Raw genomic sequence first — 57671 nt, forward strand, 5'->3', positions numbered from 1 at the left:
GGACAAAGGACAAAGGACAAAGGACAAAGGACAAAGGACAAAGGACAAAGGACAAAGGACAAAGGACAAAGGACAAACAACCATCATGGACTTTGATTTTTTACCGAATTTACCTAAATCAGATTTAGACGATCGCAAGTTTCAGGACTTGGTGGATGAGTGCCTGCTGCGGATTCCTCGCTACTGTCCGGAATGGACGAACTATAATCCCAGTGACCCTGGGGTAACTCTGGTAGAACTGTTCGCCTGGATGACTGACCAAATGTTGGCCCGGTTTAATCAGGTGCCGCGTCGGAATTATGTGACGTTTTTAGAGTTGTTGGGGGTGCGTTTACGTCCGCCGACTCCGGCTAAAACTGAGGTGACGTTTTATATGAGTGCCACTTTACCGGAAAATTACACGATTCCGATAGGGACGGAGGTGGCGACGGTGCGGACGGAAGAGGAAGAGGCGATTGTGTTTAGTACCGATGCTGCGGTGGCGATCGGGAAACCTCGGATCCGGCATTTGTTAACGGCACCCTCTGCGGAACAGGAACCGCAGATTTTGCGCGATCGCTTCGTCGGATCTTGGCGGATGGAACGCACTGGGGAGTGGCAAGGGTTAGAGTTACCCTTTTTTGACGATACCCCAGAACCGGGGAATTGCTTTTACCTGGTCTTCGATTCCGAATCACTCATCGAAGGAAATGTCATCGCCCTCACTTTAAAAGGGGAACCTGCCACCTCCACCGGCATTAACCCCGATATGCCTCCGAGGCGGTGGGAAGGGTGGAATGGGGAAAAGTGGCAACCTATCCTCCTCCATGAATCGGACGATAAAACCCAAGGATTCAGTTTTAGCGAAATTGTCCGCCAAGGGGGGGACCCCCTCTCCGGGGCTGATGTGGTGCTGCATACGCCGAAAACTTGGCCGGTGACGCACTTTTTTACTTATCAAGGCCGGTGGATCCGCTGCGTTTATACCCAGCCGGGGACCTATCAAGCCGGATATACGCGATCGCCCCGCATTGTCGGGTTGAGCGCCCGTTCCATTGGCGGCAGTGTCACCGCTTCTCAAAGTACCCTAATTCGCAATGAAATCCTGGGGGAAAGTGACGGCAATCCTGGACAAACCTTTCAGATCCAGGGAGTGCCGGTACTGCCACGACGGGAAGAGGAATATATCCTGGTCACCCCTATCGGTGGCTTACCCCAAATCTGGCAAGAAGTCAATGATTTTTCCACCTCCGGTCCGGAAGACCTGCATTACACCCTAGATTCCCTCACGGGAAAAGTGCAGTTCGGACCCCTGATCCGCGAACCGACGCAACTGCGGGAAAAAATGGCTTGGCGGGCGTCGGAACAAGGGGCGCGTCAGAGTTCCGTGAGCTTAGCTAAGGGCCGCCCGGGCGATCGCAATGCCTTTGAACCGATGACCGCAGCGGGAATCGAGTCAATGGAACGACAATATGGAGCAGTCCCCCCCCGAGGGGCAAATATTCAAATTGTTAGTTACCGCACCGGAGGCGGACTGCTCGGCAACGTTCAAGCGGGAACTATTCAAATTGTCAAATCAGCCGTGCCTTACGTTGCTGGGGTGATTAACCATATGCCGGGACGAGGGGGGGCCGATAGCGAGTCCTTGGATGAAGCGGTGATCCGCGCCCCGCGAATGCTTCGCACCCGCGATCGCGCCGTCACCGTAGAAGACTTTGAAACCCTCACCCTGGAAGCAGGAGCGGGTGCAGTCGCCCGGACCCTCTGCTTACCCCCCACCCACAAATCAGAAGCGGGAATCGTGCGGATGCTCGTGGTTCCCAAACCGGACACCCTGAGCATTGAACGGGGTGAAGGCATTGACCCGGACTTGTTCAACCTTTCCCCAGTCCTCATCAATCGCATCTTGACCTATCTGGACGATCGCCGTTTGCTGGGGGTGCAGGTCCAATGCAACCAACCGGACTATATGGGGGTATCCGTCCAAACCGAAGTCGCTCTGAAACCGGAATATAAAAATCCCAGCGCCCAACAGCAAATCATCTTTGCCATGCAAGTCGCGCTGTATCGCTTCCTCAACCCTCTGACCGGAGGACCGGACCGGACCGGCTGGCCCTTTGGACGACCCGTCTATCCCTCGGATATCGTCACCATCCTGCAAAACATTCCCGGGGTCCTCTACCTCGGTTCCGTCCAACTCTTTGAACTGCGCCTGCGCAGCGGAGTTTGGGTCAGAAGTCTCCCCCGAGACCCTGTAATCAACCCCGGTCCCTTGGGTTTAGTCTGTTCCTGGCGCAATGATACCCTGCGATCGGGTCATACCATCAGTGTCATCTAACCCAGAGTGAAAATTCGTGCAATCCGTGGTTCAACCATCATGACTCAAGCCCGTGACCTACTCCCATTAAGACTGCAATTGGTGCCAATGCAAGTGCCAGAAGCACCGACTGAGCCGGTGGGACGGTGGCACGAAGCATTGGAGATTGCCGAAGGGGTGCGATCGCTCAATGGCAGGAATGCCTTACCGCCCCCCAGAAATCGCTGTGACCTCGTGTTGCATCCAGGAGAACCGGGCGAAATCCTGGTCAAGCTGGAAAACATCGGCCTTCGCACCCTGCAAGTCAACGTTGCCGTGACGGGCAACTTTCCCCCGCAGTGGTGCCAACTGGGAACCGAAGGGCACGAACTGCCTCCGGGAGGCCAAATGGAAGCGGTCCTCTACTTCCACGTTCCCCCAAACTTCTTCGAGAGTCCAGAGATTATCAGTACCGATCCTGCTCTTTTGGATTTTCAGGGCCGCTTGAGCGTCTCTTGCACCGAGGAAAATCGCCCCGCAGAACATCGGGATTCCGCTGCCTTTAACCTCTATCTGCGTCCCCGCAGTCTCTACCTGCAATTTTTACCGGAACTCTACCAGGAAGTAGACTTTATCGGGCGATTGCTCTCTATTTTTGAGCAGAGTTTTGAACCCACGGTTCAGGCGATGGATGCAATCTGGGCCTACCTTGACCCCCTGATGGCCCCAGAAAGCCTGTTACCCTTTTTAGCATATTGGGTGGGTTGGGAAATCGACCCGCACCTGAGTCTGGCACAGCAGCGCTATCTCATCCGCTATGCGATCGAACTCTACCGCTGGCGCGGCACTCGTCGGGGATTGCGTTTTTATCTGTATCTTTATACGAATTTGCCTCTGGATGAACATCTGCCAGAAGATGAAAAACATATCAGTATTCACGAAGTTTTTACCCAGGGATTAATAATCGGAAAAAGTCGCTTAGGAGAAGATACAAGCGTCGGGGGTGGACAACCCTATCATTTTATTGTCAAACTCCGACCCGACTATCCTAACCAAATTGATGAAAGATTAGTTAGAAAAATTATCGAACAAGAAAAACCGGCGTTTTGTACTTACGACCTTTATATCAATCCCGTTAATACCATCCAGCGCATTGAGTAGAATGTCATTTGTCCTTGGTTATTTGTCCTTTGTCCTTGGTAGCGAGGAATAATTACGAAAAGCAAACCACCAATGACAACCCCCCAAATGACCAATGACAACCCCCCAAATGACCAATGACCAATGACAACCGACCCCTACTTGGTAAATTCCTAACATGACACTACCTTGGCTCCCTCCCAATATTAAACCTTTAAATCGGCTGCACGTCAGTGATGGACTGTTAATTGATGCCGAACGATGGCGTTTGGCTCATGATTACCATCGCCATCGCCAAAATGCTCATTTTCAATCTTTGAATCAGCCGGGAATTGTTAGTGATATGGGGGTGCGGTTAATTGAACCTCCCAGTGATATTCCCTCCCAGTATCGCGATAAACGATGGTTGCAAGTTCAGCCGGGAATTGCCATTGATTTGTTTGGGAATTTGATAGTAATTCCGGAACCCATTGATTTTCGGATTACTTCTACGGCGCTGACGGGAAAACCTTTGATGGTTTATCTGGTGGTGAGTTATGTAGACCCCGATGGCTTGGTGAGGGAGGAAAATGGGAATGGAGATATTGTCACTGAATCTTTTAGAATTGATGAGAAAAATAGCCCTCCGGCAGAGTGGGAGGTGGAACTTTGTCGAATTTTGCTGCAACCAGGAGAGGTGGAACTTTCAACCGCTTTAGATGCTTGGTTTCCTGGGGTTAATAATTTAGACCTGCGCTATCGACCCCAAGCGAATGCACGAACTCAGGCGGTGGTACGGCTGGCACAGGTGGTTAAAAATACGCCGGAAGATGCTCAGATTCATGATAATTTGGCCTATTTGAGTCAGGCGATCGCCGGTCTTTATCCACTGTGGCAAGGGTTAAATGAAATTGGGCAGTTTAGGTTAAATTCTCCCTCAGAGATTAACGATTTAATTACCTACGATGTCTTATATTTTAAAACCCAACCCTCTCTCTCCCTCAGTCCCGGAGAATTTGATATGTTGCGTCAGTATATAGAAATGGGGGGAGTGCTGTTGGTGGAAGCATCGATTAAGGGGACAAAAGTCGAGGAATTGATTGGATTACACCATCAATTGCAAGAGGCGATCGCCCGGATGGAGATGAGTTTAAATCTCCCCACCGAACCCAACGAAACCCCCGGGAAAAGCGCTGCCACTTCTCGTCAGGAACAACGGGCAACTCACCTAGAAATTCAAAAATCCTTAGAAGAAGAATTAATTTCTATTAAAAGGGCTTTGAGCGAAGAAATTAATATTCTATCTTCTGCCTTTAAAATATTTGCCCGGGACTTAGGTATCCCATTAGAGGACTTGGATACCCTCAGCCGGAATCACCCCCTGAGAACTCAACCGTTTCTATTCTCAGCCTTACCGAGTATTAATGGACAAGCCTTAAAAATCTTAACCGGGGGAGGAATTATAATTTTTATCGGGAATTTATCCGCTGCTTGGGGATTAGATGAAAAGCTTTCCTTAAGTCGAGAAACGATTAGAACAGCTCAAGAAATGGGCATTAATATTTTACATTATGCCCGCACTCGTCGGAAACTCACACAATTACAAAAAGCGAAGGAATTTCCCACAAACCAAGTCCCCGATTTGATTTGATATTCGCATTCGCGCAGCCTGCTTGAGGCATTGCTCATTTTAAGCCGCATAAGGGGAAAAAAGATGGTTTCAATCCGCAAAATTATACCCGCACTGATTGTTCTTCCCATTTTCGCAGCAGTTGGCGTGACTGGATGGCTCTCCTTTCGCAGTGGACAGCAGTCGGTTGAAATGCTGGTTCGCAAATTAAGTGAAGAAGTCAGCGATCGCATTGAGTCCGAAGTCGTCACCTATATGAAACACCCCCAGGTTTTTCATGAACTAACCTTAGCTGCAATCCGCAGTGGCAACTTAAATGCAGCAGACTTTGGACAATTAGAACGCTACTTTTGGCATCAAATGCGGTGGGATGATTCCATCATTTATTCTTATTACGGCAATGAAGCGGGAGAGTTTATTGGAATTAACGTCATAGAGGAAGGCAAAAGAGTGCTGCGGATTCGTCAGCAGGATCTGGGTTCTTCTCGGCGAACTTATGAACTTGATAGTCAGGGGAATCGAGTCGGCGAAATCAGCGTTGGGGAGTACGATCCGCGCACCCGACCCTGGTATCAAAATGCCAAAACCCTCGGTAAAATTACCTGGAGTCCTATCTATAAGTTTCAGTCTCAAGATGTTCTGGGAATTACCGCCGTTGCGCCGGTTTATCAGCCCGCTGGAACCCTACAAGGGGTCTTCGCTATTAATATTTCCCTGGCTCAATTGAGTGACTTCTTAAACAATTTAGAAATTTCTCCCGCCGGAGCCGCTTTTATTGTAGAACGCTCGGGAACTGTTGTGGCGAGTTCAGTGATAGAAAATCTGTTAGTTGAAGGAGAGACTCCAGAAACAGACTCTCCTGAAGATCCCAACCGGCTGTTAGCAGTTGAGAGTGTCAATCCGACGATTCAAGGAACCGCCCGAGAATTATTAAACCGCTTTAACAATCTCAATAGTATTCAAACTGCTCAGACGTTTAAATTTTCCCTGAATGGAAAAATGCAACTGGTGGCAGTGAATCCGATCCAGGATGGTCGGGGTCTGGACTGGCTCATTGTGGCGGTCGTTCCGGAATCAGATTTCATGGGGTATATCCATGAAAATACTCGCCGTACGGCGCTACTTTCATTAGGTGCATTAGTGGCGGCAACCATCCTGGGAATTGCGATCGCCAAGTGGTTGATTCAACCTATCTTACGACTCAGTGCCACCGCCCAAGATATCGAACTTGGTAAGTTTGACCCCAATAGTTTAACTGAAGTGGTCAACCGTTCCGATGAAGTGGGTCAATTGGCGCGGATCTTTCAAGATATGGCAAACAAAATTTATGCTCGGGAGCAAGGATTTAAAACTCAGTTAAGCTTGCTTCAAAACGAGACCGATAAAGCTAAAAAAGCTATGCTGTTAACTCAGATGAGCGACAGCAATTACTATCAACAATTGTTGATTAAATCTAAGCGCACTCGCAGTAAAGCAGAAGAATTTAAAAAAATAGACATTGCGGAGTTATTAAAAAAAGTTTCTTATTTCCAGGGTTTCACTGAATCGGAAATTCAGGGGTTAATTGACATGGGTTATCGCAAAATTTTGTATCCCGGGGAATATGTCTGTCGGGAAGATGAAGCGGGAGATGCTTTTTATATTATCCTGGAAGGGTCGGTGGAAATTTTTGTGGAAAAAATTAATAAATTTCTCACCAATTTGGGCGTTGGTACCTTCTTTGGCGAACTTTCCTTATTGCTAGGAATTCCCCGAACGGCTACGGTGCGAACCCGAGAAGATACGGTTTTATTTGTGCTAGACCGCGAAGGGTTGCAAAAACTCTTAAGGAATTATAAAGATTTAGCCGAACAAATTGCCCAAGCTTTGCACGAACACAAAGCCGAACTAGAATCGAGGAAAGAACTGCTGCAAAAAATGGGTTTATTAGAGGATGAAGAGGGGTTCAATCAAAACCCCTTGGGCTGGATCCGCAACCGAATGGCGACGTTATTTGGCTTGTAATTTAAATAACTTTTCAGACCAGAGCAATAGCATGGCAACTACAGTAATTAATACAATTGTCTCAACAAAAGAACTCCATTTCCAACCGGGAGGAGACCCAGCATCGTTTGAAGTCACCGTGGTCAATGGCAGCGATCGCTTTGCCAGCTTTCAAGTCGAACTCGTCGCCGCTGGTGCTGCCGCCGATCGCAATGGCGACTGGTACAGCATCTCCCCCACCGCCAGCAGCAAAAAACCCCCCGGTGCAGCCACCCAGTTTCAGGTCTCCATTCTGGCTACCCCAGTCCCCGGATTTGTGGGCATGATGAACGTGCGCGTGCGTGTCTTTTCGATGGATCTCCCGGATGAAACGCGGGAAATTCTCCGGTTGGTGGTAGAACGGGGTACAGGATTAATTGCCCTGCAACTCGAACTCCCTGTTAAACAATTTCAAATCACTCCCGGGAGTCGCCTGGAAGTGCCAGTGCGGGTTTCTAACCCCGGGCAACTCCTAAGCAATGCCCTCCTCACCGAAGTGGCGATCGACCCCAGATGGCTGCCTCTGTCAACGGAACGCCGGTTACAAGTGCCTCCGGGTAAATCCGTGGAAACAACCTTTACCTATCAAGCCCCCTTTGGAGCCAGCGCCCCTAGTCAAGCCTATCCTTTCATCATTGAAGCCACCCATAATAATGGCCCTGCCTCTCGGGTCAGCGGGACCATCGAGGTGATGCCAATGGGGTTTGTTGAGTTTACTGCCACGCCCAAGCAGCGTGCCATTCCCGATAAACTCCGCTGGAAATTTTGGCAGTCTCACCCAGTCACCTACAGTCTGGAAGCCAAAAATGCCAGCAATTTATCCCAGGAAGCTACCCTGGAAATGGCTGGAGAAAATTCCCCGCAATGTGACTTGACCCTCATCCCGGAAACCCATGCGATCGCCCCCGAAGAAACGGTCGAATTCCTATTAACCGCCCGCAAAAAGCGGCCCTGGTTCGGGAGAACCCGTAAACTCCTCCTGGAATTGACCGCCATTTGGTCCGATCACCGGGTGGATACCCGCAATGAACGTCAAACCCTAGAATTAGTCGTTAGACCCGTCCTCCCCCTAGCCTTACAACTCGTAGGAGGTTTCTTCCTCCTCTATCTCCTCTGGTGGTTATCCTGGCTGAATCCCAGAAATCCTTTTTTTGGACATAATGAACCTGTCAACAGCGTGAAATTGAATGGGGTGGGGGAAAGACTGATGAGCGGGTCCAATGACCAAACCATGATCGAATGGAACGTCAGTGGATTTTTTAACCCCATCATCAATCAAGAAATGCGGAGATTCCCTAACAAAGGAAATCGACTCTGGCAATGGCTGACTCGTCCCTTTCAAAACCCCACTAATTGTCAATCCCCAGGCTGTAGTGACTTACTTGCGGAAAAAGCAGTACGGGTAGTGCAGTATCGTCCGGTTAACAATAATTGGGTAGCAACTGGATTAGAAAATGGGGAAATTCACTTATGGAATTTGACCGAGAAACGACCGGACCCATTTCGGTCCTTTGTTTATCAGAAAGATGACCGAGTGTTTGGCTTAGAATTTACCCAGGATTCTCGCTCTTTATTTAGTGGTCATGGGAGTGGGGCAGTCTTACAATGGGACTTGAGAGATTTGGAACAGGCGGGTTCCAATCCGGAAGTCATGACGCCGAATCTCAAGCAATTTAACTTTGCCGTTTATGCCCTGAAATTGGTCGGCAATGACGATCGCACCTTAGCCGTAGCCGGACAGTTGAATCAGTTGGTGCTGTGGAATTGGCGAGAAAATACCGAAGCGGTTGTGCCGTACCGGGAAGGCGGAAAGGATGCCTATATTAATAGTTTGGATACCGCCGAGTCACATCCCAACCTGCTCGCCACTGCGGATAATCAAGGCTATATTACCTTATGGAATATGCAGACCTGTGTGAACGGGGGCGCAGATTGCCAAAGAATCGAACAATGGGAGGACGGTCACAAGGGTCAACCCGTGCGATCGGTGGCATTGAGTGAAGATGGCTGTTACCTCGTCAGTGGTGGCGATGATGGGCGGGTGATGTTATGGCCGCTCAACACCGACGGCAGTCGTGCTCAACCCCAGGGAGAGCAAATTATTGGGGCAAAAAATAAAAACTTTAATAGCGTCGATATTAAACAGGTGGATGACCATCTGCTGATCGCTGCGGGTAGCGATGATAAACAAGAGGTCCGAGTTGAATCCCACCCGCGATTACCGAACTTGGGGTGTGATGTGCCTTAAGGGGTGATTGGGTCATTGGTCATTGGTCATTTGTGGTTGGTCATTCAAGGAGCAGAATGAATGGTAATGCAGGGTTATAGTCCCAAATCGGGGCAGATAGTCAATGGATTTGAAGATAATAACGGCGATCGCCTCATGATTCGTCCGATTGGGATTATCCTCAATCCCGCAGGCGTTGCCTTAGTCACCGCAGGAGAGGTGTTAGAACTGACAGCAACCATTACCAATCAAGGTTCTGTCAGTGCCATCATTGATGTGTTCATCGCTGAAACCTCCCAACCTGTTCATCAGTGGTTTATTTGTCCTCGGGAACGACTAGCCTTAAGTCCAGGACAAGCCAGTGAAGTCGTGTTTCAGGTCCAAATTCCCGTGGATGCCATCCCTGGCACCTACGACTATACCCTGGTCATTGATGCGCCTCAGCATTACCCCGAAGAAACCCCCATTGACCAAAAGGTGCGACTACAGGTCATGCCCTTCATTCAAGAAGCGCGGACCGTCAGCGACCCCACCTTTACCCTCCAACCCCCCACCAGTTCCGTCTCCCCCGCCCTCCTGCAACCGGGACAACCCCTGGAACTCCAGGTCACCGTTCATAACCGTTCCGACCGGGTAGACCGCTTTTTTCTGACCTGTCCAGACCTGGAATCCCGGTGGTTTACCATCATCTACCCCGAAGGATTCCAGCAAGCAGGCATGGCGATCGCCTCGGAAGGTCTCGAACTCAATCCCGGGGATATCGGTCAAATCCTCCTCTTTATCAGCCCTCCTCCCGATACTTGGGCCGGAGTTTATGCCCCCACAATTCGGGTTTACTCCGCCAACAATCCGAACCTCGCCCTGTTGGATGTCGTTTACCTCCAGATTGCTCCCCTGCATCTGGTCACCGTCGAACTGCTCTCCCTCGTTGCCAAAATTAAGCGCGAGGCCGGACTGTTTGAACTGCGCTTATCTAATCAGGGAAATGTCATCCGCGAAATTGCTATCCATGCCAAAGGTACGGATGAAGAAGACATTTGTACTTATACCATTACCCCTCCCGTAGTCCGAATCTTACCCGGAACCTCAGTTACGGTCGGGGTTTCGGTCAAACCGACGAAGGGTTGGCGGCCTTTCTTCGGGCGGATGATTAATTTCAGCATTGAACTCGAAGATCTGCAACAGTTCCCCTTAATTAACGATCGCTTTCAAGCTTCCGTATTCTGGGAACCGCGTCCCTGGTGGCAATTTTTGCCCATCGTTATCTTGATGTCCGCCAGTGTTGCCGCCCTGATTTTTCTGATTTGGTGGCTGTTAACTCGCCCCCCAGTGCGCGCACAAGTCATGCAATTTTCCCCAGAAAGCAATTCTTATCAAGAACTTAATAATGAGGCCATTCGCCTCAATTGGACGATTTCTAATCCCAATCACCTCAAAACTGTAACTGTGGTGGGGTTTTCTCCCGATGGAAGAGTCAGAAGTGGACCGTTTATTTACGAGTTTACCCCAGGATTGCCTAATGCCTTGGATCGGTTTTGTACCCAAGGAGAACAACTGATTTGCCGCAATGTTTGGACGGACGCTAGGGAGGCGGGGGATTATGTATTTGAACTGAGCGCTATTCCGATTAATCCCAAGGCGGAGACGCAAACTATCCGCACCAATCCTATTCGGATTTTACCCGTTCCTGAACCCAAAATTGAGGAATTGTCCTCCACTCAACCTGTCTACCAAGAGCGCCTGTTGCCCCCGGGAACCCCCGCCAACCCCCCACAATCTACCCCGAGGGCTACCCAAACCGCCACCCAGAGTAATCGGATTCTGTTAAATTGGACGCTTTCTCATCCGGATCAGATTCAACAAATCAACTTGCTCGGGTTGGGTCCTGATGGCACGGTTAAAAGTGTGGAAAAGCGCTATAACTTTGCCGAGGGAATTCCGGAAGAGTTGCGGGGATTTTGTTCAGAAAATCCGGCGAGTCGTCAAGTTATTTGTGCCAATGTTCCCACTGATGCTATTCAACCCGGGGACTATATTTTTCACTTAACAGTTATTCCTAAAAAAGGACAACCGGAACAATTAGAAACCCGCCGAACCAATACGATTAAAATTCTGGCTCAAAAGATTCCGACGCGGATTGTGGAATTTACTTTTAATGGACAACCCGCTCCCCCGAAATTGGTTAGACAAGCCAATCCTAAACAAACTTCGCTGATGATTTCCTGGAAGGTAGAAGGGGGGAATGGGATGAAAGTTGAACTGCTACCGGCCCCGGGAACGGTGCCTCGGGAAGGGAGAATGCCCTATCCCGTGAGTCAACAAGCGGGCAGTGAAACGATTACTCTTTCTGTCACCGATGAAGAGGGCAACCAACAACAGCGATCGGTAATTATCGAGACTTTAGCACCCCCGCCACCCCCAGAAATCGTGGAAGTTCCGCCACCCCCGGCAGTCGAACAAGCCCCCGCAATGGTTCCCACTCCAGGGGCCGCAGCCGGTGCAGAGGGTGACCCTGCTGCTACTCCCGCCCCCGGGACTCCAGACGCAGCCTTGGTCATTCCCGCACCGCCTACCCCGGGCGGTACTGTGGGTCCACCCCCCGGAGAACTCCCGGTTCCTGGGGCAAATCTGCCCGGTGGTATTGATCCCGCAGCCCCAGGAGGAACCCCCGATGGTGCTGCGGATGCAGCAGAGGAACCCCCCAAAGAACCGGGTCCCAAGTTCTTTGAGACTCAACCCCTTGCACCAGCAGAATTGCCTCCCCAATTCAATTGAATTTGTCATTTGTCATTTGTCATTTGTCATTTGTCATTTGTCATTGGTTGTTGGAGGCTGTTTCTACTTGGCTTCTCACCCTGAAGCTGGCGGGGTTGAAAAATATCTGTCTTGAACGTAATAGTTATGTTTACCCCCAGAAAAACAGGTTAATGAACATGAAAAAATCCAGCCTGCACATTCCCATCTTTTGTTATTGGTTATTGGTCATTGGTCATTGGTCCTTATTTTCCCTAATTTCCCTCCCTATTCCTGTCTTTGCTGCTAAGGGTTCGGATGTCGCTAAATTGCAAGAAACGCGTCAATGTAACGAATGCAACCTCCAAGAAGCGAATTTGATGGGGGCGGAACTTCAGGGTGCGGATATGTCCGATTCTAACTTGCGATTAACGAATCTCAGAGGCGCTAAACTTGATGGGGCGAACTTGTCGCGATCGCAAATGTTCCAAGCGGATTTCAGCAATGCCACCCTCGGCAGCGCCAACCTAGAACAAGCGCATTTAGAAAAAGCTATATTCACCGGGGCAACCTTATTTAGAGCCAACCTTAATCAAGCAAATTTAGAAAAGGCCGAACTCTTAGGCGCTAATCTTAATTCCGCTAGTTTAGAAGTCGCTAATTTAAAAGAAGCTAATTTAGAAAATGCCGAATTACAAGACGCCACTCTACCTCGGGCTAATTTAGAAAAAGCTAATTTAAAAAATGCTAATTTAAAAAATGCCAACTTATTGGGCGCTAATTTAAAAGAAGTTAACTTAGAAAATGCCGACTTAGAAGGTGCAAATCTCAGTAGCGCCAACTTAGAAGAAGCAAAATTATTTAGAACCCATCTCAAAGGCACTATCTTGAATAACGAAACGATTCTCGATAGTAAATGGCAGTTTATTTGGACCGTAGTCAATCAACCCTTAGCCGGTCAAACCCTTGCCGGAAGTGACTTATCCGGCGCAAATCTCCAAGGGATGAACTTAACGGGCATCAATTTAGAGGGGGCGAACTTGGAGGGCGCTTCCTTATTTATGTCTAACTTAGAACGGGCGAATCTGACTGGAGTCAATTTAACCCAATCTTATCTCCATTATACCGATTTCACTTCAGCCAATCTCGTTGGAGCAAATCTACAGCGGGCTGATTTACGTCATAGTATTTTATTAGGAACTGATTTAACCCGCGCCGATTTGAGTTATACCAATTTCCAAGGAGCCAATCTGAGGGATAGTAATCTATTTGCTGCTAATTTAGAACAAGCTGATTTAGGCAATGTTAACCTATTGGGCGCAAATTTAGGAAATGCCAATCTGCGGGATATTAAAATTAATGAAGAAACAGCCATAGAAAGTCAATGGCTATTTATTTTGGACCTGATTAAAAATGGGGCAGAAAACCAGGATTTAACTGATGCAAATCTGGTAGAAGCCAATTTAAGTGGGATTAACTTAAAAGGCGCGAGACTGACCAATGCCAATTTGCAAGGAGCCGATTTAAGTCTGGCGAATCTGGAAAGCGCCCATTTATTTGGGGCAAACCTGCAAAATGCCAATTTAAGTGGAGCGAATTTAACGGCAGCAAATCTGGGTGGGGCAAATTTGACCGGGGCAAATTTAGAAGGGGTGAATTTGAATCAGGTTTATCTGTGTAATGCGATTATGCCCAATGGTATCGAAAATCGCTGCAATTGAAGAAGAAACCAAGCTAAATCAGTGATGACAAAAGCAGGGAAATACTATGAATAAACAGCTTGAAAAAACCGGAAGAAATTCAGTAAAAATAGGGGTATCTGTTCTATTGATGATGGCGGGGATGGGGACAGGAGGCGGCAACTCCAGGTTGTTGGCACAGGAAGGGTTAGAGGATTTTTCCCATTGGGCGGGGTTATGTCGAACCTTGCTGGAACAAGCGCAATATGAGCAGGCAGTCGCCGCCTGTGATAGCGCGATCGCCTTGAATACCAATGACCCCATCGTCTGGAGCGATCGCGGGGATGCCTTATTTGCCTTGAAGCAGTACGCCGAAGCTGTCGCCGCCTACAACCAAGCCATTGAACGCGACCCCAACAATTCCCTCTTACTCACAAAACGCTGTTCCGGTGCAGTCGAACTGAGTCAATATGAAGAGGCAGTTGCCTCCTGTGACACTGCCTTACGCATGGATAACAACTGGGAAACCCAATCCCCTGCCGTCGCTTGGTATCATCGCGGTGTCGCCTTGAGTCGTTCGGGTCAAATTGAAGAAGCCCTCGCTTCCTACGAATGGGCGATTAAAATCAATCCCAACTATTCCATCGCCTTAGCGGGACGATGCGCCATTCTCTCGGAATTGGGACAAGGCGCAGAAGCACTGACTGCTTGCGATCGCGCCTTGCAAGTCAATGAAAATTGGGGAACCCTCAACCCCGCCATTGCCTGGGCGAATAAAGCTAGACTGCTCAAATCCCAAAGACGCTATGACGAAGCCTTAGCCGCCTATGATCGCGCCTTGGGACTGGAACCTAATGACGCTGTATCCTGGACCGAACAAGGCATTATCCTCGGCATCCTCGGCAGACATCCGGAAGCGCAACTCTCCTTCCAATGGGCGGTCAAAATCAATCCTAAATCTTCCTTTACCTTGCTGCATCAATGCGCTAACTTGAACCGATTGGGCAGCTATGAACCGGCAAAAGCGGCTTGTGAAATGGCACTACAGGAGGGAGATGGCAACTGGGGCGACTTGGGACCGGCTTATGCCTGGGTGCAGTTAGCCAATGCGTTGACGGGACTGGAAAGTTATGAAGAATCCCTGGCAGCTTCTAATAAGGCGATCGGACTCAATCCCCAGTTAGCCGATGCTTGGAGTAATCGCAGCGTTCCCCTGTGGCATTTGAACCGAGAACAAGAAGCCTTAGCTGCTACGGAACGGGCGATCGCGATCGCCCCAGGGTCATCCTTAGCCTGGTTTAACCAAGGGCGAATTCTCACCGGATTAGGCCGATATGACGAAGCCGTGGATGCGTACAATCGCGCCTTGAGAGGGGATGCCAATGTAGGCGATCGGCCCACAATGGCGGATATTTGGGTAAATCAGAGTGCCGTTCTCTATCGCTTAGAGCGCTATGCCGAAGCCGTCGCCTCCGCCGACAGCGCCCTAGGAATGGCCCCAGAATCCGCCCCCGCCCTCTATAATCGCGCCCTCGGACTGATGGCATTGCGCCGCTATGGAGAAGCCGTCACCACCTACGAACGCGCTATTCAAGTTAATGCGGAAAATGCTGATTTTTGGGCGGGCAAAGGCATCGCCCTAAGATTTTTAGAAGAGTATGGGGATGCTTTAGCGGCGACGCAAAAAGCATTGGAACTGAATCCTACTCATTCTCAAGCTTTGATTAATCAAGAAATTATTCTGGAGGAGATGAAGCAGCCGAATCCGACTTCTCAGAATTAGGGATGGGAGTGAGGTGGAATGAACCACTGATTTCACGGATTGTCACAGAGGCGCAGAAGAGGCGATCGCTTATGGATTCCAAAATTCGGGCTAAACCTCTAGACAATTTAGCCCGGAACTGTCATAATCAACTATTACGCTGTTGTTGTAATACTTGCCATGCTAGTCGGAACCAACGAAGCCGCCAAGTTATTGGGAATTTCCAGCCCCCGAGTTAGACGTTTGCTCCTGGATGGGAGAATTCATGGAGCTTATAAAATTAGCAATGTTTGGGTGATTCCCCTGAAAGATGGAATGCCCGTGCTCAGCAAGGGGAAGCGCGGCCCAAAGCCAACGTGGCAAGCCATCCGCCGGGAGGTGATGACTTGCATTCATATCAACCGGAGTCGGATTAGCCAAAATTACAAGCATGGGCAAAATTTGCCGGTCATTGGGGTTAAACGCGGCAGCAGTAAGCAATATGGCTATGAGGTAGAAGTGACCGGACCCTGCCGAGTGGTGTATCGACCGGATCAGCCGAAAGACTGTGGAGCCAAGGTTTGGATTGAGACCCTTTCGCCGGTATTGGTTGCGTAGGCGATCGCACCGTACCTAGACTTTAGTCGAATGGACGCGATCGCACTTTTAGGAGAAAGTAGACAAAATACTCTATCAATGCGATCGGCGAGGCTAGACTATGGCAACCGGACGGCACATCCAGAAAAAAGGACAATCCAATACTACACAGACTCCCGCCACTGGGATGTTCAAACCCCGTCCCTTTGCCGAACCCGCCCAAACCGAATCAGCAACAACACCAGAAGTTCAGACACAAGTGGAATCGGGACAGGTAGGGGGCGATCGCTTGTCTCGCCTCGACGTTTCTGCACCCCCACCGATTCAACCCAAACTTACGATTGGGGCACCGGACGATAAATTTGAGCAAGAAGCCGACACGATTGCTCGCAAAGTGGTCAAGCAAATTAGTGCGCCCACACCCCCGGATGCGAAGGGCGATGGTGGATCTTCTGTGCAACGTCAAATGTTCTCTACACCCTCAATCATGAGACTGACGGTGCAACGTCGGGAAGCGATCGAAGGAGGAGAGGCTTCGTCAGATTTGGAAAGCAGCATCAGCCAAGCTAAAAGTGGCGGGTCTCCACTAGATAATGCCATTCGTCCCAAGATGGAGAGCGCCTTTGGTACAGATTTTAGCAGCGTGCGGGTTCATACCGATGCAAATTCCGATACCTTAAATCGTTCTATTAGCGCTCGTGCTTTTACCACTGGGCAGCACATTTTCTTTAAGAAAGGGGAATATAATCCGAGCCATTCTGGGGGGCAGGAGTTGATTGCCCATGAGTTAACTCATGTGGTGCAGCAGAATTCTAGTAAAGTGCAGCCGAAGTTAGAGAGCACAAGGATTCAGCGAACACCAACCGTGCAAAATGCTCCTGCTGTAGATCCAGGAAAAATTAACCAAGCCGCTGAGTATCTGCGTGAAGCGATGGAAGGTTGGGGAACTGATGAAGATCTCATTATGCGAACTCTCGATAATAAAACTGCAGCAGAACTAGCGGCAATTGAAGAAAAATACCTGGAAATGTATGGTCGCACCCTTGAGTATGATTTGCGCGATGAGCTATCCGGAAAAGACTTAAACCAAGCAATGGGGTATTTATCTAAAGCCAGAGAAGAAAATAAAGCAAAAGTCACTGGCGTTGAAAAGAAAAATGATACTCAAGAGACTAAAGACTTAGTTAACTCTCAGGAGATGCTACAAGCTGCTGACGCTTTGTATAAAGCGATGGAAGGTTGGGGAACTGATGAAAAGACCATTATGAATACTTTAAGAGGGAAAACCCTCCAACAAATTGACGCAATTAAACGAGTCTATCTAGATCACTATGGAAGATCATTAGAACATGATCTAAAAGATGAACTCTCGGGAAAAGATTTAAAAGAAGCTTTAGCCTATTTAAGAGCTGACGCAGCAGAATCGGCAGCTAAAGGGCTAGAGAATTCATTGTCATGGCTTAATGACGACGAAGAAAAAATAGAAGAGATTTTGATGTCTCTCCCAAATAAAGAAATTGATGCGCTGCAGACCAATCATCCCGAAACAATCAAGAAGGTTCTTTCTAGTCTGGGCGGATTTGATAAGAAGGTAGTTCAAGCACTTTTAGCTAAGAATAAGCCTTTGGCTATTGCTTACCGCTTACAAGGCGCAATGAAAGGCGCGGGAACGGATGAAGAAGCCGTTCAAAAATATCTTAAGGAACATCAGACAGAGCTACCTAAGATTAAGGCAGCATATAAGAACATTACAAACAGAGATCTAGAAACAGATATCGATAGTGAATTTTCTGATAACTGGTTAACAGGTGCAGAAAAGACACTGACTAAATCCCTCCTTGAAACCGATCCTTATACCCAGGCGGCTGCCCGCATTTATAACGCAGCCTATGGTTCCGGAACTAATGAAGCCGCAATTTACAACGAATTTAAAGGGAAGAGCAAAGAAGAATGCGACAAAATTAAGGAAGCCTATGACAAGAATCATGGTGGGGAAGGTGCTTTCCAGAGAATGATTCACGATGAGTTTAGTGACCTTGGCTGGGGTAAGGAACTGACGAAAGTACAACAATACAGCACAGATGGAAAACTCGATCCAGTCTTTGCTCTAAAAGACGCAATGAGTGGTACAGGAACTAACGAAGAGCAAATCAAGGAAATTCTCGGTGATAAGACAAAACAAGAAATTGAAGCTATCAAAGCTAGGTACAAAAAAGAGATAGGGCTGGACTTAGAGACAGAGCTGAAAAGTGAACTAGGTGGTCGGGATTGGCATGAAGTTAAGCTCATGCTAGGTGGAAAACCCGAAACTATGCAGGAAAAATGGCTGGTCATTAAAGCGAGGTACGACTTTGAAATTGGTGGAGGATCTTGGGCGTTTTCTCGTTGGGTTATGTCTTCTGCTCAAGATTTAGGGTTTACAACTAGCAAATTACAACTAGAAAAGCAATATGCGCGACTTCAGCAAATTTATGACGAGAAGACTGGTCTAAAAGATGGCTACACAGAGCAAGATTTCGAGCGAGTCTATAACTATACCGAGACAGATGTGAAGAACTATGAAGAAGCTAAAAACGCTGTCACAGATGCTATCGTCACAGGAGTAAATATTACAGCGGCAATTATAGCCACCTGCCTCACAGCCGGAACTGCAACTCCTTGGTTGGTAGCAGCCGTAACAGCTGCAGGTGGTGCAATAGGGATAGCAATCAAATACGGCATACAGGGTGATGCTTACGGTGTAGAGGACTTTGGAATTGATGTGGTGGTCGTAGCAGTAACTGCTGCTCTAGCTGGATTAGCGGAATCGTCAAGCTTGGCAGACAAGCTGGATGAAATTGGGAAGGTGTTTGGAGAGAAAATGGCTGGTCAGGTATTGAAAGAATTTACATTTGGAGCTATTAAAGGTGCTGCCAACGATTCCCTTATCAAAGTTTTTGAAACTGTTTTGAAGAGTGACAAACTACGCGACAGTTTCTTAGATGCTTTGATGGAAATTGGTGATGAAGGACTGATTGCAGCTTATAAGGCAATCCTCAAAGCTGGTGTCGGAGGCTTGGCTGGACTCAAAAAGGGCGATAAGAACTTCTTTGAAGATTGGACCCAAAGACTCATTACTGGAGCTGCGGAATCTTCCAATGCTGGATATGATTATGCCTCTTCAAATACCAATTATTACGGCCAACCCGCTTAGAAATATTAGGTAATCAGAAACATGGAAACAAGTTCAACCTCCGACTACTTAAGAATTGAGGCTTCGGCAGTCAAGCTGCTTGCTGCTTTTGGGGCAACGAGGGAACGGGCAGTTTTAGGCGAAATTGCCCGGGAAAGTTTGCAGCCCCGAGATGAAGATTATGCTCAGATTTTTGTGCCAGAAGCCGCGGAAATCGCCCAAAAAGGATATAAAGAACTTTGGGCACAGTCTCCCGTTCCTCAACCTCAACCGGGTCAGACTGAAATTTTAATTGCTCTTGGGCGTGCTGAAGAACTCTCATCGGAATCAGGAATAGCAGAGGTCTTTCCCGGTGGTTATCAAAGCATTGCCCATTACCTACTGCCCGACAAAGTTTGGTTGACTTGGAAATATGTTAAACCCGGAGAAACTAGCGGCATGACCTATGATGGTTTAGTGTGGTTAGAAGACCGTTTTGCTTGGTTTCCCAAACCTTGGAAAGTGCTATCGCCGCTCTTATGATATTGGCGGTCACTAAAAATTATCTTCCACTTTTCTGACCCCATCCTCCCACTGGCTTTACCCTATCAGGACTTACGCAAGGACACTAGATAGGGAGCATCCCGATTTTGTAAATAAAGGGATTCCTTTATAATAGACGGGAATCGCAGCTTCTCGAATATAAGGAATATCTCGCTGTTGAAACTCGATTTCTAAGGCATCTTTATAAACAATCTCTAAAAAGCCGGGACCCAACTCCCGATGCACTTCTTGCGCTGCAACAATAATCTGATAAGTTTGTTCCTCAAACAAATAACTCATCAGGAATCCTTTCCTAAAATCATTGGAACCATTATACCACAGATTACACAGATTTTCACGGATTTTCCTGACCTCTCTTGTTCTCTGTGCCAATCTGTGCAATCAGTGGTTCAAATCCATCCTTTAATTTCCATATCGGTCAAGGGTCTTTCTAATTTCATATATTCACTTTTTGACGCTTCGAGGATATGTTTCATCATCACGGGTTCGTTGGCGTCGGCGGCAATAAAGGCGGAGTTTAAGGCTATATTGCGGATGTTTCCTCCAGCGACGTTGAGTTTACCGAGTTTGGGATAGTTTAAGCCTTCGGTTGGGGTTTGTTTGGGGAAGATGCGTCGCCAAATTTCTTCCCGTTGATTGGCGTCGGGGAAGGGGAATTGGATGACGAAGCGGATACGGCGCAGGAAGGCTTGGTCTAAGGAGCTTTTGAGGTTGGTGGTAAGGATGGCTAATCCTCGGTAGGCTTCCATGCGTTGCAGGAGGTAGGCGACTTCGATGTTGGCATGGCGATCGTGGGAGTCTTTGACTTCGCTGCGTTTGCCAAATAAGGCGTCGGCTTCGTCAAACAGGAGGATGGACCCGCCTGCTTCGGCTGAGTCGAAGACTCGGCGCAGGTTTTTCTCGGTTTCGCCAATATATTTACTAATGATGGAACTGAGGTCGATTCGGTACAGATCCAGGTGCAGTTCTTGGGCGATAATATCGGCGGCCATTGTTTTGCCTGTACCGCTGGCACCGGCAAAGAGGGCGGTGATGCCTAATCCTCGGCCACTTTTGCCGCCAAATCCCCAGGTTTCGTAAACTTTGGCCCGTTGTCGGACATGGGCGATGATTTCCCGGAGGGTGTCTCGTTGGATGTCGGGGAGTACGAGGTCGTCCCAGTGGCTACCGGATTCGATGCGTTGGGCGAGGTCTTCCATGCGCGATCGCGCCTGGATGCGACAAGTCTCCCACAGTTGGCTGCCGAAGTCGTTGCCGTTGTCGGTGGCAATCTTGTTGGTTCCTTTGGTTTTGAGGCAGGCGGCACGGATGGCGGGGGCGCTGAGGCTAAAATGGGAGACTAAGGTTTCAATGTGACCGTTTAAGGTGGCTGCGTCTGGACCCAGGGTATTCTTCCAGAGTTCTCGTTGTTCCTGGGATGAAGGTTGTTCGACTTCAAAGGTAATTAAGGGACGTTGCCGGGGATGGCGACGATCGCGACTGGTAATGAGTAAAGGATTATCATAGTTTTCGATAATTCGGGCGATCGCACTTTCTCGCGCCACATCATTGCTATCCACTTCATCACAATCTAATAGCAAGGCGCTGTTATTTAAAAATGCCTCTCTCTCCCATAACCGCATCAATTCGGTGATTTCCCCCAAGGCGATGGGGATGACATCTGCTGCCATGACGTGCAAGTTCCAGCCGATCGCACTACAAACCGCCGAGGCGATCGCCCGCTTACTGGCTACATCACTGCCACATAATTGGACAATTGGTACTTTGCCCAACTCCTCACTCACTAGCATTCCCGCCACCTGTTCCGCTAAGTGGCGATGAGACCCACATAAACGGTCCATTTCCCCTACTTGGATGGGGATACGGGAGACTGCTGCCACCAATCGTTCATCGGGATGCTCAATTCCGACCAAATAATGCAACACCCGTTCATCAATTCTCAGGGGACTCTGGGTGAGGGCATTGCCAGTCCCAATCTCAATCAGTCGCCATCGGCGCAATGCTCCCACGGGGGTGAGTGCCATCCAATTCGGTGAGGGTAAGACATCCAAAGCCAGAGTAAATGTGGGATATTGGGCTTGAGCATCCCCTTGAGCTGTAGCACAGAGTGTACCCCAAGTGCCATCCAGTTCCATCCCGGCGCATAATAGCAGGATATCTCGCTCAAACGCCGATAATCCAAAGCGATCGCTCAGTTCGTCTAAACTCGGAGGCGTCTGCAAATCCCAACCCCTTGCCTGTTCATTCCCCGATAAGAATTCTGCTGTATCAAATTCCGCCTCTGGATTCAGGCGTTGGATGTGGCGTTGCAAATAGGAACGAACCCGGGCGATCGCCGCCATCAAATACTCTTGATTGGCGATCGCCCAAGTTTTAGTCGGACTCATTTTGACTCCAGACATTTATGCACCAATTTCTTTAATCAAACTTTCCAAGTAATTCTGAGCTTCCTGGGGAGTCATCATCAACGCTTCCCCTTTCCGCAAAATTTCATACTTCCCCCCCCGATATCCATGCCCCACAATCAACCCCAACTTAACCGCTCGATTCCCCAACTCATTTAACTGATTGATACTCATCATATCAACCTCTTGAATCAACCGTCTTTTCAACTCTTCTTCATTCATAATTTTGTCATGGGTTATTTGTCAATTGTCATTCGTCCTTTGTTCTAATCCCTCAATCCATGTAATTCCTCCTCCCCATCTATTCTGTGAAAATCAGTGAAATCAGTGGTTCCTAATCCCCCTCATCGAATCACCATCTTAGGCTCAGTATAACGGTTAAAATTAGGACTATTCGGATCCGTATCCACATTCAGAATACTTTCCGCCCCATCCACCTGTAATCGAACCAAATATTCACCCGGTTTCACATTTTTAATGGGAATCGTGACTATCATCCCATCCCGATGACGGTGGGAGGCTTCAAACATATAAGCTGCCGGATTTTGGGTAGATTTTTCATTCAAAACTAATACAATGCGCTGATGTTTGCCCAGGGTCAGATTGACCCGGACTTTAATCTCAGCGGAACGCACATCTTCGTCCTTTCCTTCTAACTTAGAAACGGTCACCTTCGTCACTACAGGACGTAAAATAAACGGGATGGCATTTGATTCTAAACTTTGAGAGAATACTATCGGTTTGGATAAGGTTTGGGTTGCAGTTTCTTGAGTGGATTCTCCCCGCCATCCGTTGCCATTGTCTCCCCGAGATTCGGTAGAGACATGATGAATGACTTGTAAGCTTTGTACCCCGGCTTTTAAAGAATGCTCAGGGGTTAAAGAAAGGGGAAGCAATAACTCAGTTTCGTTGATGGATTGGGGGGTAATTTCTACACCACTAATCCGCACTGTTGTCCTTTTGCTGCTGAGGTTTTTGCCGCGAATTAGTAGGGTACTATGGGCTAGAATGGGGTCAAATTTTCCCGAACGAGAGACCACTTGTTCGACGAGGGGGCGATTGAAAAAGGGAATGACTCCGCTGAGGGCGCGTTCCCGTACAGGTAAAGCTCGGTAAGCGGATTCTTCTCCTTCAATCATCACCACCGTTGCTTTATATACTAATGATATACTATAAGGTGTTTGAAAAAATACTGACCAAACTTTTGAGAGATCTTCTAAGGATAAATCCATTGGACTAAAGCAAATTTCTTCGGTTTGGTCCGCTAAATTGGAATCGGTTAAATAGGGATAGCTAGAATCAGCCAGAGTTTCGTAAATGGTTTCTCGGGTCAAGGTGGTGCGATCGCTCAAAATTTTCACCACACTGCCTAACAGTCGTTGCGGTTCTAATTCTGTTTCATTGCCGTAGAAACTGAGAATATAATGCAAATCTAATGCTGTCCGGGATTTCTTCGCCCCGGCATCCCGGCTACTGCGCATCCGGACTTCTGCATTCTTTTGCCACACGGGATTGAGGGAGACTTGGTACATATAGAGGTTGACCCCCTTTTCGGGAGTCCCGCTGCCTAAATTATTAGGCCGAACAGTGGTTACTCTTGCGCCATCTAAATCTAATTGAACAGAAGCCTGTAACATTCGTTGTAAACAGGCAGTTACGGTGGCAATAGCCAGATAATTGCTCATATTATGCACTCTGGGCTGATACTAAAATGAGGATTGAGTCTAACCAGATTGTAGCTAACAATTTTCAAGTCTGAGCCGTTCGATCGCGCTTGGGTGAATCGGGGTCAACTCATCAGACTGAGTTTAACACAACCGTTGGTATTATTTCTGAGGAAAATGATAGCGGAATTTTCTGAATATAACCGATTGAGAGGCAGAGGCTGACAAAACTTAAGCAAAGTTTAAATTTTGTTCATCCTGGAAAAATTGAGCTAAACTTTTCAGGGATACGGAGGTGTCAGCGACCCTTAGAAAAATGCCCGAATCCAGAGGCGATCGCCCCAGTCTCCGCTTAAATCGAGGAAGTTGTTGCAGATTGAATCTCTCCCTTGACTATGAGGCAGTTCCTCCAATTTGTTTCGTTCCCAGGCGGAGTCAGGAAAGGAGTAAAGTATCAGGATCACCCACAAACCGGCGATCGCACCCCTTTGACCGGGCAGCCAGCCCACAGACTTTAAATTTTATAACCCAATGACATCCCAAAATACAAACTACCCGACTGCTTCTGTGCCAGTGATCACGGACCCTGCCGTACTCTTTCAAGCGATGCTGACCAGTTTTAACCAAAGACTGGAAACCATCGGCGAACTGATTATGCCCGGAGTTCCAGCAATGGCAGAGTATTACCGTCATCGAATTGGGTCCCTATTCGATAGTTTGGCAATCCCGTTCCCAGAAGCGGAACGCAATCAACTTTATCAAATTTTGAACAAAAAGTTAGAAGAGGGATTTGCCTTATCTCCCCATGCCCGCCTGAGACTCAAGTACCATCCGGCAGACCCCCCAAAAACCGGATTAACCTTTGAATTTTCCGTCTTTGTCTTATCCGATATTGAGGAATATCAGGAGTGGATGAACCAGAACGAACAACCCTGGTTTGGCATGACTCCCGATGCGAAAGTTCTGGATATTGCCCAGTTAATAGAAGACCCGCAGACTGCCTCAGTTTTGGATATCGGGGCCGCAACTGGACGCAATACCTTAGCCCTGGCACAACGGGGTCATCCCGTGGACGCCCTGGAATTAGTTGCCCCCTATTGCGATCGCCTCCAAGAAATTGCCGAACAAACAGGATTACCTGTCACCGTCACTCCGGGAGATATATTTGATCCCCTCGTCCGGATGCCCTTGGGACAATATCAACTGGCAGTCGCCACAGAAACCCTCCCCCTGTTTTGTTTCGATGGCGATCGCCTGCGCCTCTTCCTCGTCAAAATGTGCGACGTCCTCCAGACAGGCGGTTCACTCCTATTTAGCCTCTTTCTCGCCGCCGAAGACTACCAACCCGATCCCATCACCCGTCAGATGTCGCAAGTCAACTGGTCCTGCCTCTTCACGCGATCGGACCTTGCCAATGCAATGGCCGGATTGCCCCTAGAACTCATTTCCGAGGAGTCCTGGGTCAACTATGAACAAACCCATCGCCCCCAAGAAACATGGCCTCCCCATGAATCCTTCGTCAACTGGGCAACCGGACGGGAACTATTACTCACCCCCCCAGACCAAACCGCGATGGAATTGCGCTGGATTCTCTGCAAACGCTTGTAACACCCCATCCCATCCTCTATTCCCACCCCATAATAGTTTTTTCCAACCCAGATCCAATGCAATGGATACTGTGCAAACCCTTGTAAATCCCCTTGCCATCATGTATTCCAAACCCGTAATAGATTCTTCCACCCCTGAAAACCAGCCCATGATTGACCCCCCCACCCTGCAACCGGGACCCCTTGCTCAACTCCAGCATCGATTTCAAGGGCGCGGTCAAATCGTCATGCCTTGTATCCCTGCCCTCTTGGAACATTACCTCAACTCCATTGCCCAACTATTGAACGCCCTGGGGCAAACCCTGGACCATGACGGCGTGACTCACCTCTCCCAAAGTCTGTGGATGAAACTTCAGGAGGGATTTGAAACCTCCCCCCATGCCAAAATCGTCCTCACCTACGAACCCCAACCCCACGACAGTTCCCAGTTAAAATTCCAAGTCTCTCTGTTGACCCCCTCCCTGGCGGAAGAATATCAGAAGTGGGTCAAAACCAAAGAACCGCCGCTGTTTGGGGCCTATCCGGATGCCAAAGCGACTGCCATTGCTGCCCAATTTGACAATCCTGCCCATGCCCCTATCGTAGATATTGGTGCAGGGACGGGTCGCAATAGCATTCCCCTGGCCCAACGAGGTCATCCCGTGGATGCCGTAGAACTCGCCCCCATCTTCATCCAGGACCTACAGGCAACCGCCAACCACCAAAACTTACCCCTGCGAGTCATCCCAGGGGACATCCTCGATCGCCCCGTGAAACTGCCCCCCGCCTATTACCAACTGGCGATCGTCTCCGAAGTCATCTCCCATTTTCGCGACCCCTGCGAACTGCGCCTCTTACTCGCCAAACTCAGTGACGCCGTACTTCCCGGCGGATTCATCTTATTTAACCTCTTCCTCCCCCTCCAAGACTACCAACCCGATCGCCTCGTCGTAGAACTCTCTCAATCCTCCTGGTGCACCCTCTTTACCCGGGCCGACCTTGCCACCGCACTGGAGAACCTTCCCCTGCAACTCCTATCCGACGAATCCGCCTTTGAATACGAACGGGACAACCTCCCCGCCTCCGCATGGCCCCCCACCAGTTGGTATCCCACCTGGTCCCAAGGCCGAAATATGTTCCATCTCCCCAACGCCTTTCCCCCCATCGAATTGCGCTGGATTCTCTGCCGCCGTTTGTAACCCCTTAACCCCCTGACCCTGATGTTCCCTAACCAAATCCCATCTTCTGCCGTTCCCCGCGAACCCCTATCCCACCCTTCACCCCAGATTCACGAGAAACACTTCCAACACCTGCAAGGCCAGTTTCAAGCCAGAGGCGAAATCCTGTTTCCCTGTGTTCCTGAATTGTTGCAACTGTATCTGGATCAGATCACCACCTTGTTTAGCAGCCTCAACAGCGTCATCGAACCCACCATCCGGGCTAAACTGCCGAAAGAACTGGAAAACCAGTTAATCTCTGGATTTGCCACCTCTCCCCATTCCAAATTAATTCTCACTTACGAACCTAGCCCCCAGGGGGTGACCCTGAAACTCAAGCCCTTTATTTCCTCCGTTGCCGATCAGTACCAGGATTGGGTAAAACTGCGCGAACCCCCCTTATTTGGAACCCATCCCGATGCCAAAGTCATGGCAGTGGCAGCGCAATTTCCCGATCCCCCCCGGTCCCCCATCTTAGATATCGGGGCTGGAACCGGGCGAAATACCCTTCCCCTGGCCCAACTGGGTTATCCCGTGGATGCGGTTGAGTTAACCCCTGCCTTTGTCGAACAAATCCAAGAGGCGGCACAAAAACAGAAATTGCCGGTCCGAGGGATTCTTGGGGATATCCTCGATCGCCAAGTCAAGCTACCACCGGCTTATTATCAAGGGGTGATACTCTGTGAAGTGATTGCCTCCCATTTTGGGTCCGTCAGTCACCTCCGCCAGTTGTTTGCCCGCATTTGCGATACCTTACGTCCCGGGGGTTTATTATTATTTAGTCTGTTCTTAGCTGTGGATAACTATGAACCCGACAACCTCACCCGAGAACTATCCCAAGTCACCTGGTCCTGTATTTTTACCCGGTCAGAACTCGCCCAAGCAATGGACAGATTGCCCTTGATCCTATTATCCGATGAGTCAGTTTTAGAGTACGAACGGGAACATCTCCCGATCGTTGCATGGCCCCCAACCGGATGGTTTATCAAATGGTGTCAGGGTGAAAATTTATTTCCCTTACAGAACCAAGGAAAACCCCCGATGGAGTTGCGATGGATTCTGTGTCAACGGCGGTAATTGCCCGGGAATGCCCTATAAACCGGGGTCGGTAAGTATTTAAAAACCAGACTTTCTCACAAAATATCTAGCCCAGATTGAGGCCAGAAACCCGGTTGCTGAATTGTTTCCAGGGGAGATTAACTAGCAACTAACCCGACTTTTAATGCTTTGACAATCGCCTGAGTGCGACTGCTGACTCCCAGCTTTTCAAAAATAGCCGTTAAGTGGGCTTTAACTGTTGCCACTGTAACGTAAAGGTGACGGGCGATTTCTTCATTAGAGGCACCTTGAACTAACCATTCTAAAACTTCGCGTTCGCGATCGGTTAAGCGGATGTTTTTACACCCTTGCAAAGAATGACCGGAATAAAAATGAAAGATGCGGAAAAAGCTGGTCGCTACCTCGGGCGCTAAATAAACTTCATCCTTCATGACTGTAGTAATGGCATCCCAGAGTTGTTTCGCCACATACTCTTTAAACACATACCCCCGCGCCCCCGCTTGCATGGACCTAAATACCGCTTCATCTTCATGATGGGCTGATAAAATAATCGCCTTGCCTTGAAAAGATTGTTCCCGCAATTGTAGCAATGCTTCAACTCCATCGGTTTGCGCTAATTCTAAATCCAGTAATATTAAGGCGGGATGTTGTTGAGAAGCAACTTTTAAGGCTTGATCTACCGAAGCCGCTTCCCCCACCACATCCATCTTAAACAAACCGTTATTATTGTAGAAACTGAGCAGGGTTTTTAATCCCTGACGAAATATCGGATCGTCATCGACAAGTAGAATAGAGACTAACTGAGGTGTGATCATGGGTTTAGGGGGTATTTCGGGGATACAAGGGACAATTTTTTTTAAAGCCCGTAATTTTCATGATAAGGCTGGATAAACGCAATTGTCCATTGATTGAAACGGGGTTGGAAGGAACTCACAATAAATAAAACGAATCCTCTTTTTTAATGTTTAAAATAGCCGCAACTTTTCAAACTCCTAGAAGATGAAAATTTCTACTCCGGTTGAGGATGACGGGGCAAGGTAAAAGAAAAGAGCGCCCCACCTTCGGGATGATTTTGGAGCCAAATGCTGCCCTGATGGTCAAGGATAATTTTTTTGGCGATGGGTAACCCCAATCCAGTTCCCCCCGGTCGCCGGGTATAAAAGGGAGTAAATGCCTCTTGCAGGTCTTCTCGGGAAAGGCCAGGACCATAATCTCTTAGGGATATCAGCACTTCCTGATAAAAAACTCGCCACTCGCAAATAATCCGGCTTCCTAGGGGACTAAACGCGATCGCATTATTCAAGAGATTCTCAAAGACTTGTTTGATTTGCCACCGATCTATGGGCAGCACCACTGAAGTTTTAGAAATCTCAACCTTTATATCTTTTTCCTGCAATCGCGGTTGCATGAATTTGAGAGTTTCCTCGACAATTTGGCGTAAATCATGGCTCTGGTCCGGCAATTTTTGAGCCGGTTTTCCACAATTGAGTAACGTGGTTAAGTTAGCACTGAGTTCACTTACCGATTCCCGAATCACTGTAGCTTGTTCTTGAAATGGACCCGGTGGTAATCCCAGACAAAGGGTTTCCGCATAAAGGCTAATTAGAGCCAGAGAATTCCGCAGTTGATGTTCCGCCTTATGGAGAGATTGCCGCAGTAAAGGAAGTTCCTCAGATTGCTGGTGGGAGGCGACTGCATCCCCCAGATAATGGTGGAGCATTTGCATCTGCTGTTCGATAAATTCTACCTGTAAGGGAGACAGAGATTGAGCAGCCCATAACAGGAGATAGGAACAACTTTGAGCGAGTTCAGAAGCGGGATAATTCTGAGAGTGGGCTGTGGGATCTGGAGATCCAGAGCGATCGCCCTGGGGAACAATCCCCGTTGGGTGGCGCTGTGATAACCCCCGCGAATCTGAGTCTATGTCCCGGAAAAAATTGCTGGAACCCCCATCAGCCAAGGGAGGGAGGGGGTAAACATAATAGGCATTGAGTTGAGACAGACGAGCAAGCGGCAACTCATGGGGTAACCAAACCTCAGACTTTAGGTAAGATAACTCCCCCTCATTAAATTCCGGGCGATCGCCCCTCACTTCACCCACCCAACGTCGAGGTTTACCCTCCTCAAAATCCGGGTAAACAATCCAGGCACCGACCAAAGGCAGATAGCCGATAAGCTGCTGAATCTGTTGGCGGCAGACAGACTCAATGGCTAGGGATTGCGATCGCGAAGGAGTTGGGTTTGTCAAGGGTCTGGTCTCTCCCAAGGAGAATTCCCTGATAGGGGAGTTAGAAGGCACTTCAGAGCGAGACAAAAACATTCCAAGACTCAACGGTTCCATACCTACTCTTCTTTGTAGTCGGTTCTCTTTGGGGATAGTCTCAATCCCCAATAGGAGGATAGCCAAAACTACCTTAACCTCAGATGCCGAAAAATTTTAAAATTCCACACAAATTTTAAAATTTCGACCAAAGTCTAATAACCAGAGTCAGTCAATCTCATTAATCTATAACCTGTAGCTGCCTAATCACCCAGGTTTATGATTCCTGCTGTTGCCCAGACCTTAGCAGAAATCCTGGCAGGCGGGACCTCAGCGATCAGTATGGAGCAAATTGATTTCAATTCTCCTAATCCCGAGCTGAACAATCAGGCTCCGAGGCTCAACCTCTACTGCTACGACGTTCGGGAAAACCCTCAAATGCAGACCTCCCATAGACAGACCGACCCCTCAACCCTGTGGTTTGATGTCTCGTTTCTGCTCACGGCTTGGGATGTAACAGCCCTAGGGGAGCAGCATATATTGTCCGAAGCATTGACTGTGCTAATCCAGCACCCTTGTTTACCGTCCGAACGTTTAGCTCCAGCCTTGCGAGGCAAGGGAACTTTACCGATGAGGATTTCTGCGGATGGGCTGAGTGAAATTGCAGCAATTTGGACCGCATTAGGCGTCCCCCTACGTCCTGGGTTGTATTTAACTGTAACCATCCCGTTCACCAGCCAAACCGAACCCGCTATGAAGGAAATTGCTTTTACCTCGTCTCAATAAAAGGCGTTAGCGAACTAACCGTGTTGCGGAGGCTCGAACTGCCCCGAATCACTCATGTTGGCTAACCATTGTAGATCTAACTATCTATTAATTGGAGAATAACCACTCATGCCCTTGGATTATTTTGCCCCTGGCGTCTATGTTGAAGAAGTAGACCGAGGTAGTCGCCCGATCGAAGGCGTCAGTCTCAGCGTTCCTGGTTTTATCGGCTTTACCGAAGATGTCCGTGGTGATGCCGAAGTCTTTCAACCCATGATGGTCACCACCTGGGATCAATACCTAGAGTATTTTGGCAAACCAGGCTCTGATGGGTTTACCGACTTCGATGCTTACCTCCCCTTTGCTGTTTACGGATGGTTCTTAAATGGGGGTGGGCGCTGTTGGGTGAGCAGTATCGGGACCAAACTCCCCGGTTCTGAACCCGCACCACCGGAAAAAACTGCCACAAAATTGCTCACCTCCTCCGGTCGTCCCGCCTTATTGTTCAACCTCAAAGGAGCGGCAGGGGACACAGAAGATGGCGAAGCGCCAGCACTTCCAGCAGCAACTGGACGGGTAACGGTCAAAGTCGAAAGCAGTACGCCCAAGCCCCCGGAAGATGAAGATGCAGAGCCACCCATTGATGATGGTCAATTCTTTAAGGTTACCGTAAGACGTGGGGATACAGTGCTGGAGACCTACGATAACCTGACCATGAAAGAAGATGTAGAGGCCGAGTTAGGCACTTATGTCTTGACCGCATTGCAGGAATCCGAGGCGATCGATGTCAGCATCCCCGAAGGTCTAGGAGCCATCTCACCCCTCTCCAAGCGTCCCGGCAATGGGACCTACGAGGTTGCCCCCCCACCCCCCTTCATTCAAGACCCCGATCGCCTACCCCGAGAACTCCAAGGCAAGCGCGACGATCGCACCGGCGTCCAAGGGATCTTTGAAATTGACGACGTAGCCATGATCGCCTGTCCTGACTTGATGCGCGTCTATCAAGAAGGACTCATGGACATCGACCAGGTACATGGCGTCATGGAAATGATGGTGAGTATGTGTGAAAACTCTGCTCCCAGTCCCCCGTTCCGTATGGTCGTCCTTGACCCACCCCCAATCAAACCCGGAAAAAATGAGAACCGCGCTGTTGCTCCCGAGCAACAAAAACCCCAAGACGTAGCCAAATGGTTACGCGAAGGATTTAACCGTCGGTCCATGTTTGCTGCCCTTTACTATCCCTGGATCAAAGTCGCCAACCCTCGCAACGGCGGTCGTCCCATCGCCATTCCCCCCTGCGGTCACATGATGGGCGTCTGGTGTCGCACCGATGAAACCCGGGGTCTGTTCAAAGCTCCCGCCAACGATACTCCCCGGGGTGTGATTGGTCTAGCTTATGAAACCAACTTCCGCGAACAGGAACTGTTGAACCCCCTGGGGATCAACTGTATCCGTAACTTCTCCAACTACAATCGCGGCATCAAAATCTGGGGCGCACGCACCCTGGCAGAACCCGATAACATCCAGTGGCGTTACATTCCCGTGCGGCGGATGATGAGCTATATCGAAAAATCCATTGAAATCGGCACTCAGTGGGTCGTGTTTGAACCCAACGATTCGACCCTATGGGGACGAGTCACCCGCACTGTTTCCAGCTTCCTAGAAGGTCTGTGGCGTCAGGGCGCATTGGTAGGCGGTACCGCAGGAGAATCCTTCTTTGTCAAGTGCGACGGCGAACTCAACACCGCCGACACCATGATGATGGGTCGTCTGTATATTGAAGTGGGAGTCGCCCCCGTGCGACCGGCGGAATTCGTGATCTTCCGCATCAGCCAATGGGCACCGGGCCAATAAATTGGTCATTGGTCTTATGTCATTAGTCATTAGTCGTTAGTCATGGGTTGTTAGTTATTGGTTGTTAGTCTTTGAGGACTAATGACAAAGGACTAATGACAAAGGACTAATGACAAAGGACTAATGACAAAGGACTAACAACAGTCATGGCTAATAATGACTGAAACCCCACTATTTTCACTCAGTTTCCAGGTTAAAGGAGTAAAAAAATGACAGATCTGTTTGTAATTTCCTCGAATAGGTTTTCCTTTACCTACGGGGGAAAAGAATTTCCATTACTTAAAATCAGTGGCATTGATGTCCAAGCCAAAACCGCAGGACACAAATCCCCGATCGCCTCGGGGAAAAATGCTCAAATGTCCCGGCAAACTGTTTCAACTGGATACTATAATAACCAAAATATTACCATTGAAGCAGTCCTCCAAGATGGCGTTAAAACCCTCTACGACATTTTTAAAAAAGGAATGCCTGCCACCTACGGAGGGGATGGAAAATGGACCCAAAATTTTTCTGATGCAGCGATTACTATCTTCGACCCCGATGCAAAAGAAGTCCTAACCTACAACCTCAAACAGTGTCAGATTGTCAGCTATGAAGTCAGTGAATTTAATGTCAGTGGCGACCAATTTCTGACGGAAAAATTTGAACTGAATGTAGAAAGTGTCGAACGAAAACAGAAGTAAGTGGGGAACTTTTGGGAGAATCAAGCCAGCCTTTTTTGTAGAATATAGACGCCTTGTTTTGGGAAAGTAATTAGGGAAAGAACAAAGGAGTAGTACAATGCCAGTCGATAAGGAACCACTTTCTCAGGCTAGATTTGAATTTGCCGCCGATGGGTTAGGCAAAGATTTATTGGTGGAATCGGTGTCGGGGGTGAAAATGACAATCCCCGTGACTAATGCCGATGGTGCATTTGGGGTAAAAACCGGCAGTAAGGTCAATCGTCAGGCTGCACCCTCTGCTGTAGAGTCGAGCGATGTCACGGTCACTTTCGTCACCTCTAGTAAAGACCCTAAAGCGGTTTCCAAGTGGTTTTACGATTCCCACTCAACGCCAGACTTAGGCGGTGCCACGGGAACCAAAGGGAAAACGGATCAGGCAACCCTAACGGTGTTCAAGCAAGATGGATCGCCCTCGGCAAGCTGGACCTTTAAAGGGGTGATGCCGATGACCTATAAAATGTCCGACTTAGATGCGGCGGGAAATCAGTCCCTCAAAGAAACGATTACGTTTTGCTATGAGTATGTGGAACGCACGAAATAAGCGCGTTTCATGAAAGAGGGATGGACAGTCAAGGGAGTGGGATTGCCCATCCCTCTTGTAGGGAAGGCCCCTCCTTGCTCCATCGGCGATCGCCCCATCCGCTAACTACGATGCAACTCGTTTCCCGGAGATCGAACCGTGCCTGAATTTCCTGAATTACTTGCAACTTCGCGATTTTACCTAGAACTTCACCTGAAAGATAGCACCGATGCCGTCGATGCCTACTTTATGGAGTGTAAAGGGTTTAAAACCAGCCAGGAAATCATTGAAATCTGTGAAGTCACCCCCCAAATGTGGGGCAAAGATGGAAAATCCCGAGGGCGGATGATTCGGACTAAAATTCCGGGGAATATCAGCTATACCAACTTAACCCTGCGTCGCGGTCTAACGGTTTCGATGACAACTTGGAATTGGTTGGAAGCGATTCAACAAGGTTCTTGGGCTGTAGAGCGGCGAGATGGCTCTTTAACCCTCTATGATCAAGGCGCACAGGCTCAGGTTAGATTTGAGTTTAAACGGGCATGGCCGGTGAGCTATTCTATTTCTGATTTGAGTGTCAGTAGTGGTGAGCTAGAAATAGAAGAACTAGAAGTGGCGGTGGAAGAGTTAAAACGGGTTAAGGTGGTGTAAAGCTAGGGCCAAGTCAGCATGATTCAGACCGAGTTTGAGTTTACGTTACCGAAAGGGTATCTCGATAGCGAAGGCAACTTGCATCGTCAAGGGGTGATGCGTTTATCCCGGGCGATCGACGAGATTGCTCCCCTGCGAGACCCTCGGGTCAAATCTAATCCGGCATACGCCACGGTAATTATTTTATCGCGGGTGATTACTCGTTTGGGTGCTTTAGAACAAGTAACTCCCTTGGCGATCGAAAATCTATTTGCCGTAGACTTAAATTATCTTCAAAGCTTTTATCGTCAAATTAACGAGATCGAAAATCAGGGTGATCCAGATTCAGAACCCCTGTCCCCCCCAGCCCTCCCGGGACCCTCCTACTCATGAGTCAGGTGATGCGATGAATCGGGAAACCATACCTTACAGAGAGTTTTCATTTACGCTTCCCGTGGGAGTGTTGGATGGGGATGGCACTCTGCATCGGCAAGGGGTGATACGAAGGACGACGGGCCATGATGAAATCTGGGTGAGCAAAGACCCCCGGACTCAAGAAAATCCCGCTTATGGAATCATCTCCCTCTTCTGTCGGGTGATTACCAGTTTAGGAAACTTTTCCGCAGTGACTCCGCAGTTACTAGAGCAACTCTTTTTAACAGATTTTATTTATTTACGAGAGTTTTATACCCAAATTAATCAGCCCGGATTGGAGGGGATGGCTTCGGGGGAGTTTTTGGCTACCCCTTGGAGCAACTGTACCAAGAGGTAGCGACGATCGCCTTTCACTTTCACTGGTCCTTGGATGATATCCTCCGTCTTGAACATGGGGAACGACGGCTTTGGCTGGCCACGATCGCCCAATTGAAGCGGATGCCCTGAGAGGAGATGGAACAGTGGGGGAAATAACTTGTCAATGGAGGACAGGAAGCAGCGTAAAACAGGATGAACCCAAGGGTAATCAAGAATCCAAAGAGGACAGAGGTGCGATCGTTACTCAAAAAAGCGCGATCGCCCCATAGCTAGTCAGTATTGAAAATGAGTCCCGGAAAATCCGCCTCATTTTCAATTGACACTCCCCTGCTTGCTTCAAATCACATCCGTTTCTCAGAATTCGGAACTATGATAGCGGTAGAGTACAATCTGACCGTAAACTGTCAATTTTTCCAGATTCTTTTTTTAGCATCTTGTTTTTCCTTGCTCATCCTTCAATTGTTAATGCGGAGGTTTTACTATCATGCGATCGCCGAAACTAATTCACTTAATGGGTATCTTGGCTGTGGTCCTGTCTCCGGCTTTAATCACCCTTTCTGGATTCTCCTCAGTCCGCGCCCAATCTCAGCAAGGGGAACTCCTCGCCCTCAACTTCCCTTCTGCACCCCGTAACATTGGCGGTCCCCGCAGTAGCGCCGGGGGAGGAGTCCGAGGCAATGGGAATGAGACTTGCATCGAGGGTGAATCTCCCTTAACCGCCTTAACCCCGACCCATGATATTGTTAAAACCGTCACGCCCAACCCGGAATTTTTCATGTATGTCCCGAAAAATAGCGCCGCTTCGGGAGAATTTGTGATCGTTGATGAGAAGGGCAATGACGTTTACCTGTCTACCTTCGAGCTATCCGAGGCCCCGGGCGTGGTCAAGGTTAGCCTCCCTGCCAATACCGACCTGGAAATCGATCAAGTCTATGATTGGCAGTTTAGCCTCATCTGCGATCCCTTAGACCGCCAAGTTGATGTATTCGTCCAGGGCCAAATCCAGCCGACTCAACTCACCGAGGAAATGCAAACTCAACTGGATCAGGCACAGCCCCTGGATCAGGTGCAACTCTATGTTGACCAAAGCCTATGGAACGAAGCGGTGAGCCTGCTGGCACAATTCCGTAATTCTAATCCCACGGAGTGGCAAGGACTGTTAAAATATGTCGGCTTAGAAGACATTGCTTCGGAACCTCTGCCAATCCAAACCATTGGAACATCGCAGAATTAACATAACTAAGGAATAAGCCGTGATGTGGAATCAATTAAAACGGCAAGTTTGGGAATGGCGCGGGGTCTGGATTGCTGCTCCCTCAGTAACGGTAGCAGTGATCCTCCTGCGCTTTCTTGGTGTACTACAGCCTTGGGAATGGGCCGTTTACGATCTGTATATGAGGGGGCGGCCCTCGGAACCTCCAGACAACCGAATTGCCATTGTCGGGATTAATGAATCCGATGTGCGCGAATTAGGACAAGCGATCATTCCCGATCGCGTTTATGCGGCAGTCATCGAGAATCTCAAAGCCATGAGTCCTAGGGCGATCGGCTTAGATATCTATCGGGATCAACCCGTTGAACCCGGTAATGCTGCACTGCGTCAGGTCTTTGAATCCACACCGAATTTGGTGGGAATTCAAAAAGTGATCGGGGACCGCGATCGCGACACCATTGGACCGCCTCCGGGATTACAATATGCCGGTTCCAATGACATGATTTTGGATGAAGATCAGGTGCTGCGCCGGGGGTTGGTGATGGTGAGCGCTCCCGAGGAGAACATCATCCCCAGTTTTAGTTTATATCTAGCCGGTCTCTATCTCGAAGCCGAAGGAATTGCCCCAGAAGCTATTGATGGGAGCGAATCGTGGAAATTTGGAAACCAAGTTTTCTCTCGCTTTCAACCGAACGATGGGGGCTACATTGGAGCAGATAATGGGGGCTATCAGGTCCTGTTAAACTATGCCGGTCCTAGCAGGCATTTTGAGACAGTTTCTCTGATGGATATCCTCAGAAATCGACTGCCCCAAGACTGGGGACGCGATCGCGTGATCTTGATTGGAGCCGTTGGGGAAAGCTACCAAGACTTATTTTTCACCCCCTTCACCAAAGAAGCGGGGAACCGCATGGCGGGGGTGGAAGTTCACGCCAATCTTGTCAGCCAAATGCTCAGCGCCGCCCTCGACGATCGCCCGGTGATTAAAACCATCCCGGAACCTTACGAGTGGCTGTGGATTTTCCTCTGGGGCAGTCTGGGGGCATTTCTGATTTGGAAATGGCGCTATGTCGGGGGAGCCGGATGGCTCTCCCTTCAACGCACTACAGCGGCGGTGTTGTCGGCGGCAGCCTTAGGGGGAATTACTTATGGCGCATTCCTCATGGGGTGGTGGATTCCCGTGGTGCCTCCGGCGTTGGCTTTACTCGGTTCTGCGACGGCGATCGTCGCTTACGTTGCCCGCACTGCCGGAGATATTCGCAAAACCTTTGGTCGTTATCTCACGGATCAAGTCGTCGCCAATTTACTAGAAAATCCGGAAGGATTAAAAATGGGTGGGGAACGACGTAAACTGACGATTTTTACCTCAGATTTACGCGGATTTACGGCGCTCTCGGAACGCTTGCCCCCAGAAGAAGTGGTGAAAATTCTCAACTTTTATCTGGGATATATGGCCGATGTGATTACCTCTTACCAGGGAACCATTGATGAGTTTATGGGAGATGGGATCTTAGTGCTATTTGGTGCACCCACCTCCCGCCCGGATGATGCTAAAAGGGCGATCGCCTGCGGAATTTCCATGCAGTTAGCCATGCGTCAGGTGAATGCCAAAGTGGTGGAATGGGGGTTGCCCGAACTGGAAATGGGAATTGGTATCAATACTGGGGAAGTCGTCGTCGGCAATATTGGCTCGGAAAAACGCACCAAATACGGAGTTGTCGGCAGTCAGGTCAATTTAACCTACCGAATTGAATCTTATACAACCGGAGGGCAAATACTGATTTCTGAGCAGACTCTCCTCGATGCCGGAGGTGAGGAGGTCGTCCAAATTGAGGGTAAACGTGAGGTGATGCCCAAAGGTGTGAAAGAACCGCTGATGATTTATGATGTGAGCGGGATTAAAGAGCCTTATCATATCTCCCTAACCAGGGAAGAAGAGGTGTTTTTGCCCCTGAGCGAAAACATCCCCATTCAATATACCATTTTGGAAGGAAAGCACATCAGCGAAACCCGCCTACTCGGTCATTTAGTCCAGCTTTCGGCTAAAGGTGCTCAAGTGAGAAGTGAACCGGGAGCCGGGGATCTTATCCCCGTCGGATTGACCAATCTCAAGCTCAATTTATTGGAGGCTAATTCCGAGGAAAGCCGCGAAGATATTTATGCCAAGGTCCTAGAAAAACCAGCCGCTGAACCCCATTGCTTTTACATTAAGTTTACAGCAAAACCTCCGGCAGTGGCAGCTCACTTGGAGCAGGTGTATAAGTCTCTTCCGGGTGTCGCTCCGTCCTAAGTGAGGTTTGAGTTGACTTTTCAACTTAAGGAGGGCGCTCTCCCTTGTTTAAATGACATTAGAGGACTGTTATGAAATTAACCTTTTTGGGCTCTGGCTCCGCTTTCACCGTGGGAGCCAATAATTATCAATCGAATGTGCTTTTAGAGAGCGATCGCGGAACTAAACTCCTGATTGATTGTGGTTCCGATATTCGCTTTTCTCTCCATGAAGCGGGATATTCCTATCTGGATATCACCGATATTTACATCAGCCATTTGCACTCGGATCATGCCGGAGGACTGGAATATATTTCCTTTACCACCAAATTTGACCCCCGATGCCAAAGACCCCGCCTTTATATCAGTAAAGAAATAGCTGGGGACCTCTGGGCCCATACCCTTTCCGGGGGTCTCCGTTCCATCCAAGGCGATATCACAGAATTAGAGACGTTTTTTGAAGTCCAAAAAGTTCCCCGCAATGGACATTTTATCTGGGAAAATATCCAATTTAATCTCGTGAAAGTCATCCATATTAACAATGGATACTTTATCATGCCCAGCTACGGATTGTTCTTTGAGCTTGAAGGAAAGCAAATCTTTTTTAGCACAGATACCCAGTTATGTCGGGAAGAAATTTGGGAATATTACGAGCAAGCTGACCTGATTTTTCAGGATTGCGAAACCTCTCAATTCCCCACAACCGTTCACGCTCATTATCAGGAATTAGTCGCCTTACCGGACGCCATCAAAAATAAAATGTGGTTGTATGGGTATCAACCCGGACCCCTTCCGGATGCGGAACAAGATGGATTCCTCGGGTTTGTTCAACGGGGACAGCAGTTTGAATTTACCCCCTCTCCCCTGGCAGCAGAGACAATCGTCACAGTGTGATTCCCTCGTGCAAGATTAGAGGAACTACATCATAACTGGCGCGGTAAGCGTTGGCGTAGCCTGTGCGTGGTGCACTTAGCTATGCCGCAGGCGATCGCCTCCAACCCTCCTTTCTAAAAGGAGGGCTTTTTTAATTTATGGCCCTTCATCGATTGTCCCCTTTAGCAACCCATGAGGGTCAAGAACCCCGGTTTTTGAACCCTTGATCTCCTCTTGTACCCATCCCTCAGAATTTCCGGAACTTAGAAGGATGCACAGCAGACTAAAGAAGGGACTTTCCATAACCTCCGGAATTCGGGCCTAATTCCTGATCAGGGTAGAAGAATCGGAGCAAAAGAGGTGAAAATCCCCCTCAGTTCAGGATAGAGAGAACCACAAAGGCTAATCCCCCTTGAGAGGACATAGAAGGCAGCTAAACCCTTGTGTGGCCTCTGTCCCCTAACCTATAGTAAACTAGCGATTGTTCGCTCGATCCAGGATCAATGAACGAAGCGTTTAAAAGAATAGCAGCACAATCCCTTTCCTGGTTTACCGCTCCAATTCCCCTCGGCAACTACTCAGTTTCAATCAGTGCAATCTTGCAACTGATTATCTGGGTTTTGATTGTTGTGTTCCTATCCAGTGGCCTCAAGAAATTCCTAAAATATCGCCTTTTGGTTAAGCTAGGAATTGACGAAGGAAACCGGGAAGCAATGGCAACCATTATCAGCTATAGCAGTTCCCTGCTAGGGCTAATTATTGTGTTACAAAGTACCGGATTTAACCTCGGTTCCCTACTCGTCATTGCGGGAGGTTTAGGGGTTGGGATTGGGTTTGGACTTCAGGAGGTAACCCGAAACTTTATCAGCGGTCTAACCTTACTGATTGAACGAAAACTCAAGGTTGGGGATTTTATAGAATTTGACGGAATGTCCGGTTATGTCCAAGAAGTATCCCTGCGATCGACCCTGATCCGGACCCGTGATGGGGGTGATGTCGTCGTTCCCAACAGTAAACTTGTTGAAAATAAAGTTCTTAATTGGAGCTATGACTCTTTTCACGCTCGGATTCAAATTCCTGTGGGAATTGCCTATAACAGCGACACGGTATTGGTCACAGAAACTCTTTTAAATGCGGCTTATATGGAACCGGCAGTGTTGCACGACCCTCCCCCAAAAGTCATGTTTAAAAATTTTGGGGATAATGCGCTCAACTTTGAACTGTGGGTTTGGGTAAACCGAATCGATCGCGAACCGTTTATTCGGAGTTCCTTAAATTTTATCATCGAACACAACTTGCGCCAAAATCATATTAAAATCCCGTTTCCTCAACGGGATTTATGGATTAGAAATGGAGAAGATTTCAGCCGGTTGGGTCGCAAAAAAATCTACCAAAACGGCCATAGTCCTGAGAGGATCCCGGATACTGGAACCGTTGCTACCTCTTCTGATCCTTTAACCCTGAAAAATTTGCTGCGGCAGGTGACTTATTTTCAAAACTTTACGGACCTCGAATTAAGGAAACTCATCGAAATTGGTCATCGGACACGCTTGTATCCCTCGCAGTTTTTATTCCATGAAGGAGACCCGGGAGATGCCTTTTATATCGTGTTATCGGGTTCCGTGGAGGTGTTTGTGGAAAAAATTAATAAGCATCTGACCAACTTGGCGGCAGGGAAATTTTTTGGGGAATTATCTTTAATGTTAGGAATTCCCAGAACAGCATCGGTGCGAGCCTTAGAAGAAACCATTCTTTTTACAATTCATCATAAGGCTTTTCAAAGCATTTTGCAGGAGCATCCCGAATTGGCTGAGGAAATTGTTCAGGAATTATGTAAACATCAAGAAGAATTAGCGCAGCGACAACAGCAATTAAGAACAATGGGGTTGTTAGATTCCACGGAAGATGATAAAAATCCGGTGGTTTGGGTGAGAAAGCGGCTACAAAATTTGTTTGGGCTGTAGTTTGGGGGCTGGATGGGTGCGATCGCCTCCCCCTAACATCGCGATCGCGCTGATCACCTGTGAATATAAGCCCCAACTGAAGACTCTAGAATCAATTCATTCCCCCCCTGAGTTGGTCTGGCTCAAGGGTGACTCTGCCTAGAGGAATAGTCTGACAAAAGCCAGACTCTACCCAAAGTAGGAGTTAAAATCTTTACAATAGCTTTAATAAAAGAACCGTATCGGGGGGAGACACCCGTACAGAAATTGCATATAATTAGAATGGAGTTTACCCGGTTATGGAAGAAAAAATGACTTGGCCCACCTGCCTAAATCCAATGACTAAAAAACAGGAATCCAAGCCGAACGGAACGACAGCACAATTGGCGGAATTCGTCCTTGAGTTGTATGCTGCCGGATGGACGCAACAGCAAGTCTTCGGCCAATATCCTCACATTACCCCAGCCCTCGTAACCAGAGTCTTTTCCTTAGCCGCACTCTTGTGTGTTAGAGAAGAGGTGCTCTCTCAACTTTCCGGAACGCCTGAATCCAGATTATTAAACGTATAAGCCTTTCTTAACAGAACAGCTTAAATATTTTTCACACACAATTTTTAAGGGGGGGTTACTGCTGAATCCTTTACTCGAAACCCCAAACCGTAGCTTTTGAGAGAGGTCGAGTCTGACAATGACCCATTCAAGAGTGGCAAAAATATAGCGATCGCCCAATAAAAAAAAATAAGTAGGCGGGGCTTCAAGCCCCGCCCTCATTTTCAGTTGACACCGACCGTAGCCCGGGGCTGGGGTTCCTGTAAAATAGGCGCAGATAACGCCGATTCTAGCTCCGCACAACCTAACCGTTCTTCTAAAATTCGCATCACTTCCCGTCCGAAATCATTGGGATTGCGCTGCCATGCCTCCAGACAAACCTCCCCGAAGAACGACCCCAACGGTTCCGGATTCCAGAGTAACTTGCGGGCAGTCCAAGGCATCAAGCTCATGGGGTCGTAACCGGGTTTAATAATATTTTCCTTAAACGCATACTCTTCTAAATGCGTATGGGGTTGTAACCCGATAAAAAAGATAGCTGGTTCCACCTTATCTTCCCCAAAAATTCGTTCTAGTTCCCGATGATAGGCCAGGGTTTGCCGAATCGTTTCATAAGTTTCATCAATCACATTAAACGAATAATTAACCGACACCAAGTCATTAAAACCGGCTGCTTTCAAATCGCGACAATTTTGTAGAACCACTCGGAGGTTGTAGCCCATTCGCATCTTGCGAACCAGTTCTTGGGAACCGCTAGTAATCCCAATTTCAAAATAATTCATCCCGGTTTTGACCATCAAGTCGCATAATTCCGGGGTCAGATTGTCAGCGCGGATATAGGCGGCCCAATGGATATCTTTCATTCCGGCTTCGGAAATTTTCTGCAGTAAGGCGATCGCATCATTAATATATCGCCGTGCCGGAATAAATTGAGCATCGGTAAACCAAAAATTGCGGATGCCGCGATCGTACAGTTGTCGCATTTCCGCCACCACTTCATCGGCTGGATTAATCCGGACCTGCTTCCCTTCAATCACCGTATAAACGCAGTAACAACAGTTATGGGGACAACCGCGTTTAGTTTGGACGCCGATATAAAAATCTTGGTCTTGCAGATAATATTGAAACTCCGGCCATAACCGTTCTATATAGTCATAGTCACAAGCAGTTTTCTCAATTTCTGTGGGTTTTTCATGGATCAGGCGATCGCGCGGGGTCGTTTCCCCCACCACATAACAGCGCTCATCCCGAAAATCCTGACCCCGCAGATATTTTTCCAGGAGTACCTCCCCTTCCCCCACCGAGATAATCGTCCCCTGGGGTAAACTGCGCCCGAGTTGTTCATAGAACACACTCACAGCACCTCCCCCCACAATCGCCCTCGCTTCCGGGTGATAGGTTTGAGCCCGTTTGAGTCCCCGCTTGACTAATCCCAGATTGCGCCAGAGTTCGCCATAATAGGCCGTGGTGATTCGCAGTCCCCCCAGGGCACCCCGGAGTTTAATTAAGGGATTGCGAGCATAGTAAAACTCAAAAGCATTTTGGAGGGGATTGCCTCCGCGTCCCCCGACGGGGGCGTAAATTTGAATATCCCGCCAGGAGAAGACGAGTAAGGTGGGTTGAAAGCGATCGACACAGGCATCGAGGGACTGCGCAAAGTCCAGAGGGGGGACCGTTCCCATATCAAAAATCTGCTGTTCAACCTCGGGAAACAGCTTGTGAACGAAATCGGCTAGGTAAACGACACCGATCGGGAAGATGGGATTGCACGGGAGGCGAACGTAGAGGATGCGATTTTCCATCTCGGTAGCGGGGAATAGTTTTTACAAAACGAGGTTCATATAACTTAACCATACCATCAGCCCTCTGAATCTGCATGATGATCTAGGGCGCAATTCCCTTACCCGACGGAGCCAGTGGTCCAGGTCCCTGCTCCAGTCTCACCCGAACCCGGAACACCCGGGGGAACTTGGCAAAACCTGTTGATAAGGGGGATCGATAGGTTTCATCAGCATACCTTAATCCCGCTATTTTCTATTTTTAATGAAAAAATTGACTATATTCTCTTCAGTTGGTAGTCGCGTTTACAGCTTGCGGGGATCGGCTGGTGTTACGGTTACAGGGTATAAAGTTTTTTTTGGGAAAAAACTCCTCATAAAGGTTATGGCTCAAATCCTCGATCCCATTCCGGCTGACCGCAAAGGTCAAATTCTGTGCTGCTATGTCAATGCGACGAGTAAAATCCAGATTGCTCGGGTCAGTAACATTCCCAATTGGTATTTTGAGCGGGTTGTGTTTCCGGGTCAACGTCTTGTTTTTGAAGCATTTCCGGAAGCCCTGTTAGAAATTCATACGGGGATGATGGCGAGTGCTATTTTATCCGATAAAATCCCCTGTGGACGCCTGCGAGTCATCGATGAAAGCGATCCCACTCCCTCTACTCCTACACCAGAGCGGGAAGAAATGCCCAACCGTCCCCATAGAAATCCCACCATTGATAATAAAGGGATAGTCTTGAGTGATCCATTCTCGATGACGGCTTTAACGTCGGTTTAATAAGATGAAGATAGGTAGGAGTTGAGGGTTGAGCGTGTTAATAACGCGACAACCCTCTATCATTTAATAAGTTAGGTCCTTGGGTGAAAAACAAGGAATCAAAAATAAAGGATCAAAAATAATGGGGCTTGCACCTATCCGGTTGAACGGGTGTTAGGGTTAAATTTAACAGGGACGAGTATGGTGAAGCGTATTCACTATACTCGTCCCTGTTAGGCCACTGTTTAGGATAAAAGTTTGTGGATCTGCCTTCTTTCCTCTGGTTGTGGAAAATCGCAGCCTGGTCAATGGGTTTTTCGATACTGGCCTACAGCTTACTCGCGGTGAGTGGGCTGTGGATGTATGGTGCGCGCCTCGGGCGTAAACAACAAGGACGAATTTTGGCGCGATCGCTCCATTATGGCCTAGGGATAACCCTCGTGGCCCTAGTGTTGCTGCTTTTAGCCGTGGGGATTGTCGGAACCCTGGGGCATTATGGGTCCCTGGGCCATTCGGTCCATTTAGGGGCGGGATTGTTGGTGGTGGGACTGGTCCTGCTGTCCGCCTGGAGTGCAAATCAGATTGCTCCAGGGCGTCCCTGGGCGCGATCGCTCCACATCACCACCAATGCTATTTTATTTGTGGCATTGGCTTGGGTATCCTGGACGGGTTGGACCGTGGTGCAAAAATATTTACCTTAAATCCCCTTAATCCAGTGGATGGGCTCAGGTTTTGGGAAACACTCCCATCAAATCCAGGTAAACTCTCAACCAGTCAATTTTTTTAAGAATAAAAAGGGTCGTGTCAATAGAACCAATCGGCGATCGCGCTGAACTCCAAGATATAGAAGTCCGGGAATTTCGGATTTCCCCCATAATTCGAGTCACCCTCTTGAGCTTATATCTTGCTCTGACGGTGCCTTTACCGTTTTTGTCAGCAGTAACCGGCGCACCGATTTCTCCAGGGGTGCTATGGGTGGGATTGGCAATGGGGGCCGTAGCAGTGTATGGGGCGCTCAGTGAAAAGGCGATCGCCAATGCTGAAGGCATACAAGTCACCTATCCCCAGTGGGTTCCCCGGGGTGTCCGTAAGGGCTGGATGTTGCCCTGGAATGAGGTAGCGGCGCTCAAACCGCGCACCACCGGACAGGGGGGGCTAGTGTACTATTTTCTCAGTAAATCCGGCCAAGGGTATCTGCTACCGATGCGGGTGGTCGGGTTTTCTGAGTTGGTCAAAATTGTGGAAGCCAAAACCGGGATTGATACCCGGGATGTGCGTCCATTAGCCCAACCTTGGATGTATTTTATTTTGCTGGGATTTACCCTGCTGTTGCTGTTGATCGATGCTTGGACGATCGCCACGGCCATCCAACTCGGCAGTTAAAGGGAGAACAGGGCCAGTTTCAGTGATGTCTAACCGGGACAACCGGCATGGAGATAGACTGGAACCGATGGATTGTTCAGATTAACAAGATTAAAAACCCTTGCCAATAGAACAAAATGCTCAACTGCGGCTGGATCGGGTCAGCCTGAACGCAGCGATCGCAGGGGCGAGGATGGAAAAACCCATCCTGAATGAGATTTCTTTTGACGTTTATCCAGGCGATCGCCTTGCCATTGTGGGTCCCTCTGGGGGGGGGAAAACCTCCCTATTACGGCTGATTGCTCGACTCATCGACCCCAGCCGGGGCACGATCTATCTGGATGGACAAGATTACCGGAAAATTCCGGTATTACAACTGCGTCAGCAAGTGATCCTAGTTTTGCAAGAGTCAAAACTGTTAGGCATGACCGTCAAAGCGGCGATCGCCTATCCCCTGAATCTGCGCGGAATGAAATCCCCCCAGATTCAGGAGAGAGTCTCGACTTGGATGGATCGCCTACACCTACCTCCCGAATGGCTGGAGCGCACAGAAATGCAGCTATCGGCAGGACAACGGCAGCTTGTGGCCCTATGCCGCGCCTTAGTCATTGAACCCAAGATTTTGTTACTCGATGAACCGACCTCCGCCTTAGACGTGGGTCGCGCTGAGCACCTCCTACAAGTTTTAGCTGAAGTGGCCCTGAATACGGAGACGACTCTGATTATGGTCAATCACCAACTTGACCTCGCCCAGCAGTTTTGCAACCGCTTATTGTATTTGCACAAAGGCAGCCTTTTGGAGGACCTGCCCGAGGAGCAGATTGACTCAGCCAGGTTGCGATCGGCGATCGTCCAAGCGGAAGCAGAGGCTGCCTCAGAATGGGAATGAGTCGCGGGAATTGAGAGCGGACCTTTTAGGCGTCAAGGGAGTCTAGCCCCGAGAGAGTGGAACCGCCCCGACTGGAGTTAATTGACGCATCAGGGTTTTTTTCCCCATCGTTTGTTCGGGTTGTTGGGGGGGAGTCGCGTTGAGTATTTCCGTATTCAAGCGATAGCCCACATTGCGGACCGTTTGAATCAGGCTAGGTTGTCGGGGGTCAGTTTCGATTTTTTTCCGCAGGGAGAGGACATGAGTGTCAATCGTGCGGGGATTATCAATGGCATCCGGCCATGCTCGGCGCAGGAGTTCCGGACGGCTCATGGGCAGGCCCCCAGCTTGAGCGAGGACGTACAGCAGACTAAATTCTTGGGGTGTGAGTTCGATCGCGTCCTCTTGATATCGAACCCGGCGCTGGACTAAATCAATTTGCAGGTCGCCATAGTCTAAGCTGGCCGGAGGCGTCATTCGACGATGACGTCGGACGAGGGATTCGACTCGGGCTAGAAATTCCTGCATCCCAAAGGGTTTTTTCAGGTAGTCATCGGCTCCTGATTTCAAGCCTTCGACAATATCGGATTCGGTATTGCGCGCGGATAGAATTAAAATCAACGTTTCTTGCTGCTGGTAGAGCCAGCGGCAAAATTCCAGACCATCGCCATCGGGTAGCTCGTTGTCAAGAATGACTAGAGTTGGATGGCGATTATAGAAAATTTCTCGGGCATGACGGATGTCCGCTGATTGATAAACCCCATATCCTACTTGCTGTAGGTGCCACCCTAACAGCGATCGCAGATGAGGATTGCCTTCGACAATTAAAATGCAAACAGATCCCACAACTGAGTTGTTTCCTTCACGTCGGTGGAATTTAGGTTACCAAACCTTTTGTCAGGGTTTTGTAACTTCCGCTACCCTGAGTCCCCCCCAAATGTTAAGGAATTCCAAATAAAGTGGCGCTTTAGGTAAAAATTCCATCAAGGCAGGCGATCGCAATGTCACAATAGCCAGACCCTTACAAAAAATGGCAGTAAAATAAGAGTAGGGTAGTGCTTCAATACCACCCTACCCCGGTTTTCCTGGGCGATCCCCCAGGTAGCCCGATTGTTCCCTCCCCCAGCGCAACAGCTCTGAAATGGTCTGAGCGTGCGGGTTCAAACCCCCTGAACACCTTGTTCATCCGTCTGGATCCCGGAGTGTCCAGCCCCTAGATGGCACCACCGGAAAAGATCAGGTTTAAGGGAAAACGGACTGGGGTCATCGGATAATTGCTGACTTTTACACCATTCGAGGTTTTAATTATGCTTCAAGATACTGCAACAATTCGCCATTATCAAAAACTCACCGACTCCTTGGTGGATATGTGGAATCGGGGATATCGCATTGATGATCTGCGCCTTTATTTAGAGGGGTATATTGCCGCCATGAGGCAAACAAATACCATCGAAGCATTTCACATCCACAGGTTTGAGGAAGAGGCGATTCGATTTCTCCATGATCCGTCGAATTTCGAGCTGGTCCCACAGCCCCAAGCTGAAACGGGCTACTATTGACAACAGCCTGGGGAATTTGACACCTTATCGACCAAGAGTAACCAGCATCATAGCGCGATCGCTATTGATGCTTGGGTTTCTTAAGCCCAGTATGCATAATTTTTATTCTAGTTATTTCAATCGGTCATCCAAGAGAAAGGGCTTGATAATTCAAGCCCTTTCTTTTGGATGAAATTCACCCGTTTAACCCCACAGTTAAACCGGAAAGTGTCTCAAATTAGGAAGCCAGAGCCACTTCTACCATTTGTTGCAATTCACCACTTTGATAGAGTTCGATGAGAATATCAGAACCCCCAACAAATTCACCATTAACATAAACTTGGGGAATCGTGGGCCAGTTGGAATATTCTTTGATCCCTTGACGAATCTCATAATCGTCCAGAACGTTAACGGTTTCGTAAGGAACGCCCAAAGTGTTAAGAATCTGCACCACATTGTTGGAAAAACCACATTGGGGCATGAGCTTGGTCCCCTTCATGAAAACGGTAATTTTGTTACGGTTTACGATATTGTCAAGTCGCTCTTTGAGTTCGGGAGTGATAGTCATGATGGGTGTTCGTTAAGGTAAAAGATGGGTTGTTACTGTGCAAAAAAGGGATACCGGAGTACCCAGGGCGATCGCCGTATTAATAGCGGGTTGGACGAGACAGCCTAGTGATTAGACCGCCCCAGAGACTTCACTCCAGGCGTCCGGGGTATAAGTCTTCATGGTTAGCGCATGGATCGCCTCTGTAGACATAGCCTCTTGTAGGGAACCATACACCAACTGATGTTGCCGCACTCGGGGTAGTCCTTCAAAGTGGGACGAAACAACGATAACCTGATAGTGATCTCGGGTTCCTGTCAAATCTTCAACCGTCACCTGAGCGTCGGGCAATTGTGTCTCGATCATTGCCTTTACCTGATCCGGGCTAACCATTCTTACTCCTGTCCATACTTTTTTAATATTAGTAGTTTAATAGACTTCTTGCACAATTCTAAAAAGCCCCCCTTATTAAGGGGGGTTGGGGAAATCAAATCAGTATTTTGCAAGCGGTCTAATTTAATTTTAGAAGGGCGATCGCCACCGCTCAAGGGAAAAACCCGGAGGTAAATTCCCCCGAATTTCCTAGCTCATCGATACCCTAGATAGATCCCAGGGATAAAAACCCCGGTTTTTGGGTCAAATTGGGGGCTTTTTTGCTGAGCATCTAGCCGATTACTGCAACCCCGAGGAACTTTGGCGTCCTCCTGGAAAGGGCGAATCCACAAAACCCAACTCCCACAATTGCTCGTAGGCTTTTTTCCCTAACTCTCGCGTGGGTTGCTGGGACTGGATAATCTGAATCAACAAAGGCACTGCCAATGCCGGTTGATTCTGCACTCGATGCACTAGGGCCAGTTCGTAGGTTGCCAAATCCCGCATTTCAGCAGTTTCCGCAGCCCGGTTCCGATGGGTTTCCGCCGTGGCGTTATCAATGCCCGAAAAACTGGTAAAAAGCTGCTGATAGAAATTAGAAAGCTTATTAAAAATCTCCCGAGAGCGTTGCAGCTTGCTCACTGCTTGTTCATACTCTTCCGCACTGGCAGATTGCCGCGCTTCTTCCATCAAACCATTTGCAGCCGCCATGCTTAACAGACCCGTCTGTTGTGCTGGGGTGCTGGGTTCTTCCGGGGAGACTTCAGGAACGGCGGCGGCATCCGTTTCGGAACTGGTCGGTTCCTCGACGATTTCCACAAAGCCGATGTCAGCCAGTAACTCATAAGCTTGACGACCGAGTTCTCGGGTTGGCTGTTGAGACCCCACAATCTGAATCAGTAAGGGGACCGCGAGATCGGCTTGGTTTTGGGCGCTATGAACCACCGCCAACTCGTAACTCGCCTCGTCCCGCATTTGGGCAGTTTCTGCCGCCAGGGTGCGATGACTGTTGGCAATCCGGTTATCAATCCCGGTAAAGCTGGTGTAAAGCTGTTGGTGAAAATTGGAAAGTTGATTAAAAATCTCCCGGGACTGTTGCAGTTTGCTCACTGCTGGTTCGTACTGTTGAGCAGCAGCAGATTCTTTGGCTTCTTGGACTAAACGTTGACCTGCTTCCATACTCAGTAAGGTGCTATCAGCAGCGAGTCGGCGCAAATCCTCCGGGTCTGACGGTGGGGTAACCGCCTCGGGTTCAGGAATCGATTGCGGCGTTGGCTGCGATGGAGATGTGGCCCCCCGCTCCGTTGGCGTTGGCAGCGTTAGGGTTTCGTTTGGCTGACCGGAGGGCTGTAATCCATCTAATCCATCGGGTTGGGACTGTTCTTGCGCCCGAATGGGTAGGGGAGACAACAGGGTGAATCCTGCGAGCAGGGTTATGGACAATAAACCCGCGAAACCGAGCGGGGGAACTTTTACAGCAGATCCCATAAAGTACCTTTGCGTGTGGGGAGAACACCAGAGCGATAAAAACTTTAGGTATCTTAACATTGCAATGTCCCGGGTTGTGGAAGAAACTGGAAAAGGGAATAAGATCCGGGAAAATTGACCTCAATCAAGGATCCCAGAGGGGCTGGAGGAAAGCTAAGGCGCTAGTGGATAGAGTGAACCTATGTTACTCATTCAGCCTTTATTCTCCGGATCGGTAGAGATTTTTGGGGAATTAGCCCGATCGCCCCCACGGAGGTGATCAGGAATTCCAAATTAAGGACAGCGCTGTACATCGGGGAATTAGCCCGATCTCCCCCACCGAGGTGCTCAGGAATTCCAAATTACGGACAGCGCTGTACATGGGCGATCGCCTACCGCCCCCACCGGCAATTTTACTGATTTATCCGTTACCTAAATGAATAAAACCCATTAGCGAATAGATAAATCAGCGAAGGAATACATCCAATGACTGGTCAAGTTTATCGGTCAGATGCCTCTGAATCCCATCCGGTCGGAATCGGTGTGTCCGATCAAAGTCTCGGAATGCTCCTGCAACGAGGCGGTGAAGAATTACTCCTCTTGAAACTCAGCGATCGCTTTACTGTCCGGCCCCTAGAACCGAATGCCGCAAAAGATTGGTTCAGCCAAATTCCGGCTACCCATAAACAACAACTACCAAACACTCAGTTAGAAGAATTCATCGTAGACGAGGCAGACCTAGAAACGGTCATGACAGTGGTGCGAAACTTACCGGAAGTTGCCTTTGTTAGCCATGTCTATACGGTGGATAACAATCCACAAATGCGGGTTTACCTGACTGATGAAGTCACCATTCAATTTGCTGAAACCGTAGACGAAACCCAACGACAGGCGATCGCTGAAGCGGTACAACTAGACCTCCAAAAACCCGTTTACGGCGTCCCCAATACCTTTATTAGTTACGTTCGTCGGACTGCTACAGAAAATCCCATCAAAATTGCCAACCGGCTGATGCGAAAATCCGAGGTTCTCACCGCTGAACCTAACATCGTCATCACCACTCAAAATCACTACCTGCCGCGATCGCCGTTGTATCCGAAACAGTGGTATTTACAGAACAAAGGAGGCCGCGACCTCGCCCCGGGTTCCCATATTGAAGCGGAAAAAGCCTGGGATATTACCCAAGGCATCCGATCCGTAGTGGTTGCCATCACCGATGATGCGATCGACATCAATCACCCGGATTTTCAAGGCCCCGGTAAAGTCGTCGCCCCCAGAGACTTTAAACGCAAAAACTTTTTACCCCTCCCGGAAGCCGATTCCGACAACCACGGGACCGCCTGTGCCGGTGTCGCCGTTGCCGAAGAAAATGGCGTCGGGATTGTGGGCGTTGCCCCCGGTTGCGCCCTGATGCCGATCCGGACCACGGGCTATTTGGATGATGAATCCATCGAGCAAGTGTTTGATTGGGCCATGACCAAAGGAGCCTCGGTCATTTCCTGTAGTTGGGGGGCTTCTGCGGTCTATTTTCCCCTCTCTCTGCGTCAGCGGGCCGCCATTACCCGGGCCGCTACAGAAGGACGCAATGGCAAGGGCTGTGTGATTGTCTTTGCCGCAGGCAATGCCAACCGTCCCACCAGTGGGACCGTAAACGAGAGTGGGTGGCCGAATAACCTCCTCAAAGGGCCGGTCAAATGGCTAAGTGGGTTTGCGGTCCATCCTGATGTGATTGCTGTATCTGCTTGCACCAGTCTGGCTAAAAAGGCCGCCTATAGTAACTGGGGTCCCTCCATCTCTCTGTGTGCTCCGAGTAATAATGCACCCCCGGGAATGTGGATTCAAGAAATGGGTGCGGTGAACACTCCCCCAGAGATTACGGGATATTTAACCGGGTTGGGCATTTTCACCACCGATCGCACCGGGTCTAATGGTTACGATTCCGGAGATTATACGGGCTATTTCGGCGGGACCTCCAGTGCTTGTCCGGTGGTGGCGGGGGTTGCTGCATTGGTCCTCTCGGTTAATCCTCACTTGACTGCTGCTCAGGTTAAGCAGATTTTGGAGCAAAGTGCGGATAAAATTATCGATCCGGATATGGATATTCAACTGGGCAATCGCTTTGGCACTTACGATACTAAGGGTCACTCCCAATGGTTTGGCTACGGGAAGGTGAATGCCTATAATGCGGTCCGACGGGCACAGCGTCTATTTGCGATGCCGATGCAGGTCACGCGCCAGGTGGAGGCCCATAACAACCGTCAGCAGGCGATTCCAGATTTTCAAAAGAATCAATCGGGTTTGTTTCCCTTGAATCTTTTTGGCAGCAGCGATCGCCCGGGTTTAGTTAGCGAAATTTCGATTTCTGACCCGAGTGCGGTTGCAGATATCCGAGTCACGGTGGATATCCAACACAGTTATCTTGGGGATTTAGAAGTTTATTTAATTGCACCCAATGGTTATACGGTGCAATTACAAAGCCGGACTTTAGGCAGTCAGACTCGGTTGAGTACGACTTACTCCCTACAAACTACTCCTACCCTCCGCCAGTTTTGCAATCAGTCGGCTCAGGGGTCTTGGAAGTTGTGGGTCAAAGATTGCGTTCCCGGAGATACGGGGATGCTGAATAGCTGGGATTTGTCCTTAGCCGTTTAGTCTTGTCTGGTTTGAATGAGGGATGAAGGGAGAGAAGTTCAGTTTTTGGCTGATTCTCTCCCTTTTTGATGGGTTGGTGAACTTAGGCCGTCTGAAGGAGGTGCAGGACCTGAAAGTTACTGTTCATCTCCGGTTGTATCCTCGAACAGGATAGGGAAGTTTTAAGGGGGTTTGAAAAGGGTTCAGAGGGATTTTGGTTTAGGCGATCGCCTAAACTATTCTCTCCCGGCCACACTCTTTTAGCAATGATACAGTTGTTTAAGTGCGAGGGGGTTAAACTTTACTCACAATTGGCAAACATTGGCTAGGAGTAGTCTCCAGTGCTTTTCTAGGCATACCGTAGAGAATGGGTGCTTGTGCATTCTTTGTCTGTGATTGCGATCGCCCATTTACGAGATCCCGATCAATTCCATTTTGCAAATTGCTGATGAATATAAGCGGGTTTTTCTTGTTCCCAGCTTTAACAAAGCTTTATATATTTACTATTGACACGCCTGATTTATTCACCTAAAGTAGAACTAAGAGCTACAAATCAGCTCAAAAATACAGGATTTTAGGGAGATGTTTACAGGAATTATTGTTCTCACCACTCTCGCTTAAAACTAGCGCACAATGGTCGCAACAGTTCCCTCAAACCCGGTGAAAAGTGACCCGGAAACCCGGTTGCCATAAAATTTTGGGTTGAGATTTAGCACCGCTTCAGCCAACCACTCGCTCCACGGATACCACTGGAGGGACGAGGGCGTTTAGCTTGAGCCTTTTTTCCGACCCGCCCGGGGTTGAGTTGACAAATTCATCGCAACTTAACTGACCCCGGAAGCGGATGATGTACACCAGGAGTAAATAGATGACTTCAGCATTTCTCAATCGTGTTGTCGAACTCACCAACGTAGAGCGCGCGCAACAGGGTTTAGCCCCACTCACGTTCAATTCGCAGTTAGCGGCGGCAGCACAAGTCCATAGCGTAAGCATGGGAATGAGCGATTTTATGGGCCATACTAATCCTATGGATGGAACCATCGCAGCCGATCGCGTCACGAGTCAAGGGTACAACTACCAGACGGTTGCTGAAAATGTAGCGGGGGGTCAACCGACACCGGAGCAAGTGGTCCGAGAATGGATGAATAGTCCCTCACACCGGGTCAATATCCTCAATCCAACGGTGACGGAAATTGGTGTAGGCTATCATTTTCAGGAAAATGATACAGGTAATGTCAACTTCTCCCACTATTGGGCTCAGGTTTTTGCCACTCCCCTGGATGCACCGCGCCCAGCACAACCCCGGCCCATCGTACCTCTGCATACTCCCACCCCAACTCCCACTGACGGAATTACCGTCATTTCTCAACCCTTAACGCCGAACAATCAGGGATTTTTTGACCTCACCGCCAATGTCGAGCGAGTTGAATTGGCTCCCGGGGCACTGAATGGCTATCAATTGGGGCTACGGGCCTTAGATGGAGATGATATCATCATCGGTTCATCTGAGGGGGAATTCATCAATGGGAACGGTGGTCGCGATCGCATCTATGGAAGCGGCGGAAATAACACCCTACGGGGTGGGAAAGGCGATGATTACCTTTTTGGTGGCGCTAACAATGACATCCTCAATGGCAACAATGATAATGATGTTGTCTTTGGCGGGGAGGGTAATGATATTGTGCGGGGAGGTAAAGCCCATGACGATTTATATGGTGAAGGCGGCGATGACAATTTAACCGGCGATTTTGGTACAGATGTTCTCATTGGAGGAACAGGGGCTGATTTGTTCATCCTGCGGCGCGACACAGCCGTTGGGGTGGTTGACCCGCTAGAAGCTGACTATATTACTGATTTTAAACGGGCCGAGGGCGATCGCATTGGCCTGACCGATGGGTTAACGCAAAACGATATTAGCTATCAGCGCTTCGTGGATGTGGATAACAATGGCACTCCTGATGCACTCCTTCAACTCAAGAGCACAAATGAAATTTTAGGGATTGTTTTAAATACCAATCCCCTGGAGTTAAATGGAATGTTTCAATCAGTCTCCCCAGACATTTTGACGACGGGCTAAGAGATTCTGACTCAGTGGATAGGAGGATTTTAAGCCGGTTGAGTTAACATCCGATAGAAGTTAGGGGGGGTGGGTTAACCACCCCTTTTTTTAGCCACTCAAAGCCGGAGATGGAATAACGCAAGGGTTAGCCCTGATTTTGGTCCATCGCCCGCAGTGCGGTTTCTAAATCGGCGGTGAGTTGATTCCCGCTTTCTTTAGGAGTATCTAGACGGTAATTAGATACTTCTAAGGGCGGGGCAATGGTAATTTTAACCTGCGATCGCCACTGGGGAATCCTCGGCTGATATTCCACATTTATCGGCACAATTTTCACGCCTAAATTAGGATGGAGGGATTCCGCTTGAATTGCCAGTCTTGCTAATCCAGGTTTAAGCGGATGAAGTTCACCATCGTGAAAAATAGCCCCTTCAGGGAAAATCGCTAACATTTGACCTGCTTCCAGGAGTTCGACGCCATGCCGCAAACTTCCAATTCCCGGACGTTTTCTATCAATGGGAAATCCACCCAGACGAGGAATTAACCAACCGGGAATTCCTTTAAATTCATCACTAGAGACCATATATCGTAAGTCCCGTCCGGTGATATGTCGGCCTGCGGTATATGCGACCAAAATCCCATCCCACCGCGATCGATGAGTCGGGGCCAAGATAGTGGGTCCAGCGGTGGGAAGATGTTCTTGACCGATGACTTCAATCTGTTTAAAGTAGGTAGGGAGGACGATAAAACGGCCTAATGGATATAATGCACTGGCTAACCACGGGGAAATTTTAGAATTTACCGAGGGAGCTTTTTCGGAGGGAATGGTAGATTTTAGGAGGGGAATTTGCATAATTTTGGGGTAGTTTTTAAGATAAAATAGAGAAAGAATCAGGTTCAATTGCGGGTTGATTTGAATTTAATCCGGTAATTTGAAAACAGTGTTTTAAACTGAATTTTTCTATTGTACTTGAATTGTTCCAGGCACAGGGGGAGAGTATGGACAGTTTGTAGATTGTCCTAGGGCGTTGGTACAGTAAAGGTTAGAAACCCGGTTTCTTGTCATTGGCAGTTTAACCTATATCCACGACCTCGATCGAACTTCAGATAGAATCCAATTTATATAATTTTGATTTGGGTTTGGATACTTTGAGCGATCCTAATTTAGGATTTTGTGTCTGGAGACTGTCGGCGTTGAGAGAACCAGGATTGTAATTGCTCTCGACAGGGGGATTCCAAGATGCCACCCAGGACGGATAAGCGGTGAAAGGAAGCGGGACTATCGGGGAGGTTGAGGACGGTGCGGATTGCGCCGCTTTTGGGGTCGTCGGCACCATAGACGAGGAGACTCAGACGGGATTGGGCGATCGCCCCGGCACATAAAGGACAGGGTTCTAGGGTAACATAGAGGGTACAGCCATTCAAATGCCAATTTTGTAACACTTGCCCCGCTGTACGCAGGGCGAGGATTTCCGCATGGGCGGTGGGGTCATGGTCCCGTTCTCGGCGGTTTTGGGTTCGGGCGATCGCCTTGCCGGAGGGGTCTACAACGATCGCCCCGACGGGAACTTCTCCGGCATCTCCAGCAGCTTGGGCAAGGGCGATCGCCTGACTCATCCAGTCCCGATGTATAAGATACTGCGGGTCTTGCACTCCCATAATTATGTCGGATAATTACAGGTTTCACAGTCGCCCGGATAGGTGGAGTGATAGATATCGGCGCGTTGTCCAAAGAGTTGATAACGGTTATCGCGGATTTGTTCATAGACGCGATCGCCGGTCCATTTCATCCCCGGAAGTGCGCGATAGGCACTGACAAATAGGCTGCCTCCGGGTAATAAATTCCCCAGTTCTTCTGCGGCATCACTGCCCTGCCACCGTCGTCCTGGGCAGTCGGCATCGATTAAAATCATCCCTTGTTCACAGTCTTTTGGTGTTATCCCTAAGCGAGAAAGACTATTTTCATCCTGCATAGGAATATAACGAAACATATCTTCCTTATCAAAGGTTTCTAACAGTTGGACTACGCTCACACAGAGATTGCACTTGCCGTCATAAATGAAAAAATAAGTCATGGTTTTTGGGGTTGGTGTTAACTCTTGAAACCCATTATTTTAAATTGAGTTCATCTCGGGATGACATCGAAACCTTTAAATTAATTGGGTGCTATGATTAAGAGGGGATCTAACTGTGCTTTGGCATCAAGTTCATACAAATCATCACATCCCCCGATATGGCGATCGTTAATAAAAATCTGGGGAACGCTGCGGCGTCCAT

General features: G+C 48.8%; 51 protein-coding genes (1 of these 51 running past the window's edge). 35 read left to right on the forward strand and 16 right to left on the reverse strand.

Translation table 11 applies throughout. The annotated features are described in order from the left end of the window. Nucleotides 1-85 precede the first annotated feature (85 nt). The 11 genes from NG792_RS08550 to NG792_RS08600 all read left to right on the forward strand — a co-directional run bounded on the left by NG792_RS08550 (nt 86) and on the right by NG792_RS08600 (nt 19717). Nucleotides 86-2317: a putative baseplate assembly protein gene (locus tag NG792_RS08550; RefSeq protein WP_261235195.1), complete on the forward strand. Its 2232-nt coding sequence runs from the start codon at nt 86-88 to the stop codon at nt 2315-2317. 39 nt (nt 2318-2356) lie between these two features. After that, nucleotides 2357-3436 carry a phage tail protein gene (locus tag NG792_RS08555; RefSeq protein ID WP_261235196.1) on the forward strand — a complete coding sequence of 360 codons (1080 nt, stop codon included), beginning with the start codon at nt 2357-2359 and terminating at the stop codon, nt 3434-3436. A 157-nt stretch (nt 3437-3593) separates the two neighbouring features. Beyond that, nucleotides 3594-5045: a hypothetical protein gene (locus tag NG792_RS08560; protein ID WP_261235197.1), complete on the forward strand. Its 1452-nt coding sequence runs from the start codon at nt 3594-3596 to the stop codon at nt 5043-5045. 63 nt (nt 5046-5108) lie between these two features. Beyond that, nucleotides 5109-7028, forward strand: coding sequence for a cyclic nucleotide-binding domain-containing protein (locus tag NG792_RS08565; RefSeq protein WP_261199783.1), 1920 nt, complete (start codon nt 5109-5111; stop codon nt 7026-7028). Between the two features lie 31 nt (nt 7029-7059). Next, complete coding sequence (locus NG792_RS08570) at nt 7060-9294, forward strand: WD40 repeat domain-containing protein (protein WP_261235198.1); 2235 nt, start codon at nt 7060-7062, stop codon at nt 9292-9294. A 60-nt stretch (nt 9295-9354) separates the two neighbouring features. After that, nucleotides 9355-12048: a transcriptional regulator gene (locus tag NG792_RS08575; protein ID WP_261235199.1), complete on the forward strand. Its 2694-nt coding sequence runs from the start codon at nt 9355-9357 to the stop codon at nt 12046-12048. 158 nt (nt 12049-12206) lie between these two features. Beyond that, entirely contained in the window at nt 12207-13727 is a 1521-nt protein-coding gene (locus NG792_RS08580) for a pentapeptide repeat-containing protein (protein WP_261235200.1), read from the forward strand. A 46-nt stretch (nt 13728-13773) separates the two neighbouring features. Then, nucleotides 13774-15468, forward strand: coding sequence for a tetratricopeptide repeat protein (locus tag NG792_RS08585; protein WP_261235201.1), 1695 nt, complete (start codon nt 13774-13776; stop codon nt 15466-15468). A gap of 159 nt (nt 15469-15627) precedes the next feature. Then, nucleotides 15628-16044 carry a helix-turn-helix domain-containing protein gene (locus NG792_RS08590; RefSeq protein WP_261235202.1) on the forward strand — a complete coding sequence of 139 codons (417 nt, stop codon included), beginning with the start codon at nt 15628-15630 and terminating at the stop codon, nt 16042-16044. A 100-nt stretch (nt 16045-16144) separates the two neighbouring features. Then, nucleotides 16145-19216 (forward strand): eCIS core domain-containing protein, encoded by a 3072-nt coding sequence (locus tag NG792_RS08595; protein WP_261235203.1) that lies wholly within the window; start codon nt 16145-16147, stop codon nt 19214-19216. 21 nt (nt 19217-19237) lie between these two features. After that, nucleotides 19238-19717, forward strand: a complete 480-nt coding sequence (locus NG792_RS08600; RefSeq protein ID WP_261235204.1) for a hypothetical protein — start codon at nt 19238-19240, stop codon at nt 19715-19717. 72 nt (nt 19718-19789) lie between these two features. Here NG792_RS08600 and NG792_RS08605 read toward each other — a convergent pair whose 3' ends face one another. The 5 genes from NG792_RS08605 to NG792_RS08625 form a co-directional block, all read right to left on the reverse strand. Next, a complete protein-coding gene (locus NG792_RS08605) occupies nt 19790-20017 on the reverse strand; it encodes a GxxExxY protein (RefSeq protein WP_261235205.1) in 228 nt (75 codons plus the stop codon). A 110-nt stretch (nt 20018-20127) separates the two neighbouring features. Next, nucleotides 20128-22125, reverse strand: a complete 1998-nt coding sequence (locus tag NG792_RS08610; protein ID WP_261235206.1) for an ATP-binding protein — start codon at nt 22123-22125, stop codon at nt 20128-20130. 15 nt (nt 22126-22140) lie between these two features. Then, on the reverse strand, nt 22141-22365 hold the full coding sequence (locus NG792_RS08615; protein ID WP_261199773.1) for a hypothetical protein: 225 nt from the start codon (nt 22363-22365) through the stop codon (nt 22141-22143). A gap of 122 nt (nt 22366-22487) precedes the next feature. Continuing rightward, entirely contained in the window at nt 22488-23828 is a 1341-nt protein-coding gene (locus NG792_RS08620; RefSeq protein ID WP_261199772.1) for a Pvc16 family protein, read from the reverse strand. 287 nt (nt 23829-24115) lie between these two features. Further along, nucleotides 24116-24316 (reverse strand): hypothetical protein, encoded by a 201-nt coding sequence (locus NG792_RS08625; protein WP_261199771.1) that lies wholly within the window; start codon nt 24314-24316, stop codon nt 24116-24118. Nucleotides 24317-24338: 22 nt separating this feature from the next. Between NG792_RS08625 and NG792_RS08630 the strand changes: the two genes are divergently transcribed. From NG792_RS08630 to NG792_RS08640, 3 genes are all read left to right on the forward strand, one after another. Next, nucleotides 24339-25415 (forward strand): class I SAM-dependent methyltransferase, encoded by a 1077-nt coding sequence (locus NG792_RS08630; protein ID WP_261235207.1) that lies wholly within the window; start codon nt 24339-24341, stop codon nt 25413-25415. A 61-nt stretch (nt 25416-25476) separates the two neighbouring features. Next, nucleotides 25477-26592, forward strand: coding sequence for a class I SAM-dependent methyltransferase (locus NG792_RS08635; protein ID WP_261235208.1), 1116 nt, complete (start codon nt 25477-25479; stop codon nt 26590-26592). Between the two features lie 21 nt (nt 26593-26613). Next, a complete protein-coding gene (locus NG792_RS08640) occupies nt 26614-27687 on the forward strand; it encodes a class I SAM-dependent methyltransferase (RefSeq protein ID WP_261235209.1) in 1074 nt (357 codons plus the stop codon). Nucleotides 27688-27806: 119 nt separating this feature from the next. Here NG792_RS08640 and NG792_RS08645 read toward each other — a convergent pair whose 3' ends face one another. Further along, nucleotides 27807-28484 carry a response regulator gene (locus tag NG792_RS08645; RefSeq protein ID WP_261199767.1) on the reverse strand — a complete coding sequence of 226 codons (678 nt, stop codon included), beginning with the start codon at nt 28482-28484 and terminating at the stop codon, nt 27807-27809. A gap of 194 nt (nt 28485-28678) precedes the next feature. Further along, nucleotides 28679-29917 carry a sensor histidine kinase gene (locus tag NG792_RS08650; RefSeq protein WP_261235210.1) on the reverse strand — a complete coding sequence of 413 codons (1239 nt, stop codon included), beginning with the start codon at nt 29915-29917 and terminating at the stop codon, nt 28679-28681. Nucleotides 29918-30208: 291 nt separating this feature from the next. Here NG792_RS08650 and NG792_RS08655 point away from each other — a divergent pair, with 291 nt between their 5' ends. The 14 genes from NG792_RS08655 (at nt 30209) to NG792_RS08720 (ending at nt 42039) form a co-directional block, all read left to right on the forward strand. After that, nucleotides 30209-30715, forward strand: a complete 507-nt coding sequence (locus tag NG792_RS08655; RefSeq protein ID WP_261199765.1) for a Pvc16 family protein — start codon at nt 30209-30211, stop codon at nt 30713-30715. A gap of 108 nt (nt 30716-30823) precedes the next feature. Beyond that, nucleotides 30824-32548: a phage tail sheath family protein gene (locus NG792_RS08660; RefSeq protein WP_261199764.1), complete on the forward strand. Its 1725-nt coding sequence runs from the start codon at nt 30824-30826 to the stop codon at nt 32546-32548. A gap of 209 nt (nt 32549-32757) precedes the next feature. Then, complete coding sequence (locus tag NG792_RS08665) at nt 32758-33231, forward strand: phage tail protein (protein WP_261199763.1); 474 nt, start codon at nt 32758-32760, stop codon at nt 33229-33231. A gap of 97 nt (nt 33232-33328) precedes the next feature. After that, on the forward strand, nt 33329-33811 hold the full coding sequence (locus tag NG792_RS08670) for a phage tail protein (protein ID WP_207089958.1): 483 nt from the start codon (nt 33329-33331) through the stop codon (nt 33809-33811). A gap of 138 nt (nt 33812-33949) precedes the next feature. Further along, nucleotides 33950-34441, forward strand: a complete 492-nt coding sequence (locus NG792_RS08675) for a phage tail protein (RefSeq protein ID WP_261199762.1) — start codon at nt 33950-33952, stop codon at nt 34439-34441. Nucleotides 34442-34459: 18 nt separating this feature from the next. Next, nucleotides 34460-34813, forward strand: a complete 354-nt coding sequence (locus NG792_RS08680; protein ID WP_261199761.1) for a hypothetical protein — start codon at nt 34460-34462, stop codon at nt 34811-34813. 13 nt (nt 34814-34826) lie between these two features. Then, the gene (locus NG792_RS08685) at nt 34827-35192 is read left to right on the forward strand and encodes a hypothetical protein (RefSeq protein WP_261235211.1); all 366 of its coding nucleotides are present in this window, start codon (nt 34827-34829) and stop codon (nt 35190-35192) included. Continuing rightward, on the forward strand, nt 35168-35302 hold the full coding sequence (locus NG792_RS08690) for a DUF6760 family protein (RefSeq protein WP_261199759.1): 135 nt from the start codon (nt 35168-35170) through the stop codon (nt 35300-35302). The genes NG792_RS08685 and NG792_RS08690 overlap by 25 nt, the downstream gene beginning before the upstream one ends. A 14-nt stretch (nt 35303-35316) precedes the next feature. Next, on the forward strand, nt 35317-35442 hold the full coding sequence (locus NG792_RS08695) for a hypothetical protein (RefSeq protein ID WP_261235212.1): 126 nt from the start codon (nt 35317-35319) through the stop codon (nt 35440-35442). A gap of 215 nt (nt 35443-35657) precedes the next feature. Then, complete coding sequence (locus NG792_RS08700) at nt 35658-36407, forward strand: DUF928 domain-containing protein (protein WP_261199757.1); 750 nt, start codon at nt 35658-35660, stop codon at nt 36405-36407. A 22-nt stretch (nt 36408-36429) separates the two neighbouring features. Beyond that, a complete protein-coding gene (locus NG792_RS08705) occupies nt 36430-38676 on the forward strand; it encodes a CHASE2 domain-containing protein (RefSeq protein WP_261235213.1) in 2247 nt (748 codons plus the stop codon). Nucleotides 38677-38747: 71 nt separating this feature from the next. Then, nucleotides 38748-39548 carry an MBL fold metallo-hydrolase gene (locus NG792_RS08710; RefSeq protein WP_261235214.1) on the forward strand — a complete coding sequence of 267 codons (801 nt, stop codon included), beginning with the start codon at nt 38748-38750 and terminating at the stop codon, nt 39546-39548. Between the two features lie 482 nt (nt 39549-40030). Further along, nucleotides 40031-41491: a mechanosensitive ion channel domain-containing protein gene (locus NG792_RS08715; protein WP_261199754.1), complete on the forward strand. Its 1461-nt coding sequence runs from the start codon at nt 40031-40033 to the stop codon at nt 41489-41491. Between the two features lie 317 nt (nt 41492-41808). Continuing rightward, complete coding sequence (locus NG792_RS08720) at nt 41809-42039, forward strand: DUF433 domain-containing protein (RefSeq protein WP_261199753.1); 231 nt, start codon at nt 41809-41811, stop codon at nt 42037-42039. Between the two features lie 203 nt (nt 42040-42242). On the opposite strand, the gene NG792_RS08725 is transcribed toward NG792_RS08720, so the two are convergent. Next, the gene (locus NG792_RS08725) at nt 42243-43820 is read right to left on the reverse strand and encodes a photosystem II high light acclimation radical SAM protein (protein ID WP_261199752.1); all 1578 of its coding nucleotides are present in this window, start codon (nt 43818-43820) and stop codon (nt 42243-42245) included. Between the two features lie 361 nt (nt 43821-44181). Between NG792_RS08725 and NG792_RS08730 the strand changes: the two genes are divergently transcribed. From NG792_RS08730 to NG792_RS08745, 4 genes are all read left to right on the forward strand, one after another. Next, nucleotides 44182-44574: a DUF1830 domain-containing protein gene (locus NG792_RS08730; protein ID WP_261199751.1), complete on the forward strand. Its 393-nt coding sequence runs from the start codon at nt 44182-44184 to the stop codon at nt 44572-44574. 239 nt (nt 44575-44813) lie between these two features. Beyond that, nucleotides 44814-45254, forward strand: coding sequence for a DUF4079 domain-containing protein (locus tag NG792_RS08735; RefSeq protein WP_261199750.1), 441 nt, complete (start codon nt 44814-44816; stop codon nt 45252-45254). A 100-nt stretch (nt 45255-45354) separates the two neighbouring features. Further along, the gene (locus tag NG792_RS08740) at nt 45355-45936 is read left to right on the forward strand and encodes a hypothetical protein (RefSeq protein ID WP_261199749.1); all 582 of its coding nucleotides are present in this window, start codon (nt 45355-45357) and stop codon (nt 45934-45936) included. Between the two features lie 100 nt (nt 45937-46036). Beyond that, the gene (locus NG792_RS08745) at nt 46037-46804 is read left to right on the forward strand and encodes an ABC transporter ATP-binding protein (protein WP_261235215.1); all 768 of its coding nucleotides are present in this window, start codon (nt 46037-46039) and stop codon (nt 46802-46804) included. 42 nt (nt 46805-46846) lie between these two features. On the opposite strand, the gene NG792_RS08750 is transcribed toward NG792_RS08745, so the two are convergent. Next, nucleotides 46847-47629 carry a response regulator transcription factor gene (locus tag NG792_RS08750; protein WP_261199747.1) on the reverse strand — a complete coding sequence of 261 codons (783 nt, stop codon included), beginning with the start codon at nt 47627-47629 and terminating at the stop codon, nt 46847-46849. Nucleotides 47630-48090: 461 nt separating this feature from the next. On the opposite strand from NG792_RS08750, the gene NG792_RS08755 reads away from it, so the two are divergent. Beyond that, nucleotides 48091-48342, forward strand: a complete 252-nt coding sequence (locus tag NG792_RS08755) for a DUF6761 family protein (protein WP_261199746.1) — start codon at nt 48091-48093, stop codon at nt 48340-48342. A gap of 217 nt (nt 48343-48559) precedes the next feature. Here the strand turns inward: NG792_RS08755 and grxD are convergent, their stop codons facing one another. The 3 genes from grxD to NG792_RS08770 all read right to left on the reverse strand — a co-directional run bounded on the left by grxD (nt 48560) and on the right by NG792_RS08770 (nt 50728). Beyond that, on the reverse strand, nt 48560-48889 hold the full coding sequence (gene grxD, locus NG792_RS08760; RefSeq protein ID WP_263011725.1) for a Grx4 family monothiol glutaredoxin: 330 nt from the start codon (nt 48887-48889) through the stop codon (nt 48560-48562). 111 nt (nt 48890-49000) lie between these two features. After that, nucleotides 49001-49261, reverse strand: coding sequence for a BolA family protein (locus NG792_RS08765; protein ID WP_261199744.1), 261 nt, complete (start codon nt 49259-49261; stop codon nt 49001-49003). Between the two features lie 279 nt (nt 49262-49540). Continuing rightward, nucleotides 49541-50728 (reverse strand): hypothetical protein, encoded by a 1188-nt coding sequence (locus tag NG792_RS08770; RefSeq protein WP_261235216.1) that lies wholly within the window; start codon nt 50726-50728, stop codon nt 49541-49543. Between the two features lie 465 nt (nt 50729-51193). Here NG792_RS08770 and NG792_RS08775 point away from each other — a divergent pair, with 465 nt between their 5' ends. Then, nucleotides 51194-53359: a S8 family serine peptidase gene (locus NG792_RS08775; protein ID WP_261235217.1), complete on the forward strand. Its 2166-nt coding sequence runs from the start codon at nt 51194-51196 to the stop codon at nt 53357-53359. Nucleotides 53360-54206: 847 nt separating this feature from the next. After that, a complete protein-coding gene (locus NG792_RS08780) occupies nt 54207-55415 on the forward strand; it encodes a CAP domain-containing protein (protein ID WP_261235218.1) in 1209 nt (402 codons plus the stop codon). A gap of 127 nt (nt 55416-55542) precedes the next feature. Here the strand turns inward: NG792_RS08780 and NG792_RS08785 are convergent, their stop codons facing one another. The 4 genes from NG792_RS08785 to grxC all read right to left on the reverse strand — a co-directional run. Next, complete coding sequence (locus NG792_RS08785) at nt 55543-56247, reverse strand: lysophospholipid acyltransferase family protein (protein ID WP_261235219.1); 705 nt, start codon at nt 56245-56247, stop codon at nt 55543-55545. 311 nt (nt 56248-56558) lie between these two features. Continuing rightward, a complete protein-coding gene (gene tadA / locus NG792_RS08790) occupies nt 56559-57053 on the reverse strand; it encodes a tRNA adenosine(34) deaminase TadA (RefSeq protein WP_261235220.1) in 495 nt (164 codons plus the stop codon). A 2-nt stretch (nt 57054-57055) separates the two neighbouring features. After that, nucleotides 57056-57469, reverse strand: a complete 414-nt coding sequence (locus NG792_RS08795) for a thiol-disulfide oxidoreductase DCC family protein (RefSeq protein WP_261235221.1) — start codon at nt 57467-57469, stop codon at nt 57056-57058. Nucleotides 57470-57549: 80 nt separating this feature from the next. Continuing rightward, nucleotides 57550-57671, reverse strand: the end of a protein-coding gene (gene grxC / locus NG792_RS08800; RefSeq protein WP_261235222.1) for a glutaredoxin 3. It continues 193 nt past the right edge of the window; 122 of the gene's 315 nt are visible here — the last part of the coding sequence; the start codon falls outside the window, past its right edge; the stop codon is at nt 57550-57552.

The organism is Laspinema olomoucense D3b (assembly GCF_025370785.1).
In the GTDB taxonomy this organism is placed as follows: Bacteria; Cyanobacteriota; Cyanobacteriia; order Cyanobacteriales; family Laspinemataceae; genus Laspinema; species Laspinema olomoucense.

Excerpts from the sequence above, each read along its gene's own strand:
- NG792_RS08795 (WP_261235221.1), bottom strand. The coding sequence starts at position 57,469 with ATGACTTATTTTTTCATTTATGACGGCAAGTGCAATCTCTGTGTGAGC.
- NG792_RS08775 (WP_261235217.1), top strand. The coding sequence starts at position 51,194 with ATGACTGGTCAAGTTTATCGGTCAGATGCCTCTGAATCCCATCCGGTC.
- NG792_RS08565 (WP_261199783.1), top strand. The coding sequence starts at position 5,109 with ATGGTTTCAATCCGCAAAATTATACCCGCACTGATTGTTCTTCCCATT.
- NG792_RS08785 (WP_261235219.1), bottom strand. The coding sequence starts at position 56,247 with ATGCAAATTCCCCTCCTAAAATCTACCATTCCCTCCGAAAAAGCTCCC.
- tadA (WP_261235220.1), bottom strand. The coding sequence starts at position 57,053 with ATGGGAGTGCAAGACCCGCAGTATCTTATACATCGGGACTGGATGAGT.
- NG792_RS08770 (WP_261235216.1), bottom strand. The coding sequence starts at position 50,728 with ATGGGATCTGCTGTAAAAGTTCCCCCGCTCGGTTTCGCGGGTTTATTG.
- NG792_RS08655 (WP_261199765.1), top strand. The coding sequence starts at position 30,209 with ATGATTCCTGCTGTTGCCCAGACCTTAGCAGAAATCCTGGCAGGCGGG.
- NG792_RS08575 (WP_261235199.1), top strand. The coding sequence starts at position 9,355 with ATGGTAATGCAGGGTTATAGTCCCAAATCGGGGCAGATAGTCAATGGA.
- NG792_RS08600 (WP_261235204.1), top strand. The coding sequence starts at position 19,238 with ATGGAAACAAGTTCAACCTCCGACTACTTAAGAATTGAGGCTTCGGCA.
- NG792_RS08645 (WP_261199767.1), bottom strand. The coding sequence starts at position 28,484 with ATGATCACACCTCAGTTAGTCTCTATTCTACTTGTCGATGACGATCCG.
- NG792_RS08585 (WP_261235201.1), top strand. The coding sequence starts at position 13,774 with ATGAATAAACAGCTTGAAAAAACCGGAAGAAATTCAGTAAAAATAGGG.
- NG792_RS08555 (WP_261235196.1), top strand. The coding sequence starts at position 2,357 with ATGACTCAAGCCCGTGACCTACTCCCATTAAGACTGCAATTGGTGCCA.
- NG792_RS08580 (WP_261235200.1), top strand. The coding sequence starts at position 12,207 with ATGAAAAAATCCAGCCTGCACATTCCCATCTTTTGTTATTGGTTATTG.
- NG792_RS08755 (WP_261199746.1), top strand. The coding sequence starts at position 48,091 with ATGCTTCAAGATACTGCAACAATTCGCCATTATCAAAAACTCACCGAC.
- grxD (WP_263011725.1), bottom strand. The coding sequence starts at position 48,889 with ATGACTATCACTCCCGAACTCAAAGAGCGACTTGACAATATCGTAAAC.
- NG792_RS08765 (WP_261199744.1), bottom strand. The coding sequence starts at position 49,261 with ATGGTTAGCCCGGATCAGGTAAAGGCAATGATCGAGACACAATTGCCC.
- NG792_RS08615 (WP_261199773.1), bottom strand. The coding sequence starts at position 22,365 with ATGAATGAAGAAGAGTTGAAAAGACGGTTGATTCAAGAGGTTGATATG.
- NG792_RS08705 (WP_261235213.1), top strand. The coding sequence starts at position 36,430 with ATGTGGAATCAATTAAAACGGCAAGTTTGGGAATGGCGCGGGGTCTGG.
- NG792_RS08610 (WP_261235206.1), bottom strand. The coding sequence starts at position 22,125 with ATGAGTCCGACTAAAACTTGGGCGATCGCCAATCAAGAGTATTTGATG.
- NG792_RS08630 (WP_261235207.1), top strand. The coding sequence starts at position 24,339 with ATGACATCCCAAAATACAAACTACCCGACTGCTTCTGTGCCAGTGATC.
- NG792_RS08620 (WP_261199772.1), bottom strand. The coding sequence starts at position 23,828 with ATGAGCAATTATCTGGCTATTGCCACCGTAACTGCCTGTTTACAACGA.
- NG792_RS08605 (WP_261235205.1), bottom strand. The coding sequence starts at position 20,017 with ATGAGTTATTTGTTTGAGGAACAAACTTATCAGATTATTGTTGCAGCG.
- NG792_RS08595 (WP_261235203.1), top strand. The coding sequence starts at position 16,145 with ATGGCAACCGGACGGCACATCCAGAAAAAAGGACAATCCAATACTACA.
- NG792_RS08665 (WP_261199763.1), top strand. The coding sequence starts at position 32,758 with ATGACAGATCTGTTTGTAATTTCCTCGAATAGGTTTTCCTTTACCTAC.
- NG792_RS08640 (WP_261235209.1), top strand. The coding sequence starts at position 26,614 with ATGTTCCCTAACCAAATCCCATCTTCTGCCGTTCCCCGCGAACCCCTA.
- NG792_RS08550 (WP_261235195.1), top strand. The coding sequence starts at position 86 with ATGGACTTTGATTTTTTACCGAATTTACCTAAATCAGATTTAGACGAT.
- NG792_RS08685 (WP_261235211.1), top strand. The coding sequence starts at position 34,827 with ATGAATCGGGAAACCATACCTTACAGAGAGTTTTCATTTACGCTTCCC.
- NG792_RS08670 (WP_207089958.1), top strand. The coding sequence starts at position 33,329 with ATGCCAGTCGATAAGGAACCACTTTCTCAGGCTAGATTTGAATTTGCC.
- NG792_RS08720 (WP_261199753.1), top strand. The coding sequence starts at position 41,809 with ATGACTAAAAAACAGGAATCCAAGCCGAACGGAACGACAGCACAATTG.
- NG792_RS08570 (WP_261235198.1), top strand. The coding sequence starts at position 7,060 with ATGGCAACTACAGTAATTAATACAATTGTCTCAACAAAAGAACTCCAT.
- NG792_RS08635 (WP_261235208.1), top strand. The coding sequence starts at position 25,477 with ATGGATACTGTGCAAACCCTTGTAAATCCCCTTGCCATCATGTATTCC.
- NG792_RS08660 (WP_261199764.1), top strand. The coding sequence starts at position 30,824 with ATGCCCTTGGATTATTTTGCCCCTGGCGTCTATGTTGAAGAAGTAGAC.
- NG792_RS08560 (WP_261235197.1), top strand. The coding sequence starts at position 3,594 with ATGACACTACCTTGGCTCCCTCCCAATATTAAACCTTTAAATCGGCTG.
- NG792_RS08730 (WP_261199751.1), top strand. The coding sequence starts at position 44,182 with ATGGCTCAAATCCTCGATCCCATTCCGGCTGACCGCAAAGGTCAAATT.
- NG792_RS08715 (WP_261199754.1), top strand. The coding sequence starts at position 40,031 with ATGAACGAAGCGTTTAAAAGAATAGCAGCACAATCCCTTTCCTGGTTT.
- NG792_RS08680 (WP_261199761.1), top strand. The coding sequence starts at position 34,460 with ATGATTCAGACCGAGTTTGAGTTTACGTTACCGAAAGGGTATCTCGAT.
- NG792_RS08780 (WP_261235218.1), top strand. The coding sequence starts at position 54,207 with ATGACTTCAGCATTTCTCAATCGTGTTGTCGAACTCACCAACGTAGAG.
- NG792_RS08700 (WP_261199757.1), top strand. The coding sequence starts at position 35,658 with ATGCGATCGCCGAAACTAATTCACTTAATGGGTATCTTGGCTGTGGTC.
- NG792_RS08590 (WP_261235202.1), top strand. The coding sequence starts at position 15,628 with ATGCTAGTCGGAACCAACGAAGCCGCCAAGTTATTGGGAATTTCCAGC.
- NG792_RS08710 (WP_261235214.1), top strand. The coding sequence starts at position 38,748 with ATGAAATTAACCTTTTTGGGCTCTGGCTCCGCTTTCACCGTGGGAGCC.
- NG792_RS08725 (WP_261199752.1), bottom strand. The coding sequence starts at position 43,820 with ATGGAAAATCGCATCCTCTACGTTCGCCTCCCGTGCAATCCCATCTTC.